Origin of the sequence: Melghirimyces profundicolus (assembly GCF_003054245.1) — a bacterium.
Taxonomy (GTDB): domain Bacteria; phylum Bacillota; class Bacilli; order Thermoactinomycetales; family DSM-45169; genus Melghirimyces; species Melghirimyces profundicolus.
Map to the genome: position 1 here is coordinate 115,343 of NZ_QBKR01000005.1, position 57,671 is coordinate 173,013.

Genomic DNA, 57,671 nt, shown 5'->3' on the forward strand with positions numbered 1-57,671 from the left:
GTCACCTCGATTCAGGCGATCTACGTGCCGGCCGACGACTACACTGATCCGGCGCCGGCCACCACATTCGCCCACTTGGACGCCACCACCAACCTGGAGCGTTCCCTGGCCGCCAAGGCGATCTTCCCCGCCGTGGATCCCTTGGCTTCCACGTCCCGGATTCTGAGCCCGGGGGTTGTGGGTGAAGAACACTACAACGTCGCCCGCGGCGTTCAGGAAGTGCTGCAGCGTTACAAAGAGCTGCAGGACATCATCGCCATCCTGGGGATGGACGAACTGACGGAAGAGGACAAAACGATCGTGGCCCGCGCCCGCCGGATCGAGAAGTTCCTCTCCCAGCCGATGCACGTGGCGGAGCAGTTCACCAACGTTCCCGGAAAATACGTTCCCGTCAAGGAAACCGTGCGCAGCTTCAAAGAGATCCTGGACGGCAAGCACGATGACCTGCCGGAAGATGCCTTTTACATGGTGGGCACCATCGAAGAAGCGGTTGAAAAGGCGAAAACCCTCGCCTGACGGGCCGGAAGGAGAGAACGTCCGTGAGTACCATGCAGTTGGACATCGTGACACCTGAGCGGAAAGTGTACTCGGAACAGGTGGAGATGGTCATCGCCCGTGCCGCCGAAGGCGACATCGGGATCCTTCCCAACCATTCTCCTTTTGTCAGCCCGCTCAAAATCACGGCGGTCAAAGTAAAAAAAGGCGGGGAGGAGTTTCTCGTCGCTGTCAGCGGAGGTTTCATCGAAGTTCGGGGCGGCACGGTCACCATTCTGGCCGAAGCTGCCGAACTGCCGGATGAAATCGACGTCGAGCGGGCCAAAAAGGCCAAAAAGCGCGCCGAGGAGCGCCTGGCCGACAAGCAGAGGGAAGACATCGACTTTAAACGGGCCGAGATCGCCCTTCAAAAGGCGACGGTACGGATCCAGGTCGGAAAAAGCGGATGAAAGTCCGGGCAGAGGAGCAACCCATCCACATGGGTTGCTTTTTTCTTTGCCTTTTTGAAAGGGGCGGTGGGAGAACAGGAGAAACTGTGCTAAAATACCATAGTACCAAGACAATATATCACGAAAATTGAAAGCGCATTCATAAAATAAAACAGCGAATGCCTGCCATCTTATGGAATCGTCATAACACTTTTGATATAATCAAAAACCGGAATGAAGTGATTCTTGTAATCATTCTGCTATCGGGAAGGTGGGGGGAAACCAACATGGATCTTGCCGCGGATTATGTCACGATCGTCGCTTTCATCCTGATCGGCCTGGCATTGCCCGCCGCCTCACTGACGGCGGGGCGCTGGCTCAGGCCTCACAAGCCGACCGCGTCCAAGGCGATCACCTACGAGAGCGGCGTGGACCCCACGGGAGACAGCCGGGTGCAATTCAACGTACGGTATTACTTGTTTGCTCTTCTCTTCGTGATCTTTGACGTAGAGACGGTGTTTCTGTATCCCTGGGCTGTGGCATACGATGACTTGAGGGCGGACGTCGGCCTGTTTATCCTGGTGGAAATGCTGATCTTCGTTCTCTTTTTGGTGATCGGTCTCATCTACGCCTGGAAAAAGAAGGTGTTGGAATGGACATAAATCGGGAAGGGATCCTTCCGGTGGAGGAAGAAGAGTTGAAGCGGAACGTCTTCACCACCACGCTGGAGAACGTCAAGGCATGGGCGCGCAGTAATTCGCTGTGGCCCATGACCTTCGGCCTTGCCTGCTGCGCGATCGAAATGATGGGAACCGGAGCGGCCCACTACGATCTGGACCGGTTCGGCTCATTCTTCCGCGCTTCGCCGCGACAATCGGACGTCATGATCGTGGCGGGAACGGTCACCAAAAAGATGGGGCCTCTCCTGCGGCGCCTGTACGATCAGATGCCGGAGCCCAAATGGGTGATTTCCATGGGCTCCTGTGCGACGGCGGGAGGCCCCTACGTCAAATCCTATTCGGTGATCAAAGGGGTGGACCAGATCGTCCCCGTGGATGTGTACATTCCGGGTTGTCCTCCCAATCCCGCGGCTCTGATTTACGGTATCAACAAATTGCAAGAAAAAATTCGTTATGAAGCGAGAACCGGGAGGAAGGTGACCGATCGTTGAGCGGGTGTGACGGAGAGAAAAAAGAAACCCCGGAGCCGGTGGAAACGAAAAAGGAGCAACGGGAGGGAGGGCGGAACGGAACCGAAGCGGATCCGGAACCAAAGGCCGGGAAGCCGGAGGCGGACTCCGTGGATCATTCCGGCAGGAAAAAGGAGGAGCCCCCGGAGAAAACCGAAGGGGCTGCCCGGGCCGCCAAAGCGGCAGCCGCAGCGAAGCCCCGGGCCGCCGCTGCGAAGAAAAGGCCGGCGGCAAAGAAGAAGCCGGAAAAACCGCCGGAACCGTCTCCCAAGCAACCGTTGCTGGATTCCTTTGTGACGCGGTTGAAAGAAAAGGTGGGAGACAAGGCGGTGAAGGATTCCTTCATCAACCGTCCCGACGGCCACCGACCCGTGATCGTGGCGTTACCGGATGCGTGGCCGGAGTCGGCCCGACTGTTGCGCCACGAGGAGGATCTGCAGTTTGACTACCTTCAGAACCTGTCTGGGGTGGATGATGAGGATCACATGGAAGTGGTGTATCATCTCGTTTCGTTGAAACACGGTCATTCGTTGTGCGTCAAAGTGAAGACGGAACGGGAAGATCCCCAAGTTCCGTCGGTGACGGGGGTTTGGGCCGCAGCCGATTGGCATGAGCGGGAAGTTTATGATCTGTTGGGAATCCGATTTCCGGGTCACCCCAACCTGAAACGGATTCTGATGCCGGATGACTGGGTGGGCCATCCGCTGCGGAAAGATTACGAGCCCTACGACCGGGAGATCTGAAGGATAAAAAAAACAAGCGACCGGTTGGGTTGAATCGGAGGAGGGGGCGGGCCCGCGGCCCGATCCGGTGATACCCGTTGACCTTGGACTTCAATCACCGACGTTTGGGGAGGTGGATGAACACGTGAGTGGATGGACCTTTCTTGGTCCGGCAGTCCTTCTGTTGGTGGTCCTCGGTTTTGTCACCTTTTCCATTTTGTTTGAGCGGAAAGTGATCGGTTGGATGCAGGCGCGGATCGGACCCAACCGGGTGGGACCCTGGGGCCTGTTGCAAACGGTGGCCGACATTTTCAAACTCCTGGTCAAAGAGGACACCGTACCGGCCAAGGCGGACCGGCCGCTTTTTAAAGCGGCACCGGTGATCGCGTTTGTGCCGTCCTTCGTCATCCTGGCGGTCATTCCGTTCAGCGAAGGGCTGGTGTTCGCCGATATCGGCGTGGGTCTCTTGTATTATATCGCCGTATCCAGCATCACGACGATCGGAATCCTCGCCGGGGGCTGGGCTTCCAACAATAAATATGCCCTCCTGGGCGCGATGCGGTCCGTCGCCCAGATGATCAGTTACGAAATTCCCCTGGTGATGTCGGTGGCGGGGGTGGTGATGGCAGCCGGATCCCTGAACCTGACGGCGATTGTGGAAGCCCAGGAGAAAGTTTGGTTCATCGTCCCCCAGATCATCGGTTTCGCCGTCTTTTTCACGGCTTCCCTCGCCGAACTGAACCGGACCCCCTTCGATCTCCCGGAGGCGGAATCGGAACTGGTGGCCGGTTATCATGTGGAGTACAGCGGGTTTCGGTTCGCTTTCTTCATGCTGACGGAGTACGTTTATGTCTTTGCCATGGCGGCACTGACGACTGTATTGTTTCTCGGGGGGTGGAACCCGCTTTTCGGCTTGGATTTCATTCCGCCGATTCTGTGGTTCGCACTCAAATTCGGCCTGATCGTCTTTTCGCTGATCTGGATCCGGGCCACCCTCCCCCGGATCCGGATGGACCAGCTGATGCAACTCGGTTGGAAGGTGCTCCTTCCTTTGGCTCTTTTCAATATTTTTTTATCGGCCATCCTGAAGGAAGTGCTCAGCGGGCTGTACTGATACTGACAAGGATGGAGGGATGGAGATGAAGGGTCTCCTCAAAGGGATGGGCGTCACCCTGAAAACGATGACCAAGAAAAAGGTGACCCACAAATACCCCGACGAACCCATACGGATGCCGGACCGGTTCCGGGGCATCCAGCATTTCGATCCGGAAAAGTGCATTGTCTGCAACCAGTGCGTCCGGGTATGTCCCACAGACTGCATCTCGCTGACCGGTCGGAAACACCCGGACCCCGGAAAGCGGGGAAAAATCATCGACACCTACGACATCAACTTCGAGATCTGCATCCTCTGCGATCTCTGTACGGAGGTTTGCCCCACCGAAGCGGTGGTGATGACCCGGAATTTCGAGTTGGCCACCTACACCCGGGACGATCTTTATAAAAACCTGGAGTGGCTTCATGAAAACGACTCCGGTATCCGGAGCGAGAACAACCTCAATGCCCGGGGTGTGAAAAAGTGATCCAGGTCAGCGGGGAGTTTATTGCTTTTTTTGTGGTGTCCTGCTTTGTCATCGGCGGAGCGGTGTTTATGATCCATTTGGTACGGGTCGTTCATATGGTGTTGGCCCTGGCCTTTTCCCTGCTTGGGATCGCGGGGATATACGTCCTTTTGAACGCGGAATTTCTGGCGGTGGTGCAGGTTCTGATCTATACGGGAGCCGTCTCCATCCTCATGCTTTTCGGGATCATGCTGACGCGACACCGGGACCGGGAGGAAGAAGGGACCCGCCTGTGGCACAGCGTGATCAGTTTTGTGGGAGTGGGCGCGTTATTCGGCATCCTGATCCATACGATCTACCATACCCCATTCGCCGGCCGGACGGCCGAGGTGGAACACTACTCGACCGCCAGGCTGGGGGAGACGGTTTTCAAGAAGTACGTGATTCCCTTTGAAGCCGTTTCGGTCCTCCTGCTGGTGGCCCTGGTGGGAGCCGTGATCCTGGCGGGAAAGGAGCGGAACACATGATGGCGGTCACTTCCTATCTCGCTCTGGGGGCCATTTTGTTCTGCGTCGGGCTGTTTGGGGTACTGACCAAAAGGAATGCTGTGATGGTCCTTTTCTGCATTGAACTGATGCTGAACGCCGCCAACATCAATTTGGTGGCTTTCTCCAAGTACGGGTTGCACGCCAACCAGACCGGGCAGGTCTTCACCCTGTTCACGATCACGGTGGCGGCGGCGGAAGCGGCGGTGGGGGTGGCGATCCTGTTTGCTCTTTACCGGAACCGAAACACCGTCAAAGCGGACCGTTACGATACGATGAAGGGCTGAGCCAGCCTGTCAAACCAAAGGAAGAAGGACGGGTGATCCCATGGTCGCAAATGCGTGGATAATCCCCCTCTTTCCCCTGATCGCGTTTCTGATCCTCCTGGCTGGCCGGAACGCCTTCAGCCAAAATACAGCAGCCTGGGTGGGAAGCGTCGCGGCATTGTTGTCCCTGGGCTCCTCGGCGGCCGTACTCATGGAACGGCTGGGCGGTTCGGACTCCCTTGCCGGTCTGGAATGGCTGTCCTTCGGGGAAACGACGATCCGTTTCGGGATCGAGGTCAATCAGCTGAATGCGTTGATGTTGTTGATCGTGAGTGGAGTCAGCTTCCTTGTGCAGGTGTATTCCGCTGGTTATATGAAAGGAGACGGACGGGTTTCCGTCTTTTACGCCTATCTGGGTCTGTTCACCTTTTCCATGCTGGGACTCGTGATTTCTCCCAATCTGCTTCAGCTCTATCTTTTCTGGGAATTGGTCGGTGTCTGTTCCTTCCTTTTGATCGGTTTCTGGTATTTCAAACCGGAAGCGAAGCGGGCGGCCAAAAAGGCGTTCATCGTCACCCGGATCGGAGATATCGGCCTTTTCATCGCGGTGATCCTCACCTTCATCCATGCGGGGAGCTTTGAACTGGCCCAAGTGTTTGATGCGGTGAAGGCCGGGGAGATTCCTCCGGGAACGGTTACCTTGATCGCTCTGCTGATTTTTGTGGGAGCCGTGGGGAAATCCGGTCAGTTTCCTTTACATACTTGGCTGCCCGATGCCATGGAAGGCCCCACGCCTGTCAGTGCTCTGATCCATGCGGCCACGATGGTGGCGGCGGGGGTTTATCTGGTGGCCCGCACGTTCCCCGTTTTTGAAGCCTCACCCGCCGCGATGAATGCAGTGGCTTGGACCGGGGCGTTCACGGCGATTTTCGCCGCCAGCATCGGACTGGTCCAGAACGACATCAAACGGGTGCTGGCCTATTCCACGGTCAGTCAACTGGGCTACATGATGTTGGCATTGGGCTCCGCGGGTTACGCAGCGGGGGTTTTCCACCTGATGACACACGCCTTTTTCAAGGCGCTCCTGTTTCTGGCTGCGGGTGCGGTGATCGTGGCCCTTCATCATGAGCAGGATATCCGCAGGATGGGGGGATTGTGGGAGACCCACCGTACTGTGGGTTGGTTCTTTCTGACCGGGTGCCTGGCCATTTCCGGTATCCCTCCCTTTGCCGGCTTCTTCTCCAAGGATGAGATTCTGCTCGCGGCGTTTCACGACGGTCGGACAGGGGTCTTTCTCGTGGGAGTCGTGACGGCGTTTCTCACCTCATTTTACATGTTCCGCCTTTTCTTCCTTGTCTTCCGGGGTGAACGAAGGATGGAAGCAAAGAAGGTGGGCCCCGTGCCCCGGGTGATGATTTGGCCCATGGGGATTCTGGCCCTGCTGTCGGTCCTCGGCGGATTCGTCGAATACCCCGGTCATGGATTGAGCCGTTGGCTGTCGGAGGGATCAGGGATTGTGCCGGCAGCAGAGGGAGAAGCCTCGTTCCTGGTGCCGCTGTTTTCCACGGTGGTCTCTCTGACGGGGATCGTTCTTGCCTGGGCCATGTACGACAATAAAAGCCTTCCCCGCGACTTCTTCTCCCGGCCGTTGCCCTGGACCTGGCGCTTGCTGCACCGGAAATATTACGTGGATGAAGCTTACGGGAAAGTGATTGTTACGCCTTACGGCTGGCTGGGGCATTTTCTGGCGGGCTTTGATCGGTACATCGTCGGGGGTGCGGTACGCGCGGTCGTCAAGGGGGTACTCCTGACAGGGGCACTGGTGACGGGGATTCAGAACGGCCAGGCTCAAACCTACGCCCTGGTGAGCGTGATCGGTCTGGTTCTGTTGATCGTTGGCCTGACGGCGGGGAGGTTGTTCGGATGATGGAGAGTTTTTTCAATGTTCTTCCCACCTGGTTGGTTTTTTCGCCCCTTTTGGGTGTGGTCGCCCTGTTGCTGATTCCGGGGAAAAAGGCCGGTTGGCTGAAGGCAGCGGGTCTGTTCGGTACGCTGCCTCCCCTGGTCCTTTCCCTGTTGTTGTACGGTCGCTTCGACCCGGCGGCAAAAGGGGTCCAATTTGAGCAATCCATTTTGTGGTTTCAGATCCCCCTTCCCCAATCCCCGCCCTGGGAGATCACCTTTCACCTCGGTGCAGACGGCCTGTCGCTTCCCTTAACGGTGATGGCGACGCTGGTATCCGCGCTCGCCGCCTGCGCTTCCCTTCCCATCCGGAAGCGCCAAAAGGAGTACTTCCTTCTTTTTCTATTTTTGGAGATGGGGATGTTGGGAGTGTTTCTGGCCCGGAATCTCTTTCTTTTCTTCCTGTTTTTCGAAATGACGCTGATCACCCTGTACTTTCTCATCGGGATCTGGGGTTACGTCGACAGGGAGAAGGCGGCCAACCGGTTTTTGCTTTATAACGGATTGGGTTCGGCTTTTTTGCTGCTGGGTGTGATCGGTCTGTTCGTCCTCTTCCAGTCGCTGGACTACAACCGGCTTCAGGAACTGGCCAACGACCCGCAGACGCGAAGGATGTTGTCCGGCGGTCCGGTCAGCCCCATCGTATGGGGGATCTTCCTGTGCTTCGTGCTCGCCTTCGGGATTAAACTTCCCGTCTTCCCCTTTCACACCTGGATGCTCAAGGTGCACACGGAGGCTTCTCCCGCCGTGGTGATGATTCATTCCGGTGTGCTTCTGAAAATGGGAGCCTACGGCTTGATCCGGTTCGGGGTGGAGCTTTTCCCGGATCAAGTCCGGGCTTCCGCCGTCCTGCTGGCTGTACTCGGTTTGATCAACATTCTTTACGGGGCGGTGCTGGCGTTTGTCCAGGAGGATCTGAAACGGGTGCTGGCATACTCCAGTGTCAGCCATATGGGGATCATTCTGTTCGGCATTGCTGCCCTGAATGCACCGGGCCTGACCGGAGCCGTGTTTCAGGCGGTTTCCCACGGTTTTATCTCCGCTCTCCTCTTCTTCTTCATCGGGAGTCTGTATGAACGGACGGGGACCACCCGGATCGGAGAGCTGGGCGGACTGGCTCGACAGGCTCCGGTCCTGACGGGGATTTTCCTGGCAGGAGGGATGGCGCTTTTGGGGTTGCCCGGCATGTCGGGGTTCATCTCGGAGTTCCTGGCCTTTCTCGGGCTGTTCCAGAAACAACCGGGGCTGGCCGCCGCGGGAACCCTCGGTTTGGTCCTGGCAGCGGTTTATACACTCCGCGCCGTGCTCAAAACCGGTTTCGGCCCGCTCGCGGAGCACCTGTCGAAAACGGTGGACACCCGGCCTTCGGAGGCCCTTCCCATGTTGACCCTGTTAGCCTGTATCATTTTGATCGGGGTTTGGCCCAATGTCCTGGGAGAGCCGATGCAAACCACATTGCAGACCATTGTGTCTAGGATCGGAGGGTAGGGGATGGAAAAATACTTCCTGGATTACAACTGGACCGTCATGGCCCCGGAATTGATCATTCTTTCCGCTGCCGCCCTGCTTTCCATCCTCGATCTCTTGCTGAAAGAAGAAGCGGACCGGCGAGTCCTCGGCTGGATCGGGATCCTGGCGGTGGCGGCAGCGGGTGTCTTCGCGGGCTCGGCCGTGGGGAACCCGCCCTATGAGATCCTTTCCGAAACCTACCGGGTGGATGATTTTGCGCTGGTTTTCAAGCTCATCCTGCTGGCGGGAACCGCTCTGGTGCTTCTCGCCTCCCTCAGGGAAATCCGATTGGAGGGAGAAAGGGCGCAGGGGGAATACGTTTACCTTCTCCTGACCGCCTTGCTCGGGGGGATGATCCTCACCTCTTCCGCCGACCTGATCACCCTGTTTGTGGGACTGGAGTTGCTGAGCCTTTCCTCCTACATCCTGGCGGGAATTCGTCGCAAACGGCCGGATTCCAATGAAGCGGCCTGGAAATACGTGGTGACCGGCGGGATGTCTTCCGCTTTTATCCTGTACGGCATGTCGTTTGTCTACGGACTGACGGGGACGACCAACCTCTACATGGCCCGGCAACGGCTTTTTGAAGCTTATCATGAGGGATACGAATCGTTTGTGCTCCTGTCTCTCTTCTTTATGCTTCTCGGGTTTGGTTTTAAAGTGTCCTCAGCCCCTTTTCACATGTGGGCACCGGACGTGTACCAGGGCTCCCCCACTCCGGTGACGGCTTTTTTGGCCGCGGTTTCCAAGACGGCGGCTTTCGCTTTCGTCCTGCGCGTTCTGTTGGCGACCTACCTGTTTCTGTTGCAGGCAGGGCCATGGATGGAACTGGTGGCACCGGCCCTTCTGACGGTGTCCGCCGCCTCCATGGTGGTGGGAAACACGGCGGCTCTCCGACAGATCCGTACCAAACGGATGATGGCGTATTCCAGCGTGGCCCATGCCGGATATCTCCTCGTTCCGGTGGCGACGGCGGCCGGCGGGATGCTGTTTGAAAGCACGGTTTACTATCTGATGGCGTACCTGATGATGACGCTGGGCGCTTTTACGGTCCTGATGATGGTGGAACGGGATGCGGGGGTCGAAGATCTTGCCGCCTTCAGCGGGCTTTCCCGCCGATCCCCGTTGGCTGCCGCGGCGATGACCGTCTTTTTGGTCTCTTTGGCCGGAATTCCCGTCACCGCCGGTTTCTTCGGCAAGTTTTACATCCTGACCCATGCAGTGACGGCGCGGGATTTTTGGATTGCAGCCGTCATGCTGGTCACCACGGTGATCTCCTATTACTACTATTTCGGAGTCATCCGCATGATGTATTTCCGGTCCCCTGCTTCTCCGAAAAAGGTTCCCATCTCTCCGGGAGCGACGGCGGTGATTGTGCTCACCCTTGTCGGAACCCTTCTTCTCGGCTTCTTCCCTCAGTTTGCCCTGGATTTCCTGGAGCGGCTGGATTGGACGTCCGTGCTGCATCCCGCAGGGGGGGCGGCCGGGAACTGACACACAAAAAACCTCTTCCGCAAGGAAGGGGTTTTTTGTGTGTTGGTAAGGGGGATGAAGTATTTGCATACCAAGTGATTGGCTTTTGGCCGGGAACCAATGCTCTTCTTTGATGATTCAGACGAAAGGAGAGCGGCTTGCGAAAAACGGGTAGATCCGGTGCAGCGCCGCTTCGGTTACGGCAAGGATCAACCCCACCGTCAAGGCGGTGCCGGAATCGACAAAAGCAGGCGGAAAGAGGTATTGAAGGGTGTACAGCAACAGGGAAAAAGCGAAGAGATCCACCAATGCCGCGGTGGTGGAGCTGTGATCGGGGAGCAGACGCCGGTCCAGCCAGACCCCGGCGACAGTCAGGATAAAGGAAACGGCCAGCAACCGGGACGGGGACTCCCAAGTCATACTGTCCGCGAAGAGATCGGCGGATAGAATCACGCAAAGAGCCGTGGCCCATTTCAGAGCGGTGTACAAAATCATGGGGTCCTCCCCTTCCAACAAGTATTGACGTTAGTTTACCAAGGAATGTCCATCTGACTCCCTCCCCCGTGCCGAACTCCTCCAAGGAATCAGTGGCCGATATGGGGTTCGAATCATTTTTGGAAAGTCGTTGCGTTCCAAGCGGTTTTGGGTTAGCATGGGAATATCGTGAACCCACTGTACGAGGAGTGCATAAAGTGATGGATGGAGCCACGGGCTTCGCAGTCTCCTCATTGATCAACATCCTGCTTTCCCTCGCCTGCATCGCCCTGAGTTGGTGGGTTCTCTTGAACCTGCGGCTGGATCTGTTCCTTCGGGATCCCAAAGGGGTGCAGGCCAAGGTGCTGTACATTCTGCTCTCCATTATATTCGGTCATAATCTGGCCAGTTTTCTCATCGATTATATGGGATGGTCCCGAATGATCGGCCAACTCTTCGGGTAGAAGTTTGCCTGACGGTATATCCTCTCTCCGCTTCGTGAACAATGGAAGAAAAAGAAGCACGGGAGAGGATGGGCCATGTTGCGAAGAGGGTTCGGGATTCCGGCATTATTGTTGATATCCGCTTTATTCATCGCTTTCTCAACCGCCCCCCGGGATGAAGAAAAACTGATCCGCACTTTCAGCCGGACAGGGGCGGAAGCCGAACGGTACATGTTGCACCATGGCGGACGGACCGACCGGAATTTCACACCGGACGACGTCCAGGGCCTGGCCCGGGGACTGGCGGGTGAATTGGGGCTGGATTCGGTCCGGGTGAGGAAAACGCCGGATGGAACCCGTTTTGAATCGGAAGGACGATGGAGTCGAAACATTCTGTTGGAATTGACCGTTATCAACGATAGGTCTTACGATCTTTTTGTACAACCTTATATTTCCATCCGGGCCGAGGGGAGCGGACTTCCCGATTCCCGGCTGTTCGACACCCGCAAACGTCTGAATCGCGCCCTTCAAAAATATCGAATTCAACCCCGCACTCATTTCTCCATCCAGGGAAGGCTTCATGCCGGGGGCCGTGCGGACGGACGTGAACGGGACCGGATGATCGATCGGATTATGAAGGAACTCGGAGCCGGAGAAGTCGAATCGATGCATGCGGAACGGACCGTCAGCGTGTCCGCGTATACCCCTCTTTTCAACGGGGGACTCCAAACGAGGGGCGGGACCATGAATGTCCAGGTCGCGGCCAAAGACGGTCACGGCGACGGAGAGGTCGTCCTCACCCTCGGAACCCCGATCATCACGATAGAATATTAGACATTCTCGGAGGGAAGAGTTTTGGACAAAATCATTGTACGGGGTGGCAATCGGTTGAAGGGGCGGGTCAAGGTTCACGGAGCCAAAAATGCCGTCCTTCCGATCATCGCCGCGTCCATCCTGCCGTCCCGGGGGGAGATTCTGATCCGGGACGTGCCGATGTTGGAAGACGTCAAAACGATCACCCAATTGCTTCACAGGATGGGCATTCAAACCGAACTCGATGAAAAGAGCGAAACCGTCCGGATTCAGGGTGAAAAGGTCGAACAAACGGAAGCACCCTACGATCTTGTCCGTAAGATGCGGGCGTCTTTCTTGGTGATGGGTCCCCTCTTGGCCCGGAAAAAACATGCCCGAATTCCGCTTCCCGGGGGTTGCGCCATCGGCAGCCGACCGATTGATCAGCACCTGAAAGGCTTGGAGGCGATGGGGGCGAAGTTCAACATCGGGCAGGGATTTATTGAAGGCACAGTGCCCGATCGGTTGCGTGGCGCCCGGATCTACCTGGATGTCGCCAGTGTGGGGGCCACAGAGAACATTATGATGGCAGCCGCCCTCGCCGAGGGGAGAACCTTCATCGAAAATGCCGCCTGCGAGCCGGAAATCGTCGATCTGGCCAACTTCATCAATGCCCTCGGCGGGCAGGTACGCGGCGCCGGCACCGACACCATCCGAATCGACGGAAAGGACTTCCTTCGCGGGACGGATTACACCGTGATCCCCGACCGGATCGAAGCCGGAACCTACATGGCGGCCGCAGCGATCACCCGCGGCGAAGTATTCGTTGAGGGAGCCATTTCCGATCACCTGAATCCCGTGATCGCCAAGTTGAGGGAAATGGGTGCGGAGGTGCTGGAAGGAGAAAACGGCATCCATGTCCGTGCGGATCGTCCGCTCAAACCGGTGGACGTCAAAACCCTTCCTTATCCCGGTTTCCCGACGGATATGCAGTCCCAGATGATGGCTTTGCAACTGGTGGCTGAAGGGAACAGCATGATGACGGAGACGGTGTTTGAAAATCGTTTCATGCATGTGGAAGAAATGAAACGGATGGGCGCCAAGATGAAAATCGACGGACGCTCCGTTCTAATCGAAGGCGGACATCCATTGTCCGGTGCCCAGGTGAAAGCGACGGACCTGAGGGCCGGAGCCGCCTTGGTGCTGGTGGGACTCGTGGCGCAGGGAGTGACGGAGGTCACGGAACTTCACCACATTGACCGCGGATATGTCGGTCTGGTGGAAAAGCTTCGCTCCTTGGGAGCCGATATCCAACGGGTCTCCGAAGAAGCGGGAAAACTGAAAGTCCAGCACTCATTCGCTTAATATGAAGAGAAACCCGCAGCTCCACGGCTGCGGGTTTCTCTGTGCCCGGAGGTTCTATTGAAAAATACCCCCTCATAGGCTGGAAGAGAGGTTGTCCTCGGACCATTTTTCAACCGGGAGGCGGGTCCAGTTGCACAAAGGGATGATCCTGTTGACAGCGTTGTTGATCGGGGTGATGGTGGCCGTGCCGGCCATCCTGGTCAGTTTTGACCGGGATGCTCCTTATGCAAAAAAAAGCGGTGGCGAAAGCGGATCTGCCATTTGGAAATCCGGGCCCATCGTAAAGGTTTACCTTACAAAGGAGAATAGAGTGGAAAAAGTTCCCCTTGAAGCCTACATTCGCGGAGTGGTGGCGGCGGAGATGCCGGCGGACTTTCATGTGGAAGCGCTCAAAGCCCAGTCTCTTGCGGCGCGTACCTATATCGGGGACCGTCTTTCCAAGGGCAAGTTTGAGGGCATGGCCAAGTGGGGGGGACAAGCGAAGGGTGCCCACGTATCCGATACGGTGGACCATCAGGTGTATCTTACCGACGAAAAACTGAAGGAACAATGGGGAGATCATTACCGCGCTTACTCCGCCCGAATCAACCAAGCGGTGAGAGAGACGCGGGGAAAGATGATTTTTTACGGAGGAAAGCCTATTTATGCCGCGTTTTTTTCCACCAGTAACGGCCAAACGGAAAATTCGGAGGATTACTTCTCCACCGCTTATCCCTATCTCAGAAGCGTCCCTTCACCCTGGGACAAAGAGTCTCCCAAATTCAGGGATCAAAAGAAATTTGAGTTGAAAGAATTCATCAGTCGTCTTTCCGACCATACCGCCAAAGAAGTGGCGGTTTCGGCTGCCGCCGGGGGAGACTGGCTGAAGGTGACCGAGCGGACGGACGGGGGAAGGGTCAGCAAAGTCCGGGTCGGCGACCAGGAGTTTACGGGACGGCAGGTCCGGGAGGCGCTTGAACTTCCTTCCGCTGATTTTAACTGGAAAATCAAAGGAGGACAAATCACTTTCACTACCGAAGGTTACGGGCACGGAGTTGGAATGAGCCAATGGGGGGCCCATTTGATGGCCCAGCGGGGAGAGAAAGCGGAGGAAATTATCCGTTACTACTACCGGGGCGTGGACATTGCCGCCATGGACGAACAGCTGGCTCAAAAAGAGTGACCGCGTCCACACCGGATCAGGTGCATCGGCGGAGGATCGCCGGTTCCATGGAGGAAGCGGGAAGTTGGCGACAAAAGCCCCCCTGCCCGAACTGGATCAATGGAAGATCGGAAACCATTGATGAAGCGGATCGCGAGCGTTTTTCCCGCCCGGGGTGACCCATCAGGTGAAATACAATATGTCAGCTTCGGGGAAATAACGTTGAATTCCCCCTTCCATGTGTTCCCGGAGAGCCTGAAGCTGGCTTTTGGGGTAAACGTACTTGTAACGGCCGTAACGGCCCCATTTTTTTTGCCGTTCTTCTTCATTCATGTTGAGCTTGGTCTTGGGGTAGTGTTCCTGGATGATGTTTTTGGCCGTTTTGGTAAAACGGTGGGAAATCAGTTCAAAAGTCAGGTCTTTGGTCGCCTCCGGGGGCAGAGCTTGGCTCAGGTTCAACAGGAGCCGGTCGTACTCTTCTTCCCATCCGTCGAAGATCATGAGCGGAGCGAGGATGAACCCGAGGGGATAGCCGGCACGGGCCACTTTGCCGGCGGCCTCAATCCGTTCTTGAAGAGGGGCGGTACCGGGTTCAAAATACTTGACCACATAATCGGCGTTCAGGCTGAAACGAAACCTTGTATGACCGTTGTGGCGGGCATCCAACAGGGGGTCGACGGTGCTGTACTTGGTGACGAACCGGAGACGTCCAAGCTCTTGTTTCCCCATGAACTCCACGGCCTTTTTCAAAGACCCGGTGATATGCTCAATCCCGACCGGATCCGAAGTGCAGGCCGCTTCAAAACGGGTGATGTCCGGGGCGCGTTCCCGGATGTATCCCTCAGCCGCTTCGAAGATGTCGTCCAGGTTGACGTAGACCCGGACATAGGGCCGACGTCCCATGGTGGTTTGAAGATAACAATAATGACAATGGCCCATGCAACCGGTGGCGAGGGGGATGGCGTATTCCGCCGAGGGTTTGGAGGTGTCGAATTTCAGTGTCTTCCTTACGCCCACCACCAGGGTATTTTTGGCCATCCGGTATTTTTGAAGTTCCGTCTTTCCGGGAATCCCGCGGACTTGGTTGTGGGAGGTGGTCTTACGGATCGGGATGTCCGTCTCCTTGAATCGATCGTAGAGCTCTTGCCCCAAAGGATATTGAAGTGCGTCAGGTTCGAAAAAAATCAGATCTGGCTGGAACGGTTTCACGTTAGATCACCTGTTTTTCAGCATCTCCCTCCCCGGCCGGAGCATACTGTCCACCTTTTTCCTTCGATTCTTTTGCACGGGACTCTTCCCGCAAGCGGTTGCTGGTAGAAGGGATCATCCCGGTGATTACGGGGCTTTTGGTTTCTAAATATATGAAAAAAAGGAGGAAAAAAGGTATAAAACCGGGATCCCGTGTCGAGAATGGATCCTGAGGTGATAACCAAAATGAAACCAGAAGACCGCAAACCGACTGGTTCGGTTGAAAAAATCTCGCGTCTGAAGTGGAAAAGATTGATGGCGAAAAAGTGGTTTTTCCCCGCCGTTTACCTGGCAGCCGCAGCACTCATCCTCAGCCTGGTATGGTGGTATCAAAACGCCCAGGACATGGGTGTGACCAAACCCAATACCGGCTTGGAAGAACTGCGGCAGGAAGAAACGGTGCCGACGGAAAAGGCCGGCGAAAAAATGAAATCGCCCGTGGCCGATTCCAAAGCAAACCGGATCATGGGTTATTATGAAGAAACGGGTTCTGAAAAGTCGAAAGAGGCGTCGTTGGTTAAATACGCCAACACATTCTGGCCCCATTCCGGTCTGGATTTCGCACGCAAAGACGGAAAGCCCTTCGGTGTCATCGCCGCCATGAGCGGGAAGGTTCTCCGGGTGGAAGAAAATCCGCTGACCGGTCATCAAGTGGAAATTCAGCATAAAGACGGTCTCGTCACGGTGTACCAGAGCTTGGCGGATGTGAAAGTGAAAGCCGGAGATACCGTCAAGCAGGGGGATAAGATCGGGCAATCCGGTCGCAATAAGTTTGAGAAAGAAGCGGGAAATCACCTGCACTTTGAAATCCGGAAAGACGGTGAGGCCATCAATCCGGAACCATATTTTAAAGACTGAAAGTTCGATTTTTCCGCTCCCCGGAGCGGATTTTTTTTGGCCCTTTCAAGGTTGATCCATCAGAAAATTGGCTAAAAAAGCGACAAAAGGGCTTGTCAGGGCTTGACAGATGAGAATAACCCCGAAATCACCTCATATAATGTACCAGACATCCGAAGAGGGAGGCGAGGGGAGTGCACGATTACATCAAAGAGCGGACGATCAAAATAGGGCGCTACTTCGTGGAAACCCGAAATACGGTCCGCACGATTGCGAAGGAGTTCGGGGTATCCAAAAGTACCGTGCATAAAGATCTGACGGAACGGTTGCCCGAAATCAATTCTGAACTGGCAAACCAGGTAAAGGAGATCCTGGAGTATCACAAATCGATCCGTCATCTTCGGGGAGGGGAAGCCACCAAGGTAAAGTATAAAAGGGAGCGCCCCCAAAAAGAAAAAAAGCTGGAAATCACAAAGGTCTGACCGCCCTTGTCCGCACACCCCGCCCACCATTGAAAATTGAAAAACCGGGATCCATCGGTTCCGCCGCTACATAGTCGGACGGCCATTCGGGTCGGTCCCGGCGTTTCCATGCATCCAGAAAGATCCAAGGTGGAAAACATTCGGGTTCCACCTGGTTTCTGTTGGTTTGCTGCCGCCGTTCGCTGTGGACTTCATTCAAGAGTTGCGATATATTCTATCTATAGAGGATCTGTTACTGGGTGATATGGTTAGCTTTGTACATAAATGGCGGAGATTGTTTTTTGTTGGGGCAGGCAAGATTGCGGATGACACCAAAACGTCTGCTCGGAGAGGATGGCCATGCAACAGAAAGAAGAAAAACGGAACCGGGTTAGTGAGCAGGAACAAAGCCGTGAATCAAACGAAAGGGTGGAGAACCAAAGCGGGGACCTTCCGGAGGATCGGACTCATTTCAAACCGTCATCGGAGGAAGCGGTGCCGAAAGAGGAGGTCCGTGATCCTGTGCCAAAGGGGGAGCCGGAGGAAGATCCGCTTCCTGAGACAAAAAAGAAACAGTTGGAAAACCGGAGGTCGTCGGATTCGGGCGAATTTTTGAGGGACAAGAGGGAAACCTCTGATCAAGGGAAGACAGAGCGGGATCAGGAAAGAAAAAGCGCACCCCCCAAGGAAACTTCCCATTCCGTGGAAAAAGAAACGGAACCCGCCACCCCCGGCAAGCGACCGCCGGAATCCGAAGGGAAGCAAAGCCGCCACAGGGAGAAAGATGCGTTGGGGGATACTCCGGAACCGGCCGATCCACCCCAATCCGGAGAAAGTTCGGAAGATGTGCCGCTTTCCATGACAGAAGAGCGGCGAGTCAACCCCCCCACCAGCGAAACCGATAAGGAAAAGGATCCGGATCCATCCCCCAAGGAAAAAAGATCCCCGTCCGCCGACAGGGACAAGCCCGCGGAGAAAGAAAAGCCGGTTTCACCCGGTGCAGAGAATCCGAATGAGTGGGAAGAACGTCTGAATCGGGATTGGGGAATCGGTTCTCCTCCGGGTGAAACCGAAGACGGGGACAACGCCGTTTTAGAAGATAATGACTCCGGATTTCCAAAAAAGGGCGGCGAAACCTACCGAAAACCGGCCGGTGTTTTGAAATGGAGAAAAAACGGTTCCCTTCCGGAGGAGGTCGTTCCTCCCGGTGAACCTGATTCCGGTGCGGGTGAGCGTGTGAAGGCGGATGGTGATCCTGCCCGGCAGACCGAAAAAAAAGGCAGGCTCAGCCCGACTGCCCGCAGGGTGTTGATGTTGCTCTTTGTTTGGATACCGCTGTTGAGCGTGGCGGCATTGGCCGGGGGGGTATTGATCGGATACAGCGTCATCGGCAACGATCCTGCCAAGGATGTGTTTACCCGGGAATTATGGCAGCACTTATATGATCTGATTTACGGGTAAAGGCCCGCCCCCGCCCTTGGGCGGTGGAGACGGGTTCTTTTCTCGTGAGGTGATTTTTTTCGAGCACCGGGTATCATACAGGTGGGAAGCCACGAGGGAGGGACCCCGATTGAATTTACCCAATGCAGTCACCCTGTTTCGTTTCATATTGATTCCGGTTTACCTGACGCTTTTTTTCTCCGACATCCCGTTCAAGATGCAATGGGCTTTCGGAGTGCTTTTACTTGCGGGTCTCACCGATGTGGTGGACGGCTGGCTCGCCAGGAAGAACAAACAGGTGACGCAACTGGGCATTATGCTGGATCCTCTGGCGGATAAACTGATGATGTTGGCTGTGTTCCTCTCCCTTCTCGTTTCGCACCGGATCAGCATTTTTGCGGCGATTGCGATTTTTGTCCGGGATCTGGGGATGATCATTGCCTCCGCTTTTTTTCATTTCCAGGGCAAACTGACGGTTCCGGCCAATCTGATGGGGAAGTTGACTACGGTTTTGTATTATGTCGCTCTGTCTCTGTTGATGTTTGACCATCCGTCCGCGGGTGAGTTTTTATGGGGTGTCATCATATTTTCATTTATTACTTCCCTCATTTACCTGTTTCAGTTTAAACTGATCAATCAGAGGTCCATGTAAGGAAAAGAGTCGGATCGTCATGTTCCCCGGTTCTTTTCCTTCCTTTTGTAAACGTTGTCGGAGGTGTCCGTAGTGATCGACAGAAACATCATCCGGGCTTTGGTGGTGGAAACCCCCTCCGTTCCGGGAAATCTGGGGAAGGTGGCCACCGCGATCGGCATGGCGGGTGCGGATATCGGAGAAATTGAAACGGTGCAGGTGGGAACCACTTCCACCCTGCGCAACATCACAGTTCACTGTGAAAATGAAGAACAGCTGAAAGAGGTTCTGAAGGCGATTCGTGGCCTGAAGGGCGGAATCCGTCTCCATGCGGTGTCCGATGATGTACTTCGGGCGCATGAAGGCGGGAAAATCCAGATGAAGAGCCGTCTGGACGTCCGTTCACTCGCGGACCTCCGCAGGGTCTATACACCAGGGGTGGCCGACGTTTGCCGCGTGATCCAAAAAGACCCGGAAAAAGCCCGTCTCTATACAGGAATCGGAAATTCCGTAGCCATTGTGACGGACGGAACCGCCATTCTGGGGCTGGGAGATATCGGACCGGTGGCGGGTATGCCGGTGATGGAAGGAAAAGCGGTACTCTTTGACCGCTTCGCGGGAATCAGTGGCATTCCGATTCTTCTTTCCACACGGGATCCCGACGAAATGGTCCGGACCGTGAAAAACATCGCTTCCGGTTTCGGAGGGATCCTGCTGGAGGATATCGGATCTCCTCACTGTTTCGAAGTGGAAGAACGGTTAAAGCGGGAGTTGGATATTCCGGTCATGCATGATGATCAGCACGGCACCGCCGTGGTGACATTGGCTGCCGTGATCTCCGCCTGCAAGAGTGCCGGCGTCAACCTGAAAGAAGCAGTCGTGGGTCAAATCGGACTCGGCGCCGCCGGGATGGCCATCTGCCGCATGTTCATGGCTTACGGCGTCCGGCAGGTATTGGGGGCGGACAAGTCGGATGTGGCCAAAGAGCGCTTAGCCGAATACGGAGGGGAACCGGTCGGAACCCTGCAGGAAATCACGGAGCGTTCGGATATTCTGATTGCCACCACCGGTGTACCCGGTTTAATAAAGGAGGAGTGGATCCGGAAAGGTCAAGTGATTCTCGCACTGTCCAATCCCAAACCCGAAATCGAACCGGAGACGGCATTGAGGGCGGGAGCGGCGTACGCCGCGGATGGTCGCGCCGTCAATAACGTCCTCGGTTTTCCGGGGATTTTCAGAGGGGTTTTGAATGCGCGGGTCCCGAAGATCACCCATGAAATGCTGATGGCAGCAGCCGAGGCGATTGCGGAAAGCACCAAAGAAGGGGAGTTGGTTCCCCATCCCCTGAATCCCCGTGTTCACGAATTGGTGGCTCAGGCGGTGGAAACCGTTGCTCAGAAGAAAAAAAGCTAAAAAAGAGCACCGGGACAAAACCCCGGTGCCTTTATTTGAACCCCCGGCAGGATGGCGGGGGACATTTTTATTGTAGTAACGACGATTGCCTTTCATACATGAAAAAAAGCGTCTGTTAAAATATTCAGCAAAAGGGCCGAAGGCGTAAATTCCCTTTTTTCAAGGCCCCTGTCATTTATGATACAATCAAAGTGCCAATTTGTGGCGTCGAGGATCCCCTCCGGACCCCGCGAAACGGGAGTCAAGGAAAACAGAGAGCAGAAAGAGGGTTATGAATGGAAATGGACGTGAATCAGATCCAGGAAGTCATTCCACACCGGTATCCATTTCTGTTGGTGGACCGGATTCTGGAATGCGAGATGGGAAAAAAAGCGGTGGGAGTCAAAAACGTCACCGCGAATGAACCGTTTTTTCAAGGACATTTTCCCGGCTACCCCGTCATGCCCGGAGTGTTGATTGTGGAAGCATTGGCCCAGGTGGGTGCCGTGGCCGTTTTGGGTATGGAGGAAAACCGGGGTAAGCTGGCTTTCTTTGCGGGCATTGAGAAGTTTCGCTTCCGTGGCCAAGTGATACCGGGGGACGTTCTCACCCTCGAGGTGGAAATGCTCCGCCTGCGGTCGGCGCTGGGAAAAGGCAAAGGAGTGGCCCGGGTCGGTGATCGCATCGTGGCCGAGGGAGAGCTTCTCTTCGCCGTTCAGGACAAAGAATGAATTCCAGCCGGAATAAGCCCTTGAAGCCTTGTGATTGAATGTTCGTTTCGAGAAAAGGGGGAGCGTTTACCCAAAATAGCGGGACAGTGCCTGCACCTGTGCGGGACAGCATGGCGACCCAGGAGAGACTTGTGCTCTGTGAGTGCAGCCGGAGCGGCTTTGGGTAAATGCTGCCGCTCCCTTTTTCACAATACTTCTTGGTGCCAAGGGGTTTCAAGTGTAAAGCTGTTCAGATCCACCGGACCAAGAGATAAAGCATCACCCAAAGGAACAGACTGATTACGCTCCCGTTGATGAGACCCCTGGCGCAGTCCAACGGGGCGGAGTCTTTCGCTTGCCGGTTTTGGAGAGCCATGGTGATTCCTCCCTCCGTCACTTAGGATGGACAGCCGGAAGGGGTCTCATGCCCTTGTAAAGGGATGGTTAAAAAGGTGTAAAGCCCGTAACAGAGGGGAGCATCTGTCCGTTCCATCTGACTGGGGGGCCTTTTTGTCCGCCCCCGAAACACGGGAGGGATGAATATGAAAGTGGTAACCGTGGTGGGAGCCAGACCGCAGTTCATCAAAGCGGCTCCCGTTTCCAGGAGTCTCCGCCGGAGAGGAACGGAAATCCTGGTCCACACCGGGCAACACTATGATCCGTCCATGTCGGACATCTTCTTTGAGGAATTGAAAATCCCCAACCCGGATTACCACCTGGGGGTCGGTTCCCAATCCCAGGGTGCCCAGACGGGAGAAATGCTGACCAAGGTGGAGGAAGTTCTCCTTCGGGAGAAACCGGATTGGGTTTTGGTGTATGGAGATACCAACAGCACGTTGGCCGGCGCGTTGGCGGCATCCAAGCTGCATATCCCGGTTGCCCATGTGGAAGCGGGCCTCAGAAGCTTCAACCGGCGGATGCCCGAAGAAGTCAACCGGGTGTTGACGGACCATGTTTCTTCCTTGCTGTTTTGTCCAACGGAAACGGCGGTTCGTCATCTGGATTCGGAAGGAATTCGAAGCGGGGTTTACCAAGTGGGGGATGTCATGGCGGACGCGGTGCAATTCAACCGGAAATTGGCCACAGAGCGTTCGGATATTCTGGAACGTTTGGGACTGGAGCCTGGTTCCTATCTTCTGATCACCTTCCACCGGGCGGAAAACACCGACGATCCCGAACGGCTGAAAGAAATCGTTTCCGCCCTGAACGCCCTCTCGGCGCCGGCGGTTCTGCCCCTTCACCCCCGGACCCGAAACAAGATGAAAAGCGATGGCCTTTCTTTCAACAACCGTTTTCTGAAGGTGATCGAGCCCGTGGGCTATCTCGATATGCTCCGGTTGGAGTCCGGGGCGAAAAAGATTCTCACCGATTCGGGCGGGGTGCAAAAAGAAGCATTTCTTCTGGGAGTTCCCTGCATCACCATGCGGGATGAGACGGAATGGACAGAAACCGTCGAACAGAAAACCAATATCTTGGTGGGGGCGGACAAGAGGAAAATCATCGAAGGCGTGGAAACATTTGGAGTGGATTTCTCGGAAGTTCAACCGGTATTTGGAGATGGGAAAGCCTCCGGCCGCATTGTGGACCGGCTCTGGCAGGATGGATAATAAACAGCCTTGGCTCTCCGGTTCTTCAACCGGACGGACCGGGTCGTAAGAAAGGAAGAACGTCCAGCACCATGAGCCTCAAAGTATTAATCATCTCCCACATGTATCCCAACCCCTCAAACCCGACGTCTGGAATTTTCGTACACAATCAGGTGAAGACGCTGAAAAAGGCGGGAGTGGACTGCCAAGTCCTTTCACCCGTGCCCCGTTTTCCCTTTTATCCCAAGTGGAGGGCGTATCGTCATTTTCCGGGACAGCTGACGATGGACGGCATTCCGATCCGTTATGTTCCCACCTGGATGTTCCCGGGTGGAGCGTTTTTTCAGTCTTACGGGTACCTTTACTTCCGTTCGCTGGTTTGTGTCATGGAGGATTTGAAAAAGCGGTTTTCATTTGACCTCATTCATTGTCATACCATTTATCCGGACGGTTATGCCGGCACGTTGCTGAAGAAGATCTTCCGGGTGCCGGTGGTCACCACCATCCACGGTTCGGATATCCGGCTTTATCCCTTCCGGAACAAAGGAGTGTTGGAACGGACGGAGAGTGCTTTGCGGGCTTCCGATCACATTGTGACGGTGAGTGAGCAGTTGAAGCGGGATACGCAGAAAATCGTGGCGGGAGTGGAGGCCACCACCATCTACAACGGATTCGACCCCCAGCGGTTCTATCCGCGCTCGCGGAAAGAATCCCGGGAGAGACTGAATTTACCCCTGAACGGCAAGTCCATTTTGTTTGTGGGGAACCTCTATAAAGTGAAAGGATTGGAATATCTCCTGGAAGCTTTCAACCAATTGGCGGTCCAGCATCCGGATGTCCGGCTCCATCTGGTCGGTGATGGTCCCCTTCGTTCCAAGTTGGTGAAGAGGGTCCGGGAGTACGGGTGGGAGGATCAGGTTCTTTTTGCGGGAAGGAAACCCCCGGAGGACATCCCCTGGTGGATCAACAGCAGCGACGCAGTGGTCCTTTCCAGCCTGAGCGAAGGGTTACCCTCCATTCTGCTGGAAGCCATGGGGTGTGGAAAGCCGGTGGTGGCGACGGATGTCGGGGGGATCTCCGAGATCCTTCAGCACCGGAAGACGGGTTTTTTGGTGGAACCGAAAAATTCGGAGGAGCTGGCCCGTTATCTGTCGATTCTTTTGATGGATAACGAAGGCCTCGCCTTTGACATGGGCGAGCGGGCCTATTCCGAATCCGGCTCATACACGTGGCAGCGGAATGCCGAACGGATGATGGAGCTGTATGAAACCCTTTTGAACGGGCGGAAAAGAATTAACTAAGATTTTTTTAAGATTGACCGGAGACAATACCGGGAATGTTTCGTTTGTGTTACAGTGAACATGGAGTTTGTAATCTTGTTGTAACAAAAAGGCAGTCCGGGCCGTGCCCGTCTCACGAAGGCGGGCGCAGCCGGTTTAGGAAATGAGGGACGATGGTGATACGATACGGGATCATCGGTTGCGGACACATCGCGAGGAAACATGTGGAGGCCATCCGGGCCACAGATGGGGCGATCCTTTCGGCGGTGTGTGACAAGGACCCCGAAAGGATGGAGCCTTATCTGGGCGACGGAGTGGAAGGAACCGTGGATGTGGAGGAATTTCTGGGACGCACGGATTTGGATGTGGTCAATATCTGCACCCCCAGCGGTTTTCATGCCGACCTGACGGTCCGTGCCGCCGAAGCGGGGAAACATGTCCTCGTGGAAAAGCCGATGGCGCTCACACTGGAAGACGCTGACCGGATGATTCAGGCATGCCGGGAAAACGGAGTCCAGCTGAGTGTGGTCCACCCCAACCGGTTCCGTCCGGCCATCCGGGAGTTGAGAAAGCGTTTGGAAGCCGGAGCCTTCGGCAAGTTCAGCCATGCCAACGCGACGGTCCGCTGGAACCGGAACCAGGAATATTACGATCAGGCGTCCTGGCGGGGAACCCGCGCGATGGACGGCGGAGTGCTGATGAACCAGGCGATTCACAACCTGGATCTCCTTCTGTGGATGATGGGGGATGTGGAGGAGGTTTCGTCCTATCACGCCACCCGGCTGAGGAGGATGGAAGCGGAAGATACTTCCGTTTCCATATTGAAATTTAAAAACGGTGCCCTCGGGGTGATCGAGGCCGCCGTCACCCTGTATCCCCGAAACTTGGAGGAATCCCTCGCTCTCTTCGGGGAGAAGGGGACCGCCGTGGTCGGCGGACCGACGGCAAACTGGATTCAGGCCTGGCAGTTTGCCGATCTGAGCGAGGGTCAATCGGAAGAAGTGAGGCGCCGGGTGCATGAAGATCCCTACGGGATCCCCGGGCATCAGTGTCTCATCCGGGACATGACCGATGCGGTTCAATCCGGTCGCCGGCCCTTGGTGACCGGAGAGGACGGACGGCGTGCCCTTGCGTTGGTGATCGCCTGCCAGACGGCCGCGGAAACCGGTCGACCGGTCCGCATGGATGAACTTGTGAAAGCGGGGGGACTCCAATGACGAACCATACGCCGTTACTCGATTTAAAGGCGCAATACCGGGAGATCCGGGAAGAAATCCAAAAAGCCGTGATGGGTGTCCTGGAGGGAGGCCGATATATTCTGGGGCCGGAAGTGAAAAGCCTGGAAGAAGAAGTGGCGGCCTACAGCGGGACCCGGTACGGAATCGGTGTTGCCAACGGAACCGATGCCTTGCTGCTCACCCTGGACGCATGGGGCATCGGGCCGGGGGATGAAGTCATCACCACCCCATTCACCTTTTTCGCCACGGCGGAAGTGATCTCCAAACTGGGCGCCCGCCCGGTGTTCGTGGACATCGATCCGGAGACCTGCAACCTGGACGTCTCCCTTTTGGAAAATCATGTATCGGAGAAGACCAAAGCCGTGATCCCCGTTCATATTTTCGGTCAACCGGCCAATCTGGATGAGGTGACGGCATTTGCGGAAAAGCACGGCCTCCGGGTGTTGGAAGATGCCGCACAGGCCATCGGAGCGGAATACAAAGGACGGCGGATCGGATCTTTCGGTGATGCCGCCACTTACTCGTTTTTTCCCACCAAAAACCTGGGAGGCTACGGGGACGGGGGCATGGTGGTCACCGATGATGCGCAATTGGCCGAAACGCTGAAGAGTCTCCGGGTTCACGGTCGGAGCCCCCATTCGAAGTACCACAACGCCCTGATCGGATACAACAGTCGCCTGGATGAGTTGCAGGCCGCAGCCTTGAGGGTGAAGCTTCAGTATCTGGACCGGTGGAACGAAGCACGCCGGGAGCGTGCCCGTGTTTACAACCGGTTGTTGGAGGGGTTACCGGTGACAACCCCTGTCGAAGCGGAAGACCGTAAACACATTTACCATCTCTATATCATTCAGACGGAAGAACGGGACGGACTGATGGAGCATCTGAAAAGCCGGGGAATCGGCACGGCGGCATATTATCCCGTCCCTCTTCACCTTCAGGAGGTCTACCGCGATTTGGGGTACCGGGAAGGCGATCTGCCGGTGGCGGAGGAAATCTGTCGGCGATCGATGGCCTTGCCTCTCTACCCGGAATTGGATGAAGCGACCCAAATGCGGGTGGTGGAAGCGGTCAAGCAATTTTTCGATTCATGACGGTGTAAAGGATGAGGCGAATGGAAACGCAAAAAGTGTTGGAAAAGCTGAACCGGAAAGAAGCGGTCATCGGGGTGGTTGGCCTGGGGTATGTCGGGCTCCCGCTGGCGGTGGAAAAAGCGAAGGCCGGGTACCGGGTGATCGGGTTTGACGTCCAGCAAAAGCGCGTCGACATGGTCAACCAGGGGATTAATTACATTGGGGACGTAGTGGATGAAGAGCTCTCCGAAATCGTGAAAAAAGGGGGACTCCGGGCGACCACCCGGTATGATGAAATCGCGGATGTGGATGCCGTGGCCATCTGCGTCCCGACACCGCTGGACCGTTATCAACAACCGGATACCTCCTATGTGGAAGCTTCTACAAGAGAGATCGCCAAGCATTTGCATCCCGGCATGCTGGTGGTTCTGGAAAGCACCACATACCCGGGAACCACCGAGGAAGTGGTTCGCCCCATTCTGGAAGAAGGCGGTCTCAAAGCCGGCGATGACTTTTTCCTCGCTTTCTCTCCGGAACGGGTCGATCCTGGAAACAAAGTCTACAATACGAAAAACACCCCCAAAGTGGTCGGCGGGGTCACTGGAGCCTGCACCCGGGTGGCCGCGACCCTCTACCGGAACGTGCTGGAAGGGGAAGTATTCGAAGTCTCCAGCCCGGCGGTGGCTGAAATGGAGAAAATCCTGGAGAACACCTTTCGAAATATCAACATCGCGCTGGCCAATGAGATGGCCATCCTCTGCAACAAAATGGGGATCGATTACTGGGAAGTGGTCGAGGCGGCCAAAACAAAGCCCTACGGCTTCATGGCCTTTTATCCGGGGCCGGGTCTGGGAGGACACTGCATCCCCATCGACCCGTATTATCTGACTTGGAAAGCGCGGGAGTACAAATACCACACCCGGCTGATCGAGCTGGCAGGGGAAATCAACAATTATATGCCGGATTTCGTGGTGGAGCGGACCATGAAGATGCTGAACCGCCACGGGAAACCCCTGAAAGGGGCGAAAGTGCTGCTCCTCGGTGTGGCCTACAAACGGGACATCGACGACATCAGGGAATCTCCCGCTCTGGAAATCATTCGTCAGTTGGAAAGGCACGGGGCGGAGATCCTGGTGAACGATCCCCACGTTCCTTCTTTCCTGCTGGACGGAAAGATGTTCGAGAGCCGGAAGCTGACCGGAGAGCTGCTGGAGGAAGCCGACATCGTCTTGCTTACAACAGACCACAGCGCCTATGACTATTCCCTGATCGCGGAGAAAGCCAAGGCGATTTTTGATACCCGGAACGGACTGAAAGATGTTCAAAACATCAGAGGAGATTATGAAAAGGTATAAGCCTGATGGAGGGTGCGAGATGAGTCGATCGATCCATTCCTCTGCCCGGATTGGAGAAGGGGTTAAACTAGGCCATTTTACCGTTATTGAAGAAGGAGCCGTTTTGGGTGATAATGTCACCGTCGGCAACCACGTGACGGTTCATTCCGACACGGTGATCGGGGAGGGGAGCGTGATCGCCGACCACGCTGTCGTCGGCCGTTGGCCGAAACCGGCAAAAACCAGTACGGTGAAAGTGGATGCGGACCTGCCGGCGTTGGTGATCGGGAAAGGATGCACCATCGGATCCCACACCGTTCTCTACCGGGGCAGCCGGATCGGTGATGAGGTACTGGTGGCCGACCATGCCTTCATTCGTGAAAATTGCACCGTGAAGGAACGTGTTGTGATCGGACGTGGCGTCGCTGTCGAGAACCAGGTGGAGATCGGTTCCCAAACCAAGATTCAGACCAACGCGTACATCACTGCCTACTCCCGGTTGGAAGACGATGTCTTCATTGCCCCGGGGGTGACGACCACCAATGACAACTTTATGGGACGCACTGAGGAGCGATTCCGGCATGTGAAGGGTCCGACGGTGAAAAAAGGGGCCCGGGTCGGTGGAGCCGCCGTCTTGCTGCCCGGTGTGGTTGTCGCGGAGGAATCTTTCATCGCCGCGGGAGCAGTCGTCAACCGGGACACGGAACCGGCGACGGTTTACGCCGGGGTTCCGGCGCGTCCGTTGAGGCCGGTTCCGGAAGGGGAGTTGCGCGAAACTTAGAGAGAGGTAAAGGGGCGCGCTATGCTGACCAAGATCAAACAACTGTTCTCCGATTCAACTGCGTTCGCACTGGCCTTGATGGGAAACAAAATTGTCAGTTTCCTGCTGGTGCCGGTCTACACCCGCCAGTTGCAGGCTTCGCAATTCGGGGACTGGGACCTGACCAACACCATTGCAATGGTCCTCACTTATTTGTGTATACTGGGTACGGATACCGCGTTTGCTTATTACTACTTCGAGGCCCGGGACGAAAAAGACCGGAACCGGTATTTTACGGCGGCGGTGATGGGTCCGACCCTCATCAGCCTCGGTTTTCTCGCCCTCACCTATGTCATCAGTGAGCCTTCAGCCGAGTGGCTTTATGAACATGGGGAGAATTATCCCAACCTGCTCACACTGGCGGTACTGGTGATCGTTTTCAACGTGATCATCCAGCAAACCCTGGCCTATGCCCGATACAGCCGTCAGGTCTGGACCTTCAACATCGGGAGTATGTCCTTTGTCATCGGTTCCTCCCTCGCCAGTGTTTATTTCGTGGTGGTTGAGAAGCAGGGGGTTCTGGGGATTTTTTACGGACAGATCGTCGCCCAGTCGATTGTCGCGGCGGCTCTGTTGTGGCTCTATCGCAACAAATTCACCTTTTCGGTCCGTCGGCGGCATATCAGGGATCTGTTGAGTTACGGGGTTCCTCTTTTGCCGGCTCTGTTTGCTTTCTGGGTCATGAATTCGGTGAGCCGACCGATGATCTACCACATGGTCTCCTCGGAAGCGGCCGGTGTGTTCGGGCTCGCTCTCCGTTTCGCCAGTATCATCGCCCTCTTGACCACAGCGTTCCAACTGGCTTGGCGGCCTTTTTCCGTCTCCATCAAGGAACGGGAGGATGCTCCCAGGATTTACAGCCTGCTGGGCCGCGCTTTTCTGGTGGTGGCCACTTTTTTCATCCTGTTCCTCACGTTCTTTATTGAACCGGTGATTCAAATCGTTGCCGGGAAAAAGGAATACTTCGATGCTTATCCGTACGTATGGATGCTGGCCACTGGAACCGTCCTCAACACCATGCACCTGATTGTCGGGGTCGGCCTCCTGATCCAAAAGCGGACGAAGGAAATCTCCAAGACCTTTTTGGTGGCAGCAGTGTTTTATTTCGCGGGCAACGCCGTTCTCATTCCCCTTTTCGGTGCCTGGGGAACGGCGGCCATGAACGTGATCACCTATTTGTACGCCTTTTTGTCCATCTACCGGAAGGGGCAGAAAGTGTACCGGATCGATTTTCGCATCAAAGGGATGCTGGTCTACCTCGGCATCTATCTGACGACGCTCTCGGTCATCACCTGGGGACAGGTCGAGGACTGGGCCGGAATGTGGATCTATTACCTGATCGCCCTCCTTGTCATGGTGGCAGCGATCTTCCTGACGGGCCTCTTCACGAAGGAATCCGTCTCATTTATCAGGCACCGGTTGCCGAATATCGTTGGAAAAAGGTGAGTCTGGTGACTTCATTACTTCTGCCGAGACAACAACAATTGAACCGACTGTTCCATATCATGGTGGTTTTTGCCGTGTTGGGACCCACCTTGGGGGTTCCGGGCCCCGGCTTCAAGGTGACCTTTTTCCGCGTCACGTTCTTCCTGTTGGTGGCGGGGCTGATCGTGCGCTGGGTTAACAAGCATTCCATGCAATCTTTCCACATGTATCATATTCGATGGCATATCGCCTTCTTTGCGTTCTGGACGCTCTACGCGGCGGTGTCGCTCACATGGGCGGGACACCTGGGTTACGGGGTCCGTTACACCGTGTTTTTGGTGACCATGCTGTTGTTGACCCTTTCTTTTCCGTTCTTCGTGAAGCATGGGAGAAACATGGAACAGACGTCCCGGATTCTGTTCTGGGTGTTCTTTGTCTTGGTTGTCTTCGGCCTGATCGAGTCACTCACGTTTTGGCACCTTCCCTCATCCCGCTATTACATGAACCCGAATGCCCCCAACCCGACGTCTTTTTTCAAAAACCAGAATGACTTTGCGACATCGATCACGCTGGGGCTCCCCTTTGTGGTGACGGCCCTCTATATGCTCCCCATGCGGCGAAAGACGCGCTGGCTGATTTATTCAACGGGCATCATCGCCCTGTGTTGTCTGTTGATGACCGGATCCCGCAGCAACAGCGGGTTTGCGCTCCCGCTGGCCGGGATGGCTTGGATGGTGTTGATTCCCTTTACGGTGGAGCGGCGGAAGTTGACCCGGAAAAACCTGTTGAAAGGTGTCGGGCTGTTGGTGCTGGCCGTTTTGGTGGTCAACCTGCTCACGTCCACCCTCCTTTCCCAGCAGGCACGGGACAAACTGGGAACCACGCTCGGCGTGATCCAGGACCTGCAAGGAAGCTGGCAGCTCCCGGAACAGGATCCCGCTGCCGGGGAGGAGTCGCCCGCCTCGGGAGATCAAAGCATCAACATCCGGAAAGCGTTGATTATCAACGGTTTGTTGCACCTGCATCGAAGCCACTACCTGGGTGTCGGTGCGGGGAACATCGAGTATTACATGGCCGGCGATCCGGGGGTGGGCGGCAAGACCAACATGCACAACTGGTGGGTGGAGATCCTGGTCAATTTCGGCGTGCTCATCTTCACTCTGTATATGTTCCTTTATTTCTGGCTCTTGGTCCGGCTCTGGAAATTGGCCGACAGGAAAAATGCGGCCGTCCTTCCCCCGGTGATCCGATGGGGAGCGACCGCCTGTCTGATTTCATTGATCGGCTACTTTTTCGGCGGGATGTCACCCAGCACGGCCATTCATTTCACCCCCATGTGGGTCGTCTACGGGTTTGCGCTGACGGTGGTGGCGGTGGGAACCCGGCAGTTGAAAAAGGGGACGAACCATGATCCCGCGTGAAGAGAGGAAACAACATGAATGAAAGGGTCATGATTCTAAGCTCCGTTCACAGCTACAACGACAGCCGGGTGTTTCACAAGGAAGCCGTTTCACTGGCCAAGGCCGGTTATCGGGTGGAACTGCACGCTTTGGCCGACTTTGACCGGCGGGAGGAACAGGGAGTCCGCATCGTGGGTCTTCCCCGTCCCAAAAACAAGCTGCACCGGCTCTTGGGCGGGTGGCGACTCTTCCGCCGGGCGTTGAAAAGCGGGGCGGACCGGTTTCACTTTCACGATCCGGAACTGCTCCCTTGGGGAGTGCTTCTCAAGTGGCTGACCCGGTCGCCGGTCATCTACGATGCCCACGAAGACCTTCCAAAGCAGATTCATACCAAACCGTGGATACCAAGGCCCTTAAGGGGAATCCTTTCCCTTTTGGCCGACCGGCTTGAAAAAGGGATGGCGAAACAACTGTCGGCGGTGGTGACCGCGACGGAACCCATTGCCCGCCAGTTCGCTTCCTGCCGCCGGGTGGAAGTCCTCAAAAATTACCCCCTTCCATTTTCGGTCCCGCCTTCTCCCCGGGAGAAGGCGGGGACCAACCGGATCCTGTACGTGGGCGGGATCTCTTATCTCAGGGGGTACAAGGAAATGGTAAGAATGATGGAGTACCTTCCGGAGGAGCTGAATGCGGAACTCCACCTGATTGGTCCTCTCCAGCATATCCGGCCCGAAGACCGGGATGTGAACAAACTCCGCGGGAAAAGAATTTATCTTCACGGCCGGATTCCCTTTGAGGAAGTGCAAAAGTGGCTGGCGACCGGGAAAGTGGGGTTGGTTTGCCTCCATCCCGTGGAAAATTACCGGGAGTCCCTGCCGATCAAGATGTTTGAATACATGGCCGCCGGAGTTCCGGTGGTGGCGACGGACTTTCCCCTGTGGCGGGACATCCTGGTGAGAAGCGGGGCAGGCGTCACGGTGGATCCCCTCAACCCCGTTGAGATCGCGGTGCGCGTTACGGAAATCCTGAAAGATGAAGAGCGGATCCGGCAGATGGGCGAAAGAGGACGGGCCGCCCATCGGGAGATCTACAACTGGCATGTGGAAGAGAGAAAACTTTTAAACCTTTATCGGGAGTTATGAGGGATTCAAGGGAGTGAAGCGAATTGCGTATCTGGCTTGCCAATCACTATGCCGTACCTCCCAATCTCGGGGGAATTACCCGGCATTACGAACTGGCCCGGGAATGGGTGGATGAAGAAGGAGCCGAGGTCACGTTGTGGCTCTCCTCATTCAACCACTCGAGGCGCCGATTTATCGATCAGGAAACCAAACGGGAACTGGATCGGGTTCCGGGTCTTCACCTCCGTTGGCTTTGGTCTTTTCCCCATACACGGAACGACTTCCGCCGGGTGTTGAACATGTTGAGTTTTGCTTTCCTCTTTTTCCTGTCGGGGCTGTTCCGGAGTCGCCCGGATGTGCTGTTCGCTTCATCCCCTCACCTGCTCACCCCCTTTGCCGGGTGGTTGTTGTCCAGAATCAAGCGTTGTCCCTTCGTCCTCGAAGTCCGTGACCTGTGGCCGGATACGCTCGTGAAGATGGACGGACTGAAAAATCCCCGGGTCATTAAAGCCTTGACCTGGCTGGAGTCCTTCCTGTACAGGAAAGCGGACAAAATCGTTGTGCTGACCGAATACCAGCGGAAATTCATCGTCGCGAAGGGCATTGAACCGGAAAAGGTCTCCCTGATCCCGAACGGGATTGTAGTGGGGTCCTGGAAACCTGATCCCCGGAAAAAATCGGAGTACCGTCGCCGAATGGGGGTGGCGCCGTATCAGTTTGTCGCTCTCTACGCGGGGGCTCACGGTCCGGCCAACGCGTTGGAATATGTGGTGCGGGCGGGAGAGCATTTACCCGACGGATACGCGATCGTCCTCATCGGGGACGGCCCGGAAAAAGAGCGTCTCAGGGAGATCAAAGCAAGACGGAGCCTCCACAATGTACATCTTCTTGACCCCGTGCCCAAGGGAGAAGTGTACCATTTCATTCATGCGGCGGACTGCGGAGTGATCTCCCTGGCGGACAATGAAATTTTCCGGGGTGCCCGTCCCAACAAACTCTTCGATTACATGTTTGTGGGAAAACCCATTATCACGACAGTGGACGGTGAAGTGAGGGACATCGTCGAAGAGAACGGGGTCGGACTGTTCAGCGGAGCGGAAGATCCCCGCGGCCTGGCTGAAGCGATGAAAAAACTGCGACACATGACCGAAGAAGAACGGCGGCGAGTCACCGAAAGGGGCCGGGATTACATCGAGCGGTTCGGCGATCGGAGAAAACTGGCCCACCTCTTGTACGGGGAGTTGAAAAGTTTGGTGCGGACCGGTTGGAAAGCAATGAAGGAAGCCAAGCGGTCCGGGTGACCCCGGATTCCTCCTCTCTTTTCTCGGGATTCGCTAGAAGCGTTGTGATTGAATGTTCGTTTCGAGAAAAGGGGAAGCGTTTACCCAAAATAGCGACTTTGCTGTCCTGCCCGGTGGAGAATCAGCCTGCAAGGGCGTTCAGGGGCAAAAGCTTCTCTGTGTTGCATCCGAAGGCGTTTGCCCCTGCCCGCAGCAGGATGATTCGGAGCGGACAGTGCAACCATCTCTGCAGGACAGCATAGCGCGACCGGGAGTGAAGCGACCCAGGCGCGACTTGTGCTCTGTGAGTGCATAGCGCGACCGGGAGTGAAGCGACCCAGGCGCGACTTGTGCTCTGTGAGTGCCGCCGGAGCGGCTTTGGGTAAATGCTGCCGCTCACTTTTTCACAACGCTTCTAGGTTTGAGAGAAGGCGGGATCGGAAAACGAATAACAAGCAAAGGTGTATGGTGTGCGGATTCCTTCTCTTTACCCGCGGGGTTTCCCGCCCGACCTTCCGGTAGAGGAGTGGGAAACCGCCGAAGGGCAGGGGCGGGAGATTCGCCGAATCCCGAAAAGGAGTGATCGCATGGAACGATACGGTCTGTTTATCGATGGAGCGTGGAGACCTGCGGAAAACGGGGAAACTTACGAAGTACTCAATCCGGCGACGGGAAAGGTGGTCGGTCAATCGGCCGACGGTTCGGAAGCCGATGTGAAAAAAGCCGTGGAAGCGGCTCACCGGGCTTTTCCCGAATGGTCGGGAAAAACGGCGAGGGAACGCGCCGATATCCTCCGACGTGCCTATGATCAGATAGTGTCCCACAAGGAAGAACTGGCGAAAATCATGACTCTGGAACAAGGGAAGCCGCTGGCGGAATCCCGGGGAGAAGTTCAATATGCCGCGGATTTCGTTGAGTGGAGCGGGGAGGAAGCAAAAAGGATCTGCGGGGAAACGATTCCTGCTTCCACTCCGGACAAACGGATCTGGGTTCACAAACAACCGGTGGGAGTGGCGGCGGCCATCACCCCCTGGAACTTTCCGGCTTCGATGATCACCCGAAAAATTGCCCCGGCCCTTGCCGCCGGTTGCACCGTCGTGGTGAAACCGGCCCAACAGACCCCGCTCACTGCCTGTCGTTTGGTGGAGCTGTTTCATCAGGCCGGGGTGCCGGCCGGTGTCATCAATCTGGTGACCGGGACGAATGCTTCCGCCATCGGGAATACTCTCCTCGAAGATGAACGGGTGCGCAAAATCAGTTTTACCGGTTCCACCGAGGTGGGGAAAATCCTGATGAAACAAGCGGCGGACACTGTCAAGAAAATCAGTCTCGAATTGGGGGGACACGCTCCCTTCCTGATCTTCGGTGATGCCGATCTGGAGCAGGCGGCGGATGAAGTCGTGGCCAACAAATTCCGAAACGCCGGTCAGACTTGTGTCTGCGCCAACCGGATTTACGTGCAGGAGGAAATCGCCGATCGCTTCTCGGAGATTCTGGCCGAAAAGACGAAAACATTGAAAATGGGAAACGGGATGGAAGAGGGCGTGAAAATCGGCCCCCTGATCGATGGGGATGCCGCCGCCAAAGTGGAACAACACGTGAAAGACGCGGTCGATAAAGGAGCGAAGGTCGTTGTGGGTGGACGGCGGATTTCGGAAGGCAACGTCCACTTTTTTGAACCGACGGTGCTGACCGAAGTCAACGATGACATGCTCATTCTTGAGGAGGAAACCTTCGGCCCCGTGGCACCCGTTCAAACCTTCCGTACAGAAAAACAGGCGATTGAAATGGCAAACAACAGCCGGTACGGATTGGCCGCTTACTTCTACACGAAGGATCTTTCCCGGGCCATCCGGGTCGCCGAAAAGCTGGAATTCGGCATTGTCGGCGTGAACGATGGAGTCCCATCCACGGCACAGGCCCCCTTCGGCGGTTTTAAGGAGAGCGGTCTGGGACGTGAAGGGGGACGCTACGGAGTGGAAGAGTTTCTGGAAACCAAATACATTTCCATCGGGCTGAAATGACAAACGCCGTTTCGTCTGGAAAACCCCAGCGTTTTCCCTGGGTTGGATCTTTGGGTGTAATACCAAGTTTTGTCAGTTTATTTCCAATTAGCGGCAGAATGGAACATCAGGAAAGCAAATCCCGTTTTTGAGTTACGGGGCCCCGGGGGAACGGGGGGAACCCCGGTCCCGGGCGGAACCGGAGCGGGTGGAGAGAAGGAGTTTTAAGCCATGAAAGTATTGGTTACCGGGGGAGCGGGGTTTATCGGCTCCCATATCGTGGATCTCCTGTTGCAAAAGGGTCATCGGCCGGTGGTGGTCGATAACCTTTCAACGGGCGAGGAAGAATATCTTCAAGGAGACATTCCGTTTTACCGGATGAACGTGCAGGATGAGGAGATCATCCGTGTGTTTGAAAAAGAGCGTCCGGAGGCGGTGATCCATCAGGCCGCCCAATCCCAGGTACCCTGTTCCATCGAAGATCCGATTTGGGACGCGAAGACCAATATTCTGGGGACGATCCGGCTTCTGGAGGGGTGCCGGAAATACGGCGTCGGGAAGTTTATCTATGCCTCATCAGCAGCCGTTTACGGAAACCCGCAATATCTTCCCATCGATGAACAACATCCGGTTTCTCCCTTATCCCCTTACGGCATCTCCAAACTGACACCCGAGAGCTACATCCGCACCTACGGTGAGCTGTACGGTCTATCCTACACCATCTTCCGTTATGCCAATGTGTACGGCATCCGCCAGGTTCCCCATGGAGAGGGAGCCGTCATCTCCATTTTCATCGACCGTCTTTTGCGGGGGGAGTCATTGACCATCTTCGGTGATGGGGAGCAGACCCGGGATTACATTTACGTGGAAGACATCGCCCGGGCCAACCTGGCTGCCTTGGAAAAAGGGGAGGGGCAGACGATGAACATCGGGACCGGGGTCAGCACTTCCCTCAATGACCTGGTGAAGATCCTGGAGGGGATCCGGGGTGAAAAAATCGATGTGGAGTATGGACCCGAACGGGCAGGGGATATTAAGCACAGTTATTTCTGCATTGACCGGGCCAAGGAGATATTGAACTGGGCGCCGCGGACAGGACTTGAAGAAGGGTTGCGCCGGACATTGGAGCATTACGGCCGCAACCGATGAGCAAGTCCCCGGTGATGAAGGTGCAACGACGGGTGAATGCGTTTGTAACATGATTGTAAAGTTCATGTAAAAGACATGCTCCGATCTATTGTAAAAGCTGGGTATCTGCAGTATACTGTTTACCAGATCAAAACCCGTTCCGCTTCGGCGGAAACCGGGCGGACACGGAAAGAATGCAATGTTCTTGTAACATTTCATCCATAAAACCCTATCCATCGGAAATTATCACGGCAGGAGTGGTTTGCGGATGCGTTCCAAAGCGGCGGCTTACGAAAGAGAGTCTCAGGCGCGGACCGAGGGTTCGCAATATATGGCCGGTTTCTACCCCGTTTTCAAAAGGGGGTTTGAAGTGGTCTTTTCCATCGCCCTCCTCATTTTTATTCTTCCGGTCCTGGTGCTGACTGCGATTGCAATCAAATTGGAATCCAAGGGTCCCGTTTTCTACACTCAGGAGCGGGTGGGCTTAAACGGCCGGCGCTTTCATGTGATTAAACTCCGTTCCATGCGTATGGATGCCGAGAAGAACGGGCCGCAGTGGGCTTCCAGACATGACCCGCGGGTGACCCGTGTCGGGAAGTTCATCCGCAAAACCCGAATTGATGAAGTTCCCCAATTGATCAACGTGATTAAGGGAGACATGAGTCTGATCGGCCCGCGGCCCGAACGGTATGTATTCACCGAAAAATTCGCGAAGGAAATTCCCGGTTTTAAACAGCGGTTGATGGTGAAACCCGGCCTGACCGGTTGGGCGCAGGTGAACGGAGGTTACGATGCCACTCCTTATGAAAAATTCAGGATGGATATGTACTACATTCAACGTCAATCCCCCGCTCTGGACCTGAAGATCCTGATGAGAACGGTGTGGGTGGTTCTTTCAGGAGACGGGGCCCGATAAAAAATGAAATAAAAAAGGGTTGCCCCTCGGAGGCAATCCTTTTTTGCAAGTTCTATCTCAAAAAACACAGTGGTCGTTTCAGCGATTTTTTGAGGCACGATTGAACCCCGGGTTCTCCGATGGGGGCATCATCAGAACATCAAACGCAGGGAAAGATAAAAGAGAAGCCATAAAGGAACGCTTAAAAATGCTGCGTTGAAAATGCCCAACCAAAAAGCTTTACCTGCAACCGGGTAGTTCATTCGGGGCACCTCCAAGTACCTCTTCTTGATTATTAGTATAAGACATTCACGCCGGGAATAGTGGGTTTCCCGCCAATTGTAAAGGAAATGTAATGTCCGGATAAATCTTTGCCATCTATTTCGCCTTTTTTTTTTGGGATGACTCCCACGGTCACCCTTAGGAATAATATTCCGGTTGACCATGGGAGGGAACCGTGCTACCATCTGATTTGGACATTTGAATACTTTGCTTTTCTCTTATCAAGAGCGGCTGAGGGACTGGCCCGATGAAAGCCCGGCAACCGACCGTCTTCAGGTTAAGGTGCCAATTCCTGCAGGACTTTTGTCCTGACAGATGAGAGAAAGGATCGCCAACCTGGAAGAAGAACGGTCCTTTCTGCATTGGTGGAAAGGACTTTTTATTTTGTTTGTGGATGGTGAACCATTGTGATTCAGTTGAAGGATATAGGAAAAACATATCCTCCGAGGCAAGGTTTCGATGGAGTCACCGCCCTGGAAGGGGTGAACTTGACCATCGAAAAGGGAGATATATTCGGGATTATCGGACGAAGCGGAGCGGGGAAAAGCACGCTGCTTCGATTGGTCAACGGATTGGAATCACCCACATCCGGTCAGGTGTGGGTGGACGGGGAGGAGATCACCCGACTGGAAGAGAGGGATCTGCGCTTCGCCCGGCAGAAAATCGGAATGATCTTTCAACACTTCAATCTGCTCTGGTCGCGCACCGTTTGGGAGAACGTGGCCTTCCCTCTGGAAGTGGCCGGAAAATCCAAAACGGAAATCAAGCGGAAGGTGGATGGACTTTTGGAACGGGTCGGTTTGACGGACCGGGCCAACGCGTATCCCTCCCAGCTTTCCGGCGGCCAAAAACAGCGGGTGGGAATCGCCAGGGCCCTGGCCAATGACCCCAAGGTTCTGCTTTGCGATGAAGCAACCTCTGCACTTGACCCGGAGACCACCACTTCCATCCTGAAATTGCTGAAGGAAATCAACCGGGAGACCGGGATCACGCTCCTTCTGATCACTCATGAGATGAGCGTGGTTCGCTCGATATGCCATCGAGTGGCAGTGATGGAAGAAGGACGTGTCATCGAAAAGGGAACCGTGAAAGAGGTGTTCCGCAACCCGGTCCATCCTCTTACCCGACAACTCGTGCATCAGACGGAAGAGGAAGGAGAAGGGAAAGGGTTGCGCATCCGTTGTGAAGCGGGCAATTTCCCCGCGTTGTGGCATTCGCTTCGGCAGGCCGTTGCAGGAAGACAGGTGACGGTCCGGGTACTCGAAGGCGAACTCAACGAAGACGGAGGGATTGTTTTGGTGCTTGAAGGTGACTTGGAACAAGCGGAGAAGGCCCTCCGTGAAGCGGCCCCTGATTGGGTCGAAGAAGGGGGGATCTCCCTTGTTCCATGAGGTGGATTGGGCTGCGGTATGGAAGGCTGCGGGAGAGACGGCTTACATGGTGGGAATCTCCACGTTCTTCACGGCCCTTTTCGGGATTCCGTTGGGAATCCTGCTCGTGATCACGGACCGTGGCCACATCCGGGAGATGCCTTGGGTACAAAAACTCGTCGCCGCCGTGGTCAATTTTTTCCGGGCGGTGCCCTTCATTGTGTTGGTCCTGTTTTTGTTCCCGCTTGCCGAATGGCTGGTGGGAACCAGCTTGGGGCCGACAGCGGCCACCATTCCCCTGATTGCCGGGGCGGCTCCCTTCTATGCCCGGATCGTGGAAACCGCGCTGAGGGAAGTGGATAAAGGCGTTGTGGAAGCGGCCCGCTCCATGGGGAGTACGCGCTTTCAGGTGGTGACCAAGGTGTTGCTCCCGGAAGCCACCCCGGCACTGGTTTCCGGGCTGACAGTGACCTGCGTCACCCTGATCAGCTTTTCTGCCATGGCCGGTGTGGTGGGCGGGGGCGGTCTCGGAGACGCCGCCTTCCGGTTCGGGTTCCAGTCATTCAATGACGGGATGCTGGTTGTCTGCGGATTCCTCCTGGTCGTCATGGTCCAACTGGTTCAGTGGATCGGCGACTGGGTTTCAAGACAGTTGGATAAACGCTGAGTGACGATAAAGGAGAGGAAGTCCATATGTGGAAAAGAATCAGTCTGATCATCTTGGCCTTCTCACTGGCCGCGGCACTGGCCGGCTGCGGAGCGGGGGGAGACGAGCAAACACTGAAAGTGGGCGCGACCCAGGTTCCCCACGCTGAAATTCTGGAACAAGTGAAGCCTGATTTGGAGAAAAAAGGGATCCACCTGGAAGTGAAAGTGTTCCAGGATTATGTGACACCCAACAAAGCAGTGGAAGAAGGTCAGTTGGACGCCAACTTTTTTCAGCACGTTCCCTGGATGAAGACAACCAACAAAGAACGGGGCTGGCACCTGAAAAAAGTGACGGGGGTTCATATCGAACCCATGGGGGCTTATTCCGAAAAAATCGATAAGGTATCCGAACTGAAAAAAGGTGCCACCGTGGCGCTTCCCAATGCCACCAGTGAAATGACCCGCGTTTTGCTCCTGTTGGACAAAGAGGGATTGATCAAGCTGAATAACCGCAACGGGGAGAAGACGCTGAAGGATATCGAGAAAAACCCCAAAAACCTGAAATTCAAACCGCTGGAAGCAGCGGCGCTTCCCAGGTTTCTCGATCAGGTCGACCTGGCGGTGATCAACACCAACTATGCTCTCCAGGCGAAGTTGAATCCGAAAAAAGATGCTTTGTTCCTGGAAGGGAAGGATTCCCCCTACGTGAACGTGTTGGCCGTCAAAGAAGGGAATGAGAACAAGAAAGCTGTGAAAGAGTTGGCCAAGGCGCTTCACTCCCCGAAAGTGAAAAAATTCATCGAGAAAAAATACAAAGGTGCGGTCGTTCCGGCTTTCTGATGAGTGGAGAGGCCGGATTCACCCAAAAGCCCCTGCGCGTCTGAGACGCGCAGGGGCTTTTTTGAGTGATTAAAAGCGTGTTCGTGTCGAGAAAAGGGGAAGCGTTTGCCCAAAATGACAACTTTGCTGTCCTGCCCGGCGGAGAATCATCCTGCAGGGGCGTTCACATCTCTGCAGGACATAGCGAGACCGGGGAGCAAGCGACCCAGGCGAGACTTGTGCTCTGTGAGTGCATAGCGAGACCGGGGAGCAAGCGACCCAGGCGAGACTTGTGCTCTGTGAGTGCATAGCGAGACCGGGGAGCGAGCCAGGCGAGACTTGTGCTCTGTGAGTGCATAGCGAGACCGGGGAGCAAGCGACCCAGGCGAGACTTGTGCTCTGTGAGTACATAGCGAGACCGGGGAGCAAGCGACCCAGGCGAGACTTGTGCTCTGTGAGTGCATGGCGAGACCGGGGAGCAAGCGACCCAGGCGAGACTTGTGCTCTGTGAGTGCAGCCGGAGCGGCTTTGGGTAAATGCTGCCGCTCACTTTTTCACAACGCTGTTAAGGGGTGGACCGGAGCCGGGGGCGGTGTTCCGTTCTTCCCGGCTCAATCTCCCCCCGGCCGCCGGTGATCTCCGCCACCATTTGGCGGATGGCGGATTCATCCCCCACGGGAACCCAGACCGTCCATTGAACCCGGTCGGTAAAAACGGGAGGCTCCCAATCATAGTCCGTTAACCGGAGTTCATGTTCCACTTTTCCCATTGCGGGATAATCCACGGTGATTTTCAACGCCCGGTGAAGCGTCCAGTGGAGGATTCCGGCCTCATCCAGTCCCGCCGCGGCGGATTGGCTGTAGGCGCGGACCAAGCCGCCGGCTCCCAGCTTGATTCCCCCGAAGTAACGGGTCACCACCACCGCAGTATTGACCAGTTCCCGTTGGTTGATCACTTCGAGGATGGGGCGTCCCGCGGTGCCGGCGGGCTCCCCGTCGTCCGACGATTTCTGCACCATCGATCCGTCCAGAACCACATAAGCGTGACAGTTGTGGGTGGCGTCCCAGTTTTGCCGGGAGATTTTCCGGATGAAAGAGGTGGCTTCTTCTTCTGTTTCGACACGGTCGACATAAGTGATAAACCGCGATTTTTTGATCAAAATTTCCTTCTCCCCGTATCCTTTGACGGTGGAATAAGCGGATGGCCGCTTCACCCCGTCCCCCCCCTTTCCTTGTCGATTGGAAGCTTCCCCTGGACATGGGTCGGATCAAAGCGTCTTTTTTGAGAACCTTTGTCGAAAGGGTAGCCATGCCGGACAACCCTGTTTTATATTTTGATCACCAACGGACGGGACGTCCGGATGAGATGTCTGGTGAAAGGGTGGATTGCAATGTTTTCTGTCGGTATTTTGCCCGTTTATCAGGAGTGCTTTTCCGTGTTTGCTCATTCCCGCCGAAGGGTTTTTCAACCGGATGAATCGCCCCAAAAGGCCCCGACAGGAGCATGGGTTCAAGATTCGATCCGTTGTCGTTTCGAGGCTTGGAGGCCGCCGGAACAGAAAAAAAAGGAGGATCGGTCCTCAGATGGGATGAGAACGGCCCCCCTCCGTGACCCTCCGCAAAAAAAAGAGGGCCGACATCATTGGCCCCCGCTTCCGGTTGATCCTCCGGTTTCTGAACCCTGGGGTGCCCCTGTGTTCTGATCCGGAATGGTCTCCCATGGTTCCACAGGCTCCGGTTCCAACTCCAGCTGTTTGCGGATAATGTTGCTCATCCGTTGCCGTTCTTCGTTTGTCACCATGTAGTACCAGTACTGGAGCCGCTTGTTTTCACCCTTCAACTGCAGCGTTTCGATGTTTTCCTTGGGTATGTCCTGGTAGACGGACTGGAGTTTGGGAATTTCCGAAGGTTTGATTCCCAGCTTCATGTTGTTGCCGACCGCATCCAACAGTTCATCGATTTTGGTGACCGTATTCAGACTGACGGCCCGGTCCAGGAGGCTGGTCATCACTTCCCGCTGCCGTTCGTTACGGCCCGCGTCCCCCCGGGGGTCCTGTTTGCGCATGCGGACGTAGGCCAACGCTTCATTGCCGTTCAGGTGTTTGGGTCCCGGCTTGAAAGGAATGACTTCCCCGCCGAAGTGTGCTTGGCTGAAAGCGAATTTGACATTGACGTCCACCCCGCCCAGGGCGTCCACTACATCGATGAAGCCCTGAAAGTTGACTTTGACGTAATAGTCCACGGGGACATGCAGAAGGTCCTCGACTGTCTGGGCCGTGTTGTTGACGGGTCCCGGTCCCTCCGAATTGACCTTGGGGCGCCCGAAGTATGGAGCAGCGTTGATTTTGTCGTAGTGATTGTCCGTGTTGGCGATTTTCACGTAGGTGTCACGCGGAATGCTGACCATTTTAACGGATTTCTTTTGGGGGTTCACCGCGGCGAGCATGATGACATCCGCCCGCCAATTGCTTGTCTCACGCCGCGCGTCGGTGCCCAGAATCAGGATGGTGAAGGGCTTATCCAAAGTCGCTTCCCCGTCCCGTTTGTCCGACTGGTCCAGGGGGTCGTAAGTGCCCGCCAACGCCCCCCAGACCTGGGCAAAGAGGTATCCGGAGACGATAAAAGCCGCAAGAACGACCAACAGCAGTCCCCGGATCCACCATTTTTTCTTTCGTCTCCTTTTTCTGTACTTCTCCGATCGACTCCATTCGATCCGTTCCATAACCAACCCCACTTTGCCTTTACGCCCGTCTCCGTTTTTTCTCTATCTCTCTCATTCTACTATCAATATCAGAGGTCCTCAAGCCGAAAACAATGTCCCATAAAAACAGACCCTCAGGGGCCTGTTTTTTTATGGGATTCGATCTCCAGATGTTCTCTCAGCACCCGGCTGACCCGGGAGCGCTCCCCCTCGGGAACGACGAGATAATAATGGCTGCTCCATTCATCCTTGCCCCTGAGGCGGAGAACTTCCCTCTTCTCTTTCGGAATTTCCCGAACGGTGCCCAGGGTGCGCCAGGCTTGGGGGAAGGAGAGACTGGTTTCCGAATGTCGCCGGACAATCCGGAACAGTTCATCCAGTTTCATGATCGTGGACCAGCGTGTTCCTTTTTCCCACAAACTGTTCAACACCTGTTGTTGCCGCTCGTGACGGTCATAATCGCTGCCGCCGGTACGGTCCCGGATATAAGCCAGGGCCTGGGCACCGTTCAGTGTCATGGGGCCTTTTCGAAAATGATGACCCTTGTAGGAGAAGTTCCGACGAACCCGAACGTCCACCCCGCCAAAAAGATCGATGACGGAGCGAAATCCGGCGAAGTTCATTTTAATGTAGTCGTGAATGGGGATGTTGAGGAAATTTTCCACGGTCTTTACGGTGGACTTGGCCCCGTGACCGAGGGAATAGGAGTGGTTGATCTTGTCCCGCCGGAGCCTCTGTCCATTTCCCCGTATCAACCATGTCTTTGTGTCCCGGGGGATATTGAGCACCTTCACGGTTTTCGACGAAGGGTTGACCGTGAGAACCAACAGCGCGTCGGCTCTTCCCACATCCTCTTTGCGCTGGTCGACTCCGATCAGGAGAAGGCTGACGGGGCGGTCGAGGGGAGAGGGCGGTCGCAGCCGGGGGGCGGCTGGATCATCCGGTGTGTTCCGGTCCCTGATGGGGGCCGGAGAGGGGGTGGAGGGAGGAGTTTCGGGTGCGGACGGTGGATTTTCCGGATCCTGTAACCGGAAAAGGATCACCACACCCAAGGCCAGAACCACCGCCAGAAGCGTCTTGCGGTTGTATCTCCCCATTTTTTTACCTCCCCCCAAGGTTTTCTTTGGTTAGTATGGACGTCTTATCCCATTCCATGCGGTTTCGTGATAAGCTGGATGTAACTGATGAAACAGGGGCGGGGTTGTTGAGTGATGGGAAGAATGGGTTGGTGGATCCTTTTCGGAACGTTGGTGTGGCTGATGGTTTCGGGATGCACGCAGGACGGACGCGACACCCCTCCAACCGAAGATGGCGGGAAAACGGGGAAAAAAACGGTGGAAAAAGAGTGGGTGGTCAAATGGAAGCAAAGCGAAGCGGATCCGGAATTCCTCCGGGAGGTTCAAGTGATCCACCGCACCGAAGATCAGGGGGTCAAGATGCTCGTCCGTCTGAAAGAGGGAGTGAAGGAGGATGTGTGGCTGGAACGTTGGTCCTCCGATGAAGGGGTGGAGTTTATCCATCCCAACCAAAAATATCAAGTGGAAGAACGGAAGGGGACCGATACCGCGACAAACACCGAAAAGGGGAACGATTATCTGAAACGCATCAGGGCGGACCGCGCCTGGAGAGAGGTGCGTTTCCGGGGGCGGCACCAGCCGGTTGTCGTCGCGGTGGTCGATACAGGGGCCGATCTGGACCATCCGGCCTTAAAACCGTTTCTGACACAGGGGGTCAATCTGAAAGAACCCTCCCAATCGCCGGAAGACCGGATGGGTCACGGTACCCATGTGGCGGGTGTCATCGCGGAGGTCTGGCGCGGCTGGAGCCGTCAGGGGGGGGAGGAGTCGAATCCTGCGGATTTTGTCCAAATCATGCCCGTCAAAGTGATGGAAGACGGGTCCGACGGGGATGTCTACTTCACCTCCGAGGGAATCCGGGAAGCCGTGCGCCGAAAAGCGGATGTGATTGTGCTGTCCCAGGGCAGCTGGACCTATTCGGAAGCGATGGCGGAAGCGGTCCGCTATGCCGAGGAAAAGGGAGTGGTTGTGATCGGGGCCTCCGGGAACGCCAGCATCAGCGAAGACGGTGAGCTCCTGCACAACAGCCCCATCTATTATCCGGCAGCATTTCCGACCGTCATTGGGGTGGGGTCCACCGATCCCGACGGGAAAGTGGTCCTGACCTCCAACTTCGGGCCCGGAATCGATGTGGTGGCTCCGGGGGAATCGATTCGGGCTGCGGTGGTCGGCGGAAATTACGGGACCGATTCCGGAACCTCCTTCGCCGCTCCACAGGTGGGGGCTTTGGCCAGTCTGATTCTCCGGCGTTATCCGGATTTTTCTCCCGTCCAGGTTCGCGCGTTGATCCGTCAGTCCGCTCATCCCAACGGGGAAAACCGGTGGGATCCCTACAACGGTTTCGGCATGATCGATGTTTATGCGGCACTGACCGAAACTCCGCGGAAGGATATTTTTGAACCCAACGAAGGCAAGAAATCGGCGATGCCTTTTTCCCGGGACCAGGTTTACAACGCGGTCTTGGACGGAAAAAATGACACGGATTGTTATACCATCTCGGTTCCTTATTCCGGCACCCTGAACCTTTCGTTAAAGGGTGCCGACCGGAAACCGGAGGGGGTGCGTGTGGAGATTTCCGGGGAAAAAAACGTCCGTTATCAGGGCAAAGAAGCAGAACAAATAAGGTTGAGCGTCTCCCCCGGACCGATCACCGCCTGTCTGTCCACTTCCCAAAACAAAGCCTGGGAGTATGAACTGGAAAACAACTACCGCCAGGAGGCGGATGAATATGAGAACAATGATCACCAGTGGAATGCGTACAACGCCAAGGTGGCCCCCGGATATACCCATTTCAGGGGAACGCTTCACAGGAAGAGGGACAACGATTGGTACCGGTTGCAGGTGTCCAAGCCGGGGAAGCTGAGCCTGAGGCTGGATGTATTCAGCCCCCGCGGAGATCCCGTTCTCTACCTGCAGCGGGAAGGGTCCTGGAAAGGAAAGAAGGTGGACGGGGAAGCGGAGGGAAAGCCGGAAGAAATCGAATGGAAGGTGAAATCCGGCAGCCTCTATGTACGGATCACGGACTACGGGACCAACCCGAATCCTGACCCCTACCATTTTATGGTCCGTTTCCAACCGGGGGACCGGGACGTTTTTGAGCCGAACAACACGTCGGCTCAGGCCCGGTTGCTGGAGGAAGGCGAAGAAGGAACCGGAAAGTTCGGGGGTGGATCGGATCTGGATTGGTATGTGTACTTCTCCGGCCGGGAAGAGAAAACACCGATTCGGTTCAAAGTCCCTGAAGGAGCGGAGGACGCTGTTTTGTTGCTGTATGACGAAGATCTCCGTGTCCTGGAAAAGATCCGGTTGTCCGGAGGCCGCCGGAGTGAAACCCGGATCCGGACATTGGCCAAAGGAATGTACCACCTCCGTGTTCAGGGCGGCGAGAACGATGCCAAAAAAGGCTATCGGTTGCAGGTGGGCCGTTGACCTTTCTGTAAAAAAACGGTGGCCGCTTGTCTTCCAAATTCTTTTCATGTATTCTTTAAATGAATTTTTTTGATCCATCAACGGATGAAAAGGTCTGCCCGAGATGCCATCGGTGACCTGGGGAAAAAGGTTTCTCCGAATCGATCCGGGCTTTTTCTTTTCTGGGATAAAATCCGGCAGTCAAAGGAGGACCCACCTTGCCTGAAAACCTTCGACGCACGCTGTTTACGTCGGAATCGGTCACAGCCGGTCACCCCGATAAAATTTGTGATCAGATTTCCGATGCGGTTCTGGATGAAATCCTCTCCCGGGATCCCAATGCCCGTGTGGCTTGTGAAACTTCCGTCACCACGGGATTGGTCCTGGTTTCCGGCGAAATTTCCACCACCTGCTATGTGGACATCCCCCGGATCGTACGGGATACGATCCGGGAGATCGGCTATACCCGGGCAAAGTACGGTTTTGATGCGGAAACCTGTGCCGTGCTCACCTCCATCGACGAGCAATCTCCCGATATCGCCGCCGGTGTGGACGAAGCGCTGGAAAAACGGGAAGGTCAGATGACCGAAGCAGAGATTGATGCCATCGGGGCCGGTGACCAGGGGTTGATGTTCGGCTTCGCCAGCAACGAAACCCCCGAACTGATGCCTTTGCCCATTTCCCTGGCCCACCGTCTGGCCCGCCGCCTCCATGAGGTGAGGAGCAACGGAACCCTGAATTATCTGAGGCCCGACGGAAAAACCCAGGTGACCGTCGAATATGAAGGGGAGCGGCCCGTCCGGATCGACACCGTGGTCGTCTCCACGCAACATTCGGAAGAAGTCAGCCTGGATCGTATCAAGCAGGATATTCAGGATCATGTGATCAACCCGGTGGTTCCCGAAGAAATGTTGGATGAGCGGACCATTTATTATATCAATCCCACGGGGCGGTTTGTCATCGGCGGTCCCATGGGGGATGCCGGTCTGACCGGCCGCAAGATCATCGTGGACACCTACGGGGGATACGCCCGCCACGGCGGTGGCGCTTTTTCCGGTAAAGATCCGACCAAAGTGGACCGTTCCGGAGCTTACGCCGCCCGCTACGTAGCCAAAAACATTGTGGCGGCCGGCCTCGCCGACAAATGCGAAGTCCAGTTGGCCTATGCCATCGGGGTGGCCCGTCCCGTCTCCATTCGGGTCGACACCTTCGGGACCGGCCGCCTGAACGAGGAGGAACTGGTCCGTCTCGTCCGGAGGCATTTTGATCTCCGTCCCGCCGGGATCATTCGACAACTGGACCTCCGGCGTCCCATTTACAAACAAACGGCCGCATACGGTCATTTCGGTCGGACCGATCTCGATCTTCCCTGGGAAAAAACGGACGTCGCCGATCGCCTCAAGCAGGATGCCGCTCTTTGATCTGAACGTCAAGAGATACTTCCCAATGCAAACCCCCATCGGACACAGCGGGCAACCCGTTTTTGCCTGCGTCCGGTTGGGGGTTTGTCACATTCTTGCAGTCATCTTCGATCAAGGATCAGAGGGGACGACGGCAAGGTTTTGACCCTGATGTCCCGTGGGTGTCTCGACAGAATCAGTAAAATATTGTAAAGTGAAAAAGACGGCCTTTTTGGAGTTTTCTCCCCCCGAACCTCCTTTTTGCCCGAGCATATACTGGCAAAAAGGAGGACAGAAGTGATGGGAGAATGGCTGCTCGCAGGTGTTGCGCTGTTCGCGGTGATCGGGTTGATGGCGGGCTTATTTTCACGAATATTCAGCCAACCGCCGAAGAAAGGGGGCAAGGCCTCCCGGTTGATCCTCTTGACCCGGAACAGTCAGGGTTGTGTGGAAGGGGTGGTCCGTTCCTACTCCTTTCGAAGGAGAGTGAGGGGGGAACCCCTGGAGATTATTTGTTTTGATGAGGGGTCTTCCGATGATACCGGTCCCATACTCCAACGGTTGCAGAAAAGGTATCCTTCCCTGGATCTTCACCTCCGGGCCGAACCTCCTTACCAGATGGATGACGGCCGGGATGAGGCCTCCATTCTGGACCTCAGAAACCGGTGTTCGTAACTGTCGGACGACCGTCCCTCCTCCCGGGTGGAGGGGCTTTATCATGGGGAGGGAGAAGAGTCATGCGTTTTTCCACTTATCAAGTAAGAGGCCGTTCTTTTGTCACCCTTTATCCCGAAGCCGACCGTCTCTATTGGAAACTCAGAGGGGAAGAAATGCGGCCGGAGGGACAGTATTCTTCTTTCGGACAAGCTTTCCGGAAGACCGGAGATCAAGGCTTCCCAGGAGGACGGTTCCACACCGGCGCGGGAAGGGATACTCTCATGGAATCCGATGCTCTTCACCTGCAGCGTGAGCTCGGCGGCAGAGCCTTGACCTTGGACGAAGTCCTCCGTTGGGGGGAGGGGTTCGGATCGGCGGAACGAACGGCGTCGGCGTTGCAATGGCTTTGTCTCACCGGAAGGGCGTCGGTTTTTCCGGGGGTGGACGATGCGGGACCCGCCCTTCGCCGACGATGCCGAAGGTGCGGGGGGAAAGCGGGGCAGATTCGGACGGGGACATGTGCGCGATGCGGGGGGAAGTGTGCCTGGTGTGATCAGTGTGTCATTCTGGGAAAGAGCCGCGCATGCACCCCTTTTTTTCTGCTGGAGCCCGCTTGCGACCGAATTCCCCCGGGGAATGTGGAGATGGAACGGCCGATTTTGTCCCCGTCACAGCGGGATGCTGCGAGAGAATGCCTCCGGTGGCTCTCCGGTGAGGGAGAAGAGCTTCTGGTCTGGGGGGTGATCGATGCAGGAAGGAAGGAAATGGTATTTCCCGCTGTCTGCCGCACCATGGAAGAAGGGGGGCGGGTGCTTTGGCTCTCTCCCCGGAAGGAGGAAGTGATCGAGGTGGCGGAGCGGATGAGAAGCGTGTTTCCGGGAACCCGGGTGGCCGAAGTTCACGGAGATGCCGGGGCTCATTGGGCCGATGCCGAGCTCACTTGTGCCACCGCCCCGCAGGCGATCCGGTTTTACCATCGTTTTCAACTGGTGGTGGTGGATGAAGGGGAGGCCGATCTCCTGAACGGGGTTTCCGGTTGGTGGAACGGCATCCGGAGGGCGGCTGCGGTCACGGGGAAGCGGATCCAACTGACGGTCACCCCCTCCCGTTCCCGGAGACGTCGGGCCCGAAGGCGAAACTCCCTGATCACCGTGCCGGTGAGATATCACGGCTTTCCCCTGCCCGTTCCCGAAGTGAGCCGGGTATGGCGGTTTTGGAGGAAAGTGGAGCACAGAGCATCCATCCCCGCGCTGGAAACGTTTTTGACCGGTGCTTGCGGAGAGGGGGGGCAGGTGTTGTTGTTCGTACCCGGAGTCCCGGAGGCGGATTCTCTCCTTCAGTGGATCCGGAACCGGACGGTTTTGAGAAAAGTGCCATTCGATGCTGCCACGGGCGGCGATCCGGATCAAAGCGGCAAAATCCACTCCTTCTTGACGGGGGAACTGAAAGGATTGGTGACGACACCCTCCGTGGGGAAAGGGGTGGCCGTCCCCCGATGTCACATCGGGGTGGCGGGGGCCGATCATCCGGTGTTCCAAAAGGCGGTCTTGATTGAGATCGCGGGAAAGGCGGGAAGATCCGGAACGTATCCAAAGGGGAGGGTTTGCTTTTTCCCGTCCGTCCGTACCGAAGCCCAAATCGGAGCCATCCGGGACATCCGGGAGTGGAACCGTCTGGCTGCAAAAAGAGGCTATCTGCGCACGGAGGGGGAGGAGCCTTGACCGGATGGTGGGAGAGGTGGTTTGCCGGTCCCGGAAGGTGCTGTCTGTGCGGGGGTCCCCATCGTGTGACCCCATGGGCCGGTGTCTGGGACCGGATCTGTATGTCCTGCAGAGGCCGGCTGCATCGGATCCACTTACCGGTTTGTCCCCGTTGCGGAAGAGGGGGAACCCGGGGGACGACATGCGAGGATTGCATTCACCACCCTCCCGGAGTACTGGAGCGCAACGTGGCGGTCCTTCGGTATAACGCTTATGCAAAAGAGCTGATCCGGCTCTTTAAATACCGGGGCCGGGAATGTCTGGCCCTCCCCTTGGCCGAGATGATGGCGGAGCGGGTTTTCGAGTGCGGAATTCGGGCAAACGCGCTGGTATCCGTCCCACTTCACGAAGATAAGTTGCGACGAAGGGGGTTCAACCAGTCGGAGCTGTTGGCCCGGGAAATGGGCCGGTTGCTGCGGCTGCCCCTGATTCCGGTCCTGGTCAAGGTGAGTCCGACCCTGCCGCAAAGCCGGAAAAGCCGCCGGGAACGGTTGAAAGCCCTTCGGGGCGCTTTCCGGGTGAAACCGGAACGCATCCCGGGGGCGGATCAAGGAACGTGGCTGCTGACGGATGATGTTTATACCACGGGGACGACTCTGCTAGAGTGTGCCCGCGCGTTGAAAGCGGCCGGAGCCGACCGGGTTTGTTCCGTTACGTTGGCCCGGTGAACCGGAGGAAAATGTTAGATTCCTATGGAAGAAGGGGTATAGGACATCAAGAGTTGGGAAACAAAGGGGAATAGAGATCTCTCAACCATTCCGATGAATCCGACTTTCATTGAAGAGATTTGAAAGGAAGTGCCTTACTTGAACAAAACTCAATTGATTGAACAAGTGGCGGAAGCGACCGGGAAGACCAAGAAAGAATCCGGAGAACTGGTGGAAGCCGTTCTGACTTCCATTTCCGATGCTCTCCGCAGAGGGGAAAAGGTCTCTCTGATCGGTTTCGGCAACTTCGAGGTGCGGGAGCGGGCCGCCCGGACCGGCCGTAACCCCCAAACCGGCGAAACGATCCAGATTCAGGCCAGCAAAGTTCCCGCCTTCAAGCCCGGAAAACAGCTGAAAGAATCCGTCAACTGAAAAATCACCATTTTTCTTCACCTCCGGGAACGGACCGGGGGTTTTTTGTGTCCGCAGGGGGAGGAAATTCGATCCGGTTTCTCGAACCTAAAATCAAATGATCCGAAGTCATTCTTTTTTTAATAATGAATCAACAGGAGGTTGGTAACAATATCAAATTGAATAATTATGCAAATGAACTTAAAATAATTCATACGCGAATGACATCATCCATTCATTGCGCAACACCTTGAGGGAGGTTGGATGCATGCTTGACAGAAAGGGAATCGGTTTGTCCATTATTCTGGCAATCGCTTTGATCATGGCGGGCTGCAGCGGGAGTTCCGCCGGTTCCGGCGGCGGGGAACTTTTGAAAGTGGGGACCGACGCCGCTTATCCTCCCTTCGAAACGCAGGGAGGCGACGGGGAAATCACCGGATTCGACATCGACATCATCAAGGCGATTGCCAAAGCGGAGGGGATGAAAGTCTCCGTGAAACACACGGGTTGGGACCCTCTCTTTGAAGCGGTCAAGCGGGGAAAAGTGGATGCGGGGATCTCGGCAATGACCATCACCGAGAAGAGAAAGGAAACATTTGACTTTTCGGAACCTTACTTCGAGGCCAAGCAGTTGATCCTGTTGCCCGCCGATTCGGATGTGAAGTCGCTGAAGGATTTGAAAGGAAAAGAGATCGGCGTTCAGTCGGGAACCACCGGGGAGGTGGTGGTGCAGGAGGCTTTCGGCAAGACGTACAAGGGGATCCGGGGTTACGATGACACCCCGGCCGCCATCGACGATCTGGCCAGCGGCCGGGTGGATGCGGTGGTGGCCGACAACGGGGTGGTTCAGGATTACATGAAGCAAAAACTGCCGGAAGGAAAGTTCAAGACAGTCGAAGACGCTTCCTTTGAAAAGGAGTATTACGGAATCATCGTCAAAAAAGGGAATAAAGATCTTCTTGAAAAAATCAACTCGGGCCTGAAGAAAATCCAGGAAGACGGCACCTATGACAAGATCTACCAGAAGTATTTCGGGGAGAAGTAAGGTCCTTACGGGGGTGCGATGCACCCCTTTTTTGCGGTCGGATGAAGGATCATTAAGAAATTCGTTAATTGTATAAAATCTTGTGGATACTGTGGATAACTCTGTGAATAAGTCTTTGGTTTTATCCATCCAACACCCGAACTCTGATTCCTTCAAATGTTTGCAGAGGAGTGTTTTCATGGACTGGTCCGTTGTTTGGGAATATAAGAATCTTTTTATCACCGGTGTTTGGGTGACGTTTATATTAACCCTGGTGGGGATTTCCGTGGGACTGGTCATCGGGTTGACCACGGGGCTGATGCGACTGTCGGGCATCGGCTGGCTGCAGATCCCGGCCAAGGTGTATGTGGATATCTTTCGGGGCACGCCTCTTCTTTTACAGATTTTTTTCGTCCATTTCGCGGTGATTCCCACCATATGGGAAGATGTGATGAAGTTGGAGGTGCCGGACTTTATCTTCTCCGGCTTTGTTGCTCTCTCCCTTAATGCGGGAGCTTATATTGCGGAGATTTTCCGCGGAGGAATTAAATCGATTGACAAAGGACAGATGGAGGCGGCGCGCTCTCTGGGAATGTCTTATGCCCAAGCGATGCGTCATATCATCCTTCCCCAAGCCTTCAAACGGATGCTTCCCCCCTTGGGGAACGAGTTTATCGCTTTATTGAAGGATTCCTCCCTGGTGGCCCCGATTGCGGTTCACGATCTTACCTATGCGGCCAATATCACCGCGAAAAACACTTGGGAACGGTGGACTCCCTACATCACAGCGGGCGTGCTTTACTTCATGTTAACCTATCTTTTGTCCCGGGTCGTTTTCTGGTTGGAACGACGATACAGCACGGAAGGGGAGGATCGTTGATGACAGAGAGGATCCGGATCGAGGGTTTGGTTAAAAACTTCGGAAGCACAAAGGTGCTCAAAGGAATCGACCTGACCGTCCGGGAAAGAGAAGTGGTCTCCCTGATCGGTCCCAGCGGTTCCGGAAAAAGCACCCTGCTCCGTTGCATGAATCTCTTGGAATCGGTCACGGAAGGGAAAGTGGTGGTGGGCGGGAAGGATTTGACCGCACCGGACACCAATCTCGATCAGGTGCGGACCGAGATGGGGATGGTGTTTCAGCAGTTCAACCTGTTTCCCCACATGCGGGTGATCGAAAACATCACCCTCGCCCCGATACGGGTTCGGAAATGGGATCGAGAGAGAGCCGAACAGAAAGCGATGAATCTTCTGAGGAAAGTGGGACTGGAAGAGAAAGCCCGCGTATACCCGGAGAAGCTTTCCGGAGGTCAGATGCAACGGGTGGCGATCGCCCGGGCACTGGCCATGGACCCGAAAGTGATGCTGTTTGACGAGCCCACTTCCGCCTTGGATCCGGAGATGATTAAAGAAGTGCTCGGGGTGATGAAACATCTGGCCCGGGAGGGGATGACCATGGTGATCGTCACCCATGAGATGGGGTTTGCCCGTGAGGTTTGTGACCGGGTCCTTTTCATGGATGACGGGCGGATCATCGAAGAGGGCAAACCGTCGGAACTGTTCGATCAGCCGAGGGAGGATCGAACCCGGGCATTTTTAAGCAAAGTCCTGTGATGGATCCCCTCTTTCCGATACCCGGGAATTTCCTTGACTTTACCTGTTTTGAAGTGTTATAGTGATTCTACATGGAAGACCCTTCGGTATTTCATGTGGATCAATTTATGAAGGGATTGTTATTATGCAAGGCAAAGTCAAGTGGTTCAACGCGGAAAAAGGTTATGGTTTCATCGAGCGCGATGGCGGGGACGACGTTTTCGTTCATTACTCCGCAATTCAGGAAGAAGGCTTTAAATCGTTGGACGAAGGTCAATCCGTCGAGTTTGAAATCGTGGAAGGCCCGCGTGGACCGCAGGCTGCCAACGTAACGAAACTTGCCTGACCCAAACAACGAAATCGATCCCTCCTGAACGACTGTTTCGGGGGGGTTTTTAATTTCCGCCGTTTCTTTCCCCCAACTCAGTAAATCAGGGTGATTTTCTGCGATGAATTGTTCAGGCGCAGGAGGAATTATACCTCATAACGGGAATACATAACAGTAGAAGGCGAAAAGGGGGATTCGCTTGATGAAGTACAACATCCGAGGGAACAACATTGACGTGACCCAGGCGCTTCGAGATTACGTGGTCAAAAAGTTGGGCCGTCTGGAGAAGTACTTTGATTCCACCTCGGCAACCGAAGCCCATGTAGCCCTGAGTGTATACCGGGACGAACACAAGGTGGAGGTGACGGTCCCCTTTCCCGGGTTGTTGGTTCGCGCCGAAGAGGCCACGGAGAATATGTACGCCGCCATCGACAATGTGGTGGAAAAGCTGGAGCGCCAGATCCGAAAGTATAAAACGAAAGTGAATCGAAAGTTCCGCCAGGACGGCACCATCCGCAACCTGGAAAACGGAACGGCCCCTGAGATCGCAGAAAATCACCTGGAAAACGAAGAGGGAGAAAGCGAATTTGAAGTGGTCCGCACAAAACGGTTCAACCTCAAACCGATGGATACCGAGGAAGCCATTTTGCAGATGGATCTTTTGGGCCACAATTTTTACGTTTTCTCCAATGCCGACACCAATGAGGTGAATGTGGTCTACAAACGGAAAGACGGAAAGTACGGGTTGATTGAACCCGAATGAACACGATAAAACCCCATCCGGTCCTCACAGAGGATCATCCCCAAAAGGGCAGCCGTCCGTGCTGCCCTTTTGTTTGGATGGGTTCTGAAGCTTTTGTGAAAACGTGAAAAGAAGGGGTGTTTTTTGTTAAACTAATAGACAGTACCTGATCATGGAATCCTCAGACAAAATGGTCTGTCAGGCATATAGAGACCGAGGCGGGTTTGTGCGGGAGTTCCAAGCAGTCTCACGAAAGGGATGAAGGCGGATGCTCAACCTGTTGAAAAAGATGCTTCCCGACGTCAATGAACGGGAGCTGAAGAAGTGTTACAAAATCGCCGATCAGATTGAAAACTTGGAGCCGGAAATCTCAACCCTTTCCGACGAGGAATTGACAGGAAAGACCGAGGAGTTCCGAAAACGGTTGGCCGAAGGGGAAACCCTGGACGACCTGCTTCCTGAAGCCTATGCGGTGGTCCGTGAAGCGGCCAAGCGGGTCTTGGGGATGCGCCATTTCTACGTCCAGTTGGTGGGCGGGATTGTTCTGCATCAAGGAAACATTGCCGAAATGAAAACCGGGGAAGGAAAAACCCTGGTATCCACCCTGCCGGCCTACCTGAACGCGCTGAGCGGGGATGGTGTCCATGTGGTTACCGTCAACGACTATCTGGCGCGTCGGGACCGTGAATGGATGGGGCAGGTATTTGAATTTCTCGGGATGAAAGTCGGGCTGAACCTTCCGGGGATGGAGCCGGAAGAAAAACGGGAGGCCTATCAGGCGGACATCACCTTCGGAACCAACAACGAGTTCGGGTTCGATTATCTCCGGGACAACATGGTACTCTATCCGGAACAGATCGTCCAGCGCAAACTGAACTATGCCCTGATCGACGAGGTGGACAGCATCCTCATCGACGAGGCCCGGACCCCTCTGATCATCAGCGGGCAAGCCAACAAGGCGACAGACCTTTACTACGCCGCCGACAAACTGGTGCGGAGGCTGAAACCCGAAGAGGACTATACGGTGGACATCAAAACCAAAAGCGTCTCCCTGACGGAACAAGGGGTGGACAAGGCGGAGTCCTTCCTCGGGATCGACAATCTGTTCGACGCCAAAAACATCACCGCCAACCATCACATCCAGCAAGCCCTGAAGGCTCACGTCATCATGAAACGGGATCAGGATTATGTCGTCAACGAGGACGGAGTGGTCATCGTTGACGATTTTACCGGCCGCCTGATGCACGGTCGCCGGTACAGTGACGGACTTCACCAGGCGATCGAAGCCAAAGAGGGAATCCAGGTGCAAAAAGAGAGCATGACCCTGGCGACCATCACCTTGCAGAATTACTTCCGCATGTACGACAAGTTGTGCGGAATGACCGGCACGGCCAAAACCGAAGAAGAGGAATTCCGCAAGATTTACGGCATGAACGTGGTCCAGATTCCCACCCACAAACCGATGGTCCGCAAGGACCACTCGGACCAGCTTTACAAGACCGAAGAGGCCAAATTCCGGGCCGTGGTGGAAGAGATCGTCAACCGTCACGCCACCGGACAGCCGATCCTGGTGGGGACCGTCTCCATCGAAAAGTCGGAAAAACTCTCCCGGATGCTGAAGAAACGGGGCATTCCCCACCAAGTGCTCAATGCCAAAAATCATGCCCGGGAAGCGGAGATCATCGCCCAGGCCGGGCAGCGGGGAGCCGTGACCATCGCCACCAACATGGCGGGGCGGGGTACGGACATTGTTCTCGGTGAAGGCGTCGACGAACTGGGCGGTCTGCACGTCATCGGCACCGAGCGGCACGAGAGCCGCCGGATCGACAACCAGCTCCGGGGGCGTGCCGGCCGCCAGGGAGACCCCGGCTCGTCCCAGTTCTACCTCTCCTTTGAGGATGAACTGATGCGCCGGTTCGGCTCTGAACGGATCCAGGGCATGATGGACAGTCTCGGGATGGACGAAGACACCCCCATCGAAGGGAAGATGTTCTCCCGGGCGGTGGCCAATGCCCAGAAACGGGTGGAAGGGAACAACTTCGACGCCCGTCGGTGGGTGCTGCAGTATGATGATGTCCTCAACCAACAGCGGGAAATCATCTACAAGCAGCGCCGGCAGGTTCTGACCGGCGAAGGGTTGAAAGAA

56 protein-coding genes and 1 riboswitch (2 of these 57 running past the window's edge) are annotated in these 57,671 nt (G+C 55.6%); of the genes, 50 read left to right on the forward strand and 6 right to left on the reverse strand.

What is annotated here, in order from left to right:
• The 12 genes from atpD to C8P63_RS05425 form a co-directional block, all read left to right on the forward strand.
• A protein-coding gene (atpD, locus tag C8P63_RS05370) for a F0F1 ATP synthase subunit beta (protein WP_108022318.1) crosses the window boundary here: on the forward strand, positions 1 to 516 show its end. 894 nt of this gene lie to the left of the window's left edge; 516 of the gene's 1,410 nt are visible here — the last part of the coding sequence; the start codon falls outside the window, past its left edge; the stop codon is at positions 514 to 516.
• A gap of 23 nt (positions 517 to 539) precedes the next feature.
• The gene (locus C8P63_RS05375; protein ID WP_108022319.1) at positions 540 to 944 is read left to right on the forward strand and encodes a F0F1 ATP synthase subunit epsilon; all 405 of its coding nucleotides are present in this window, start codon (positions 540 to 542) and stop codon (positions 942 to 944) included.
• A 266-nt stretch (positions 945 to 1,210) separates the two neighbouring features.
• Positions 1,211 to 1,585 carry an NADH-quinone oxidoreductase subunit A gene (locus C8P63_RS05380; RefSeq protein WP_108022320.1) on the forward strand — a complete coding sequence of 125 codons (375 nt, stop codon included), beginning with the start codon at positions 1,211 to 1,213 and terminating at the stop codon, positions 1,583 to 1,585.
• Positions 1,576 to 2,094, forward strand: a complete 519-nt coding sequence (locus C8P63_RS05385) for a NuoB/complex I 20 kDa subunit family protein (protein ID WP_146172119.1) — start codon at positions 1,576 to 1,578, stop codon at positions 2,092 to 2,094. The genes C8P63_RS05380 and C8P63_RS05385 overlap by 10 nt, the downstream gene beginning before the upstream one ends.
• Entirely contained in the window at positions 2,091 to 2,855 is a 765-nt protein-coding gene (locus C8P63_RS19720; RefSeq protein ID WP_281258683.1) for an NADH-quinone oxidoreductase subunit C, read from the forward strand. Before C8P63_RS05385 ends, C8P63_RS19720 begins: the two co-directional genes overlap by 4 nt.
• 124 nt (positions 2,856 to 2,979) lie before the next feature.
• Positions 2,980 to 3,948: an NADH-quinone oxidoreductase subunit NuoH gene (gene nuoH / locus C8P63_RS05395; RefSeq protein WP_108022322.1), complete on the forward strand. Its 969-nt coding sequence runs from the start codon at positions 2,980 to 2,982 to the stop codon at positions 3,946 to 3,948.
• Between the two features lie 25 nt (positions 3,949 to 3,973).
• Positions 3,974 to 4,414 (forward strand): NADH-quinone oxidoreductase subunit NuoI, encoded by a 441-nt coding sequence (gene nuoI, locus C8P63_RS05400; protein ID WP_108022323.1) that lies wholly within the window; start codon positions 3,974 to 3,976, stop codon positions 4,412 to 4,414.
• Entirely contained in the window at positions 4,411 to 4,920 is a 510-nt protein-coding gene (locus C8P63_RS05405) for an NADH-quinone oxidoreductase subunit J (protein WP_108022324.1), read from the forward strand. The genes nuoI and C8P63_RS05405 overlap by 4 nt, the downstream gene beginning before the upstream one ends.
• Positions 4,917 to 5,225, forward strand: a complete 309-nt coding sequence (gene nuoK, locus C8P63_RS05410; RefSeq protein ID WP_108022325.1) for an NADH-quinone oxidoreductase subunit NuoK — start codon at positions 4,917 to 4,919, stop codon at positions 5,223 to 5,225. Before C8P63_RS05405 ends, nuoK begins: the two co-directional genes overlap by 4 nt.
• A 40-nt stretch (positions 5,226 to 5,265) precedes the next feature.
• The gene (gene nuoL, locus C8P63_RS05415) at positions 5,266 to 7,131 is read left to right on the forward strand and encodes an NADH-quinone oxidoreductase subunit L (protein ID WP_108022326.1); all 1,866 of its coding nucleotides are present in this window, start codon (positions 5,266 to 5,268) and stop codon (positions 7,129 to 7,131) included.
• Positions 7,128 to 8,654, forward strand: coding sequence for a complex I subunit 4 family protein (locus C8P63_RS05420; RefSeq protein ID WP_108022327.1), 1,527 nt, complete (start codon positions 7,128 to 7,130; stop codon positions 8,652 to 8,654). The genes nuoL and C8P63_RS05420 overlap by 4 nt, the downstream gene beginning before the upstream one ends.
• 3 nt (positions 8,655 to 8,657) lie before the next feature.
• Positions 8,658 to 10,169, forward strand: a complete 1,512-nt coding sequence (locus C8P63_RS05425) for an NADH-quinone oxidoreductase subunit N (RefSeq protein WP_108022328.1) — start codon at positions 8,658 to 8,660, stop codon at positions 10,167 to 10,169.
• Between the two features lie 117 nt (positions 10,170 to 10,286).
• Here C8P63_RS05425 and C8P63_RS05430 read toward each other — a convergent pair whose 3' ends face one another.
• Positions 10,287 to 10,643, reverse strand: coding sequence for a hypothetical protein (locus C8P63_RS05430; RefSeq protein WP_108022329.1), 357 nt, complete (start codon positions 10,641 to 10,643; stop codon positions 10,287 to 10,289).
• Positions 10,644 to 10,843: 200 nt separating this feature from the next.
• Between C8P63_RS05430 and C8P63_RS05435 the strand changes: the two genes are divergently transcribed.
• The 4 genes from C8P63_RS05435 to spoIID all read left to right on the forward strand — a co-directional run bounded on the left by C8P63_RS05435 (position 10,844) and on the right by spoIID (position 14,384).
• Entirely contained in the window at positions 10,844 to 11,086 is a 243-nt protein-coding gene (locus tag C8P63_RS05435) for a DUF1146 domain-containing protein (RefSeq protein WP_108022330.1), read from the forward strand.
• A 75-nt stretch (positions 11,087 to 11,161) separates the two neighbouring features.
• The gene (locus C8P63_RS05440; protein WP_108022331.1) at positions 11,162 to 11,899 is read left to right on the forward strand and encodes a YwmB family TATA-box binding protein; all 738 of its coding nucleotides are present in this window, start codon (positions 11,162 to 11,164) and stop codon (positions 11,897 to 11,899) included.
• A gap of 21 nt (positions 11,900 to 11,920) precedes the next feature.
• Positions 11,921 to 13,222 (forward strand): UDP-N-acetylglucosamine 1-carboxyvinyltransferase, encoded by a 1,302-nt coding sequence (gene murA / locus C8P63_RS05445; protein WP_108022332.1) that lies wholly within the window; start codon positions 11,921 to 11,923, stop codon positions 13,220 to 13,222.
• A 130-nt stretch (positions 13,223 to 13,352) separates the two neighbouring features.
• The gene (gene spoIID, locus C8P63_RS05450; protein WP_245920709.1) at positions 13,353 to 14,384 is read left to right on the forward strand and encodes a stage II sporulation protein D; all 1,032 of its coding nucleotides are present in this window, start codon (positions 13,353 to 13,355) and stop codon (positions 14,382 to 14,384) included.
• 162 nt (positions 14,385 to 14,546) lie between these two features.
• Here spoIID and splB read toward each other — a convergent pair whose 3' ends face one another.
• Positions 14,547 to 15,572 carry a spore photoproduct lyase gene (splB, locus tag C8P63_RS05455; RefSeq protein ID WP_108022333.1) on the reverse strand — a complete coding sequence of 342 codons (1,026 nt, stop codon included), beginning with the start codon at positions 15,570 to 15,572 and terminating at the stop codon, positions 14,547 to 14,549.
• A 294-nt stretch (positions 15,573 to 15,866) separates the two neighbouring features.
• Here splB and C8P63_RS05460 point away from each other — a divergent pair, with 294 nt between their 5' ends.
• The 6 genes from C8P63_RS05460 to fabZ all read left to right on the forward strand — a co-directional run bounded on the left by C8P63_RS05460 (position 15,867) and on the right by fabZ (position 21,103).
• Positions 15,867 to 16,469: a M23 family metallopeptidase gene (locus C8P63_RS05460; protein WP_170109513.1), complete on the forward strand. Its 603-nt coding sequence runs from the start codon at positions 15,867 to 15,869 to the stop codon at positions 16,467 to 16,469.
• Between the two features lie 173 nt (positions 16,470 to 16,642).
• Entirely contained in the window at positions 16,643 to 16,930 is a 288-nt protein-coding gene (spoIIID, locus tag C8P63_RS05465; RefSeq protein ID WP_108022335.1) for a sporulation transcriptional regulator SpoIIID, read from the forward strand.
• A 339-nt stretch (positions 16,931 to 17,269) separates the two neighbouring features.
• Entirely contained in the window at positions 17,270 to 18,370 is a 1,101-nt protein-coding gene (locus C8P63_RS05470; RefSeq protein WP_170109514.1) for a DNA-directed RNA polymerase subunit beta, read from the forward strand.
• Positions 18,371 to 18,479: 109 nt separating this feature from the next.
• A complete protein-coding gene (locus C8P63_RS05475; protein WP_108022337.1) occupies positions 18,480 to 19,001 on the forward strand; it encodes a CDP-alcohol phosphatidyltransferase family protein in 522 nt (173 codons plus the stop codon).
• Positions 19,002 to 19,073: 72 nt separating this feature from the next.
• A complete protein-coding gene (locus C8P63_RS05480) occupies positions 19,074 to 20,393 on the forward strand; it encodes an NAD-dependent malic enzyme (protein WP_108022338.1) in 1,320 nt (439 codons plus the stop codon).
• Positions 20,394 to 20,668: 275 nt separating this feature from the next.
• Positions 20,669 to 21,103, forward strand: a complete 435-nt coding sequence (fabZ, locus tag C8P63_RS05485; RefSeq protein WP_108022339.1) for a 3-hydroxyacyl-ACP dehydratase FabZ — start codon at positions 20,669 to 20,671, stop codon at positions 21,101 to 21,103.
• A 229-nt stretch (positions 21,104 to 21,332) separates the two neighbouring features.
• Here the strand turns inward: fabZ and C8P63_RS19725 are convergent, their stop codons facing one another.
• A complete protein-coding gene (locus C8P63_RS19725; RefSeq protein WP_281258684.1) occupies positions 21,333 to 21,458 on the reverse strand; it encodes a hypothetical protein in 126 nt (41 codons plus the stop codon).
• Between the two features lie 166 nt (positions 21,459 to 21,624).
• Here C8P63_RS19725 and wecB point away from each other — a divergent pair, with 166 nt between their 5' ends.
• The 16 genes from wecB (at position 21,625) to C8P63_RS05565 (ending at position 40,802) form a co-directional block, all read left to right on the forward strand.
• Positions 21,625 to 22,689, forward strand: coding sequence for a non-hydrolyzing UDP-N-acetylglucosamine 2-epimerase (gene wecB, locus C8P63_RS05490; RefSeq protein ID WP_108022340.1), 1,065 nt, complete (start codon positions 21,625 to 21,627; stop codon positions 22,687 to 22,689).
• Between the two features lie 71 nt (positions 22,690 to 22,760).
• Positions 22,761 to 23,969 (forward strand): glycosyltransferase family 4 protein, encoded by a 1,209-nt coding sequence (locus C8P63_RS05495; protein WP_108022341.1) that lies wholly within the window; start codon positions 22,761 to 22,763, stop codon positions 23,967 to 23,969.
• Positions 23,970 to 24,124: 155 nt separating this feature from the next.
• The gene (locus C8P63_RS05500) at positions 24,125 to 25,165 is read left to right on the forward strand and encodes a Gfo/Idh/MocA family protein (RefSeq protein WP_108022382.1); all 1,041 of its coding nucleotides are present in this window, start codon (positions 24,125 to 24,127) and stop codon (positions 25,163 to 25,165) included.
• Entirely contained in the window at positions 25,162 to 26,277 is a 1,116-nt protein-coding gene (locus C8P63_RS05505; protein WP_108022342.1) for a DegT/DnrJ/EryC1/StrS family aminotransferase, read from the forward strand. Before C8P63_RS05500 ends, C8P63_RS05505 begins: the two co-directional genes overlap by 4 nt.
• 20 nt (positions 26,278 to 26,297) lie before the next feature.
• Positions 26,298 to 27,611: a nucleotide sugar dehydrogenase gene (locus C8P63_RS05510; protein WP_108022343.1), complete on the forward strand. Its 1,314-nt coding sequence runs from the start codon at positions 26,298 to 26,300 to the stop codon at positions 27,609 to 27,611.
• A 19-nt stretch (positions 27,612 to 27,630) separates the two neighbouring features.
• The gene (locus C8P63_RS05515; protein ID WP_108022344.1) at positions 27,631 to 28,371 is read left to right on the forward strand and encodes an acyltransferase; all 741 of its coding nucleotides are present in this window, start codon (positions 27,631 to 27,633) and stop codon (positions 28,369 to 28,371) included.
• 21 nt (positions 28,372 to 28,392) lie between these two features.
• Positions 28,393 to 29,856, forward strand: a complete 1,464-nt coding sequence (locus tag C8P63_RS05520) for a lipopolysaccharide biosynthesis protein (RefSeq protein WP_108022345.1) — start codon at positions 28,393 to 28,395, stop codon at positions 29,854 to 29,856.
• Between the two features lie 5 nt (positions 29,857 to 29,861).
• Complete coding sequence (locus C8P63_RS05525) at positions 29,862 to 31,256, forward strand: O-antigen ligase family protein (protein WP_146172120.1); 1,395 nt, start codon at positions 29,862 to 29,864, stop codon at positions 31,254 to 31,256.
• Between the two features lie 14 nt (positions 31,257 to 31,270).
• Positions 31,271 to 32,377: a glycosyltransferase family 4 protein gene (locus C8P63_RS05530; protein WP_108022347.1), complete on the forward strand. Its 1,107-nt coding sequence runs from the start codon at positions 31,271 to 31,273 to the stop codon at positions 32,375 to 32,377.
• A gap of 23 nt (positions 32,378 to 32,400) precedes the next feature.
• Positions 32,401 to 33,657, forward strand: a complete 1,257-nt coding sequence (locus C8P63_RS05535; RefSeq protein WP_108022348.1) for a glycosyltransferase family 4 protein — start codon at positions 32,401 to 32,403, stop codon at positions 33,655 to 33,657.
• 566 nt (positions 33,658 to 34,223) lie between these two features.
• Positions 34,224 to 35,660, forward strand: a complete 1,437-nt coding sequence (locus C8P63_RS05540; RefSeq protein ID WP_108022383.1) for an NAD-dependent succinate-semialdehyde dehydrogenase — start codon at positions 34,224 to 34,226, stop codon at positions 35,658 to 35,660.
• A 210-nt stretch (positions 35,661 to 35,870) separates the two neighbouring features.
• Positions 35,871 to 36,788, forward strand: coding sequence for an SDR family oxidoreductase (locus tag C8P63_RS05545; protein ID WP_108022349.1), 918 nt, complete (start codon positions 35,871 to 35,873; stop codon positions 36,786 to 36,788).
• A 247-nt stretch (positions 36,789 to 37,035) separates the two neighbouring features.
• Positions 37,036 to 37,683 carry a sugar transferase gene (locus C8P63_RS05550; RefSeq protein WP_108022350.1) on the forward strand — a complete coding sequence of 216 codons (648 nt, stop codon included), beginning with the start codon at positions 37,036 to 37,038 and terminating at the stop codon, positions 37,681 to 37,683.
• Between the two features lie 476 nt (positions 37,684 to 38,159).
• A riboswitch (SAM riboswitch) is annotated at positions 38,160 to 38,266 on the forward strand.
• Positions 38,267 to 38,351: 85 nt separating this feature from the next.
• Positions 38,352 to 39,335, forward strand: coding sequence for a methionine ABC transporter ATP-binding protein (locus C8P63_RS05555; RefSeq protein ID WP_108022351.1), 984 nt, complete (start codon positions 38,352 to 38,354; stop codon positions 39,333 to 39,335).
• Complete coding sequence (locus C8P63_RS05560; protein WP_245920711.1) at positions 39,325 to 39,981, forward strand: methionine ABC transporter permease; 657 nt, start codon at positions 39,325 to 39,327, stop codon at positions 39,979 to 39,981. The genes C8P63_RS05555 and C8P63_RS05560 overlap by 11 nt, the downstream gene beginning before the upstream one ends.
• A gap of 26 nt (positions 39,982 to 40,007) precedes the next feature.
• A complete protein-coding gene (locus tag C8P63_RS05565; RefSeq protein ID WP_108022352.1) occupies positions 40,008 to 40,802 on the forward strand; it encodes a MetQ/NlpA family ABC transporter substrate-binding protein in 795 nt (264 codons plus the stop codon).
• A 544-nt stretch (positions 40,803 to 41,346) separates the two neighbouring features.
• Here the strand turns inward: C8P63_RS05565 and C8P63_RS05570 are convergent.
• From C8P63_RS05570 to C8P63_RS05580, 3 genes are all read right to left on the reverse strand, one after another.
• Positions 41,347 to 41,994 carry a YigZ family protein gene (locus C8P63_RS05570; RefSeq protein WP_108022353.1) on the reverse strand — a complete coding sequence of 216 codons (648 nt, stop codon included), beginning with the start codon at positions 41,992 to 41,994 and terminating at the stop codon, positions 41,347 to 41,349.
• A 425-nt stretch (positions 41,995 to 42,419) separates the two neighbouring features.
• Positions 42,420 to 43,502, reverse strand: a complete 1,083-nt coding sequence (locus C8P63_RS05575) for an LCP family protein (RefSeq protein ID WP_108022354.1) — start codon at positions 43,500 to 43,502, stop codon at positions 42,420 to 42,422.
• A gap of 113 nt (positions 43,503 to 43,615) precedes the next feature.
• Positions 43,616 to 44,578, reverse strand: a complete 963-nt coding sequence (locus C8P63_RS05580; protein WP_108022355.1) for an LCP family glycopolymer transferase — start codon at positions 44,576 to 44,578, stop codon at positions 43,616 to 43,618.
• 114 nt (positions 44,579 to 44,692) lie between these two features.
• On the opposite strand from C8P63_RS05580, the gene C8P63_RS05585 reads away from it, so the two are divergent.
• The 12 genes from C8P63_RS05585 to secA all read left to right on the forward strand — a co-directional run.
• Positions 44,693 to 46,987: a S8 family peptidase gene (locus tag C8P63_RS05585; protein WP_108022356.1), complete on the forward strand. Its 2,295-nt coding sequence runs from the start codon at positions 44,693 to 44,695 to the stop codon at positions 46,985 to 46,987.
• 197 nt (positions 46,988 to 47,184) lie between these two features.
• Positions 47,185 to 48,387, forward strand: a complete 1,203-nt coding sequence (metK, locus tag C8P63_RS05590) for a methionine adenosyltransferase (protein ID WP_108022357.1) — start codon at positions 47,185 to 47,187, stop codon at positions 48,385 to 48,387.
• A gap of 279 nt (positions 48,388 to 48,666) precedes the next feature.
• Positions 48,667 to 49,041: a glycosyltransferase family protein gene (locus C8P63_RS05595; protein ID WP_108022358.1), complete on the forward strand. Its 375-nt coding sequence runs from the start codon at positions 48,667 to 48,669 to the stop codon at positions 49,039 to 49,041.
• A gap of 62 nt (positions 49,042 to 49,103) precedes the next feature.
• Positions 49,104 to 50,744, forward strand: a complete 1,641-nt coding sequence (locus C8P63_RS05600) for a hypothetical protein (protein ID WP_108022359.1) — start codon at positions 49,104 to 49,106, stop codon at positions 50,742 to 50,744.
• Positions 50,741 to 51,451 (forward strand): ComFC family protein, encoded by a 711-nt coding sequence (locus C8P63_RS05605; RefSeq protein WP_108022360.1) that lies wholly within the window; start codon positions 50,741 to 50,743, stop codon positions 51,449 to 51,451. The genes C8P63_RS05600 and C8P63_RS05605 overlap by 4 nt, the downstream gene beginning before the upstream one ends.
• Before the next feature lie 138 nt (positions 51,452 to 51,589).
• Positions 51,590 to 51,862, forward strand: a complete 273-nt coding sequence (locus C8P63_RS05610; protein WP_108022361.1) for an HU family DNA-binding protein — start codon at positions 51,590 to 51,592, stop codon at positions 51,860 to 51,862.
• A 247-nt stretch (positions 51,863 to 52,109) separates the two neighbouring features.
• Positions 52,110 to 52,886, forward strand: coding sequence for a basic amino acid ABC transporter substrate-binding protein (locus tag C8P63_RS05615; protein WP_108022362.1), 777 nt, complete (start codon positions 52,110 to 52,112; stop codon positions 52,884 to 52,886).
• Positions 52,887 to 53,064: 178 nt separating this feature from the next.
• The gene (locus tag C8P63_RS05620; RefSeq protein ID WP_108022363.1) at positions 53,065 to 53,745 is read left to right on the forward strand and encodes an amino acid ABC transporter permease; all 681 of its coding nucleotides are present in this window, start codon (positions 53,065 to 53,067) and stop codon (positions 53,743 to 53,745) included.
• Positions 53,745 to 54,476 (forward strand): amino acid ABC transporter ATP-binding protein, encoded by a 732-nt coding sequence (locus tag C8P63_RS05625; protein ID WP_108022364.1) that lies wholly within the window; start codon positions 53,745 to 53,747, stop codon positions 54,474 to 54,476. Before C8P63_RS05620 ends, C8P63_RS05625 begins: the two co-directional genes overlap by 1 nt.
• Positions 54,477 to 54,597: 121 nt before the next feature.
• A complete protein-coding gene (locus C8P63_RS05630) occupies positions 54,598 to 54,801 on the forward strand; it encodes a cold-shock protein (RefSeq protein ID WP_211308247.1) in 204 nt (67 codons plus the stop codon).
• A 184-nt stretch (positions 54,802 to 54,985) separates the two neighbouring features.
• Complete coding sequence (gene hpf / locus C8P63_RS05635; protein ID WP_108022366.1) at positions 54,986 to 55,546, forward strand: ribosome hibernation-promoting factor, HPF/YfiA family; 561 nt, start codon at positions 54,986 to 54,988, stop codon at positions 55,544 to 55,546.
• A 247-nt stretch (positions 55,547 to 55,793) separates the two neighbouring features.
• Positions 55,794 to 57,671: the 5' portion of a preprotein translocase subunit SecA gene (gene secA, locus C8P63_RS05640; protein WP_108022367.1), read on the forward strand. It continues 666 nt past the right edge of the window; 1,878 of the gene's 2,544 nt are visible here — the first part of the coding sequence; it begins with the start codon at positions 55,794 to 55,796; the stop codon falls past the right edge of the window.

Coding starts and splice junctions, on each gene's coding strand:
- C8P63_RS05600 (WP_108022359.1), top strand. CDS start 49,104: ATGCGTTTTTCCACTTATCAAGTAAGAGGCCGTTCTTTTGTCACCCTT.
- C8P63_RS05620 (WP_108022363.1), top strand. CDS start 53,065: ATGGACTGGTCCGTTGTTTGGGAATATAAGAATCTTTTTATCACCGGT.
- C8P63_RS05580 (WP_108022355.1), bottom strand. CDS start 44,578: ATGGGGAGATACAACCGCAAGACGCTTCTGGCGGTGGTTCTGGCCTTG.
- C8P63_RS05470 (WP_170109514.1), top strand. CDS start 17,270: ATGCAACAGAAAGAAGAAAAACGGAACCGGGTTAGTGAGCAGGAACAA.
- C8P63_RS05545 (WP_108022349.1), top strand. CDS start 35,871: ATGAAAGTATTGGTTACCGGGGGAGCGGGGTTTATCGGCTCCCATATC.
- nuoI (WP_108022323.1), top strand. CDS start 3,974: ATGAAGGGTCTCCTCAAAGGGATGGGCGTCACCCTGAAAACGATGACC.
- C8P63_RS05510 (WP_108022343.1), top strand. CDS start 26,298: ATGGAAACGCAAAAAGTGTTGGAAAAGCTGAACCGGAAAGAAGCGGTC.
- C8P63_RS05460 (WP_170109513.1), top strand. CDS start 15,867: ATGGCGAAAAAGTGGTTTTTCCCCGCCGTTTACCTGGCAGCCGCAGCA.
- C8P63_RS05420 (WP_108022327.1), top strand. CDS start 7,128: ATGATGGAGAGTTTTTTCAATGTTCTTCCCACCTGGTTGGTTTTTTCG.
- hpf (WP_108022366.1), top strand. CDS start 54,986: ATGAAGTACAACATCCGAGGGAACAACATTGACGTGACCCAGGCGCTT.
- C8P63_RS05425 (WP_108022328.1), top strand. CDS start 8,658: ATGGAAAAATACTTCCTGGATTACAACTGGACCGTCATGGCCCCGGAA.
- C8P63_RS05575 (WP_108022354.1), bottom strand. CDS start 43,502: ATGGAACGGATCGAATGGAGTCGATCGGAGAAGTACAGAAAAAGGAGA.
- C8P63_RS05385 (WP_146172119.1), top strand. CDS start 1,576: ATGGACATAAATCGGGAAGGGATCCTTCCGGTGGAGGAAGAAGAGTTG.
- C8P63_RS05380 (WP_108022320.1), top strand. CDS start 1,211: ATGGATCTTGCCGCGGATTATGTCACGATCGTCGCTTTCATCCTGATC.
- C8P63_RS05585 (WP_108022356.1), top strand. CDS start 44,693: ATGGGAAGAATGGGTTGGTGGATCCTTTTCGGAACGTTGGTGTGGCTG.
- nuoL (WP_108022326.1), top strand. CDS start 5,266: ATGGTCGCAAATGCGTGGATAATCCCCCTCTTTCCCCTGATCGCGTTT.
- C8P63_RS19725 (WP_281258684.1), bottom strand. CDS start 21,458: ATGGCTCTCCAAAACCGGCAAGCGAAAGACTCCGCCCCGTTGGACTGC.
- fabZ (WP_108022339.1), top strand. CDS start 20,669: ATGGAAATGGACGTGAATCAGATCCAGGAAGTCATTCCACACCGGTAT.
- C8P63_RS05520 (WP_108022345.1), top strand. CDS start 28,393: ATGCTGACCAAGATCAAACAACTGTTCTCCGATTCAACTGCGTTCGCA.
- nuoK (WP_108022325.1), top strand. CDS start 4,917: ATGATGGCGGTCACTTCCTATCTCGCTCTGGGGGCCATTTTGTTCTGC.
- C8P63_RS05430 (WP_108022329.1), bottom strand. CDS start 10,643: ATGATTTTGTACACCGCTCTGAAATGGGCCACGGCTCTTTGCGTGATT.
- C8P63_RS05550 (WP_108022350.1), top strand. CDS start 37,036: ATGCGTTCCAAAGCGGCGGCTTACGAAAGAGAGTCTCAGGCGCGGACC.
- C8P63_RS05625 (WP_108022364.1), top strand. CDS start 53,745: ATGACAGAGAGGATCCGGATCGAGGGTTTGGTTAAAAACTTCGGAAGC.
- C8P63_RS05440 (WP_108022331.1), top strand. CDS start 11,162: ATGTTGCGAAGAGGGTTCGGGATTCCGGCATTATTGTTGATATCCGCT.
- C8P63_RS05565 (WP_108022352.1), top strand. CDS start 40,008: ATGTGGAAAAGAATCAGTCTGATCATCTTGGCCTTCTCACTGGCCGCG.
- C8P63_RS05515 (WP_108022344.1), top strand. CDS start 27,631: ATGAGTCGATCGATCCATTCCTCTGCCCGGATTGGAGAAGGGGTTAAA.
- C8P63_RS05595 (WP_108022358.1), top strand. CDS start 48,667: ATGGGAGAATGGCTGCTCGCAGGTGTTGCGCTGTTCGCGGTGATCGGG.
- wecB (WP_108022340.1), top strand. CDS start 21,625: ATGAAAGTGGTAACCGTGGTGGGAGCCAGACCGCAGTTCATCAAAGCG.
- C8P63_RS05495 (WP_108022341.1), top strand. CDS start 22,761: ATGAGCCTCAAAGTATTAATCATCTCCCACATGTATCCCAACCCCTCA.
- C8P63_RS05615 (WP_108022362.1), top strand. CDS start 52,110: ATGCTTGACAGAAAGGGAATCGGTTTGTCCATTATTCTGGCAATCGCT.
- C8P63_RS05540 (WP_108022383.1), top strand. CDS start 34,224: ATGGAACGATACGGTCTGTTTATCGATGGAGCGTGGAGACCTGCGGAA.
- C8P63_RS05435 (WP_108022330.1), top strand. CDS start 10,844: ATGGATGGAGCCACGGGCTTCGCAGTCTCCTCATTGATCAACATCCTG.
- C8P63_RS05505 (WP_108022342.1), top strand. CDS start 25,162: ATGACGAACCATACGCCGTTACTCGATTTAAAGGCGCAATACCGGGAG.
- C8P63_RS05530 (WP_108022347.1), top strand. CDS start 31,271: ATGAATGAAAGGGTCATGATTCTAAGCTCCGTTCACAGCTACAACGAC.